This window comes from Streptomyces sp. NPDC007095 (assembly GCF_040634475.1).
GTDB lineage: Bacteria > Actinomycetota > Actinomycetes > Streptomycetales > Streptomycetaceae > Streptomyces.
Genome location: NZ_JBEYFS010000071.1, coordinates 1 through 51,327, shown reverse-complemented (window position 1 = coordinate 51,327; position 51,327 = coordinate 1). Strand labels below are relative to the sequence as shown.

Genomic DNA, 51,327 nt, shown 5'->3' with positions numbered 1-51,327 from the left:
CGGCCCTCGGCACGCCGGGCTGAACGGCCGGGGTCACAGGTTCAGTTCCAGCACGAGCGGGCGGTGGTCCGAGATCCCCGTCGCGGACCGCGTGTGGGTCGGTCAGCAGGTGGCGGAGGCCGGGAGGCCGCCGTACTGGTCGCCCTTGAGGTAGACGGCGCTCACATAGCCCTCGGCCAGTCGCACCCAGACGTCGTTGACGTAGCCGTTGTCGCGGATGGTCTCGCCGTGGGTCCAGCAGGAGGCGCCGCGCGGCTGCCCGGCGGCGACGTGCCCGGTGATGTCGGTGGTGGTCGAGGGTCCGGAGCGGACGTTGACGTTCACATACGGCGTGACGGCGTACGGCAGCCCCGCCGCCGCGGCCTGCGCCCCGGCCGCGCCGGTCAGCAGCAGTCCGGTGGCCAGCGCGCCGACGCCCGCCGTGGCGAACGCCTTGGTCCTCATCCTCATGGTCATGCGGTCCTTCCCCGTGGTGGAGTCCGGGCGTGTTCCCGGGCCGGGCCGTGCGGCCCGCCCGGTCACGCCCGGGCCCACCCTGCCGGGTCGGCACCCGGGGGCGGAACATCTTTCGACGACGCTCGAAACGTCCGGCCACGACAGGCCGGTAAGCGTGGGTGGCCCGCGGTTCGAAGCCGGGGCACCGTCCGCGCGGCCCCGCGGCGCGTCGGCCCTGTCGCACAATGGGGCGATGATCGACGGTACTTCGCCGACAACAACCCAACCGCCCCCCGGGCTGGTCAAGGACGACGAGCTGACCGGCCATGCCGTGGTGGCCAACAGCACCATGAACCGCGAACGCGTCCTGGCGGGCGTCAACAGCTACGCCCGCGAACTCGGCTTCTCCCCCGCCGAGTTCCTGGACGACCACGGACCCGCCCCGTCCTGGCTGGACCTGTGCAGCGGAGAGGGACTCGCCCTCCGCGAGGCGGCGCGGCGACTCCCCCAGGCCGCCATCACGGGCGTGGACCTGGTCGGCCCGCTGCTGCGGACGGCGCTGCCCGACGGCCTCGAACTCGTCACCGCGGATCTCGGCCGGTGGTCGCCGGGCCGCCGCTACGACCTCATCACCTGCGTCCACGGACTGCACTACATCGGCGACCGGCTCGCCCTGCTGGAGCGGGCCGCCTCCTGGCTCACCGGCACGGGTCTGCTGGTCGCCCATCTCGATCCCTCGACGCTGCGGCGCCCGGACGGCAGCGACGCGTCCCGCCCGGTCCTGGCGGCACTGCGGGCCGCCGGCTTCCAGTACTCGGCCCGGCACCACCGCCTCAGCCTGCGGGGCGGCCGCCCCGTCACCCTGCCCTTCGCCTACCTCGGCGCCGACCCGCTCGCCGGCCCCAACTACACCGGTCAGCCGGCCGTCGCCTCGTACTACCGCTGAGCCCCCGGCCGGCCCCGGAAACGAGGAAGAGGCCGTACCGAAATGTCCGATACAGCCTCTTGCCCGCGACTTCAAAAGTCGGGACGACAGGATTTGAACCTGCGACCCCTTGACCCCCAGTCAAGTGCGCTACCAAGCTGCGCCACGTCCCGGTGCGTTCACCCGCGGTGTTCCGCGTGATCGTGCGAACAGAACTTTACCCCACGCCGGGGGCTGCTCCGAAGGGGGCGCGGGGCGCGCGACAATCGGGGCATGAACGCAACATCCGGAGGTCGGCGGGACGACGGGCGGGATCGGGACACGACGGGGCGGGCGCGCAACGCCCGGCCGCGGGACGGGCTGGGACGGCCGCTGCCGTACGGCGCCGACGGCGTGGAGCGGCAGCCGGAGGGAGTCGTCCGCGGCCCCGAGGAAACGGTCACCGAGGCGCAGGCGCTGTTGGACGCGGGGAAGCCGTTTCACGCGCACGAGGTCTTCGAGGACGCCTGGAAGTCGGGCCCCGAGGGTGAGCGCACGCTCTGGCGGGGGCTGGCGCAGCTCTCGGTCGGGCTCACGCACGCGGCCCGCGGGAACACCACGGGCGGTGCCCGGCTGCTGCGGCGCGGGGCCGGGGCGGTCGAGGAGTGGGCGGCGGGGGCGGACGGCCGGGACCGTCCGCATGAGCTGGACCTCGCCGAACTCGTCTCCTGGGCAAGGAAGCTGGCGACGGTCGTGGAGCGTGAGGGCGCCGCGATCAGCGCGGTGGCGTGGGCACCCCGGCTGCGGGGCCGCCGGAACCGGTGAGCGCGGGAGCACCGGAACTGACGGATGCGGCGGCGCCGGAACCGGTGAGCGCGGGAGCACCGGAACCGACGGATGCGGGAGCACCGGAACTGGTGAGTGCGGGAGCACCGGAACCGACGGATGCGGGGCCGCCGGAACCGGTGAGCGCGGGAGCACCGGAACTGACGGGTGCGGGAGCACCGGAACCGGTGAGCGCGGGAGCACCGGGGCTGACGGATGCGGCGGCGCCGGTGGGCGCGCGGTGCGTGCGGCGTCACCCGGGTGCGGTGCGTCCACTGTCAGTGGCGTGCGGCAGACTCGGGGTGTGCGAAAGATTCATGTCATCGGCATCGGCGCGGGCGACCCCGACCAGCTCACCTTGCAGGCGGTCAAGGCGCTGAGGAGCACGGACGTGTTCTTCATCCTGGACAAGGGCGAGGTGAAGTCGGACCTCGTCCAGTTGCGCCGTGACATCCTCGACGCGCACATACCGGAGGGGTCCTACCGCCTGGTCGAGGCGCGCGACCCGGACCGCGACCGGGCCGCCGGGGGCTCCGCCTACTCCCCCGCCGTCGGGGACTGGCGCAGTGCCCGCGCCGACATCTACCAGCGGCTGATCACGGAGGAGCTGGGCGAGGACGAGAGCGGCGCGTTCCTGGTGTGGGGGGATCCCGCGCTGTACGACAGCACGCTCGGGATCCTGGAGGAGATCCTGGAACGGGGCGCGGTGGCGTTCACGTACGAGGTCGTGCCCGGCATCAGCAGCGTCTCCGCGCTGGTCGCCCGTCATCGCACCGGGCTGAACCGGGTGGCCCGTCCCGTCCAGATCACCACGGGGCGGCGGCTCGCGGAGGGCTTCCCCGAGGATGTCGACGACGTGGTCGTGATGCTCGACGCCCATCAGACCTTCCGGCAGTACGCCGACGAGGACATCGACATCTACTGGGGCGCCTACATCGGTACGCCCGACGAGATCCTGGCCTCCGGTCCGATAGCCGAGACGGCCCCGCGCATCGAGCGGCTGCGGGCCGAGGCACGCGAGCGCAAGGGCTGGATCATGGACACGTATCTGCTGCGCAGACATCCGCGCGGGTAGCGGGATCGGCCGGGCGGTTCGCCCCACCCGAACCCGGGAAGAGCCCGGGGCGAGCTGACCGGTGCCTCCGTCATCGAGGGCCGAGATCCAGCCGGGCCAGGACCGACGGCACATCCGGCACGGCGGTCACGTCCGCGGGGAGCGGGGGGCGGCGTACGACGACCACGGGGAGGGCGAGATCGCGTGCGGCGGTCAGTTTAGCGGCTGTCGCCTCTCCTCCGCTGTCCTTGGTCACCAGCACGTCGACGCGGTGTGCGCGCAGCAGGGTCTTCTCGTCGTCGGGTGTGAAGGGTCCCCGGGCGAGCAGCACTTCCATGTCCTGGGGCATCGGCGGCTCGGGGGGCTCCACCGTACGGACGAGGAAGTGGAGCTCGGAGAGGTGGGCGAAGGCCGCCAGGCCCAGGCGGCCCGTGGTGAGGAAGACACGGCGGCCCAGGGACGGGAGGAGTGCGGCGGCCTCGGGGAGGGAGCCGGCCCAGTGCCAGCGGTCGTCGGGGCCGGGGGTCCAGCCGGGGCGGCGCAGCACCACGGCCGGGATTCCCGTGGCCGCGGCGGCACGCGCCGCGTTCGCCGTGATGCCGGCGGCGAAGGGGTGGGTGGCGTCGACCACCGCGTCCACACGGTGCTCGCGCAGCCACCGTGCCAGCCCGTCCTCCCCGCCGTAGCCCCCGACGCGGACGTCCCCGTCGAGCGTCCCCGGCCGGGAGACGCGCCCCGCCAGGGACGTCGTCACGCGGACACCTGGGCGCGCCGCCAGTTCGGCGGCGAGTCGGCGTGCCTCGGTGGTGCCGCCGAGGACCAGGACGTGGGGGGACATGACGTCGAGCCTACGAGGTGGTCAGCGCAGCAGGAGCTGCACCCCGCCCACCACGGTCGCCGCGATGACCAGCCGCTCGAACAGGATCTGGTTGATGCGGTGCACGGCCCATTTACCGAGGAGCGCCCCCGGCACGACGAAGATCGCGAGTGCCGCGTCCAGGAGCAGCGAATGCCAGTCGATGAGCCCGAGGCCCACGCTGAAGGGCACCTTGGAGACGTTCACGATCAGGAAGAAGAAGGCCGAGGTGCCCAGGAAGCCGAGTTTACGGAAGCCGGCCGACAGGAGGTACATCGACATCACCGGGCCGCCCGCGTTGGCGACCATCGTGGTGAAGCCGCCGAGGACGCCGTACGAGCGGGCCTTGACCCGGCCGGCCCGGGTCGAGACCGAGTCGGGTTCCTCGCCCTGGGCGGCGGCCCGGCGGCGCCACATCGTCACCGCCGCCATCAGCAGCAGGATCGCGCCGATCGAGGTCCGTACCATCCCGTCGTCGGCCCACACCAGGAACAGCGTGCCGAACACGACGCCCGCGGCGACCGCCGGGAACAGCCGCCACAGCGTGGGCCAGTGGGCGTGCCGCCGGTAGGTGAGCACGGCGAGCACGTCCCCGACGATGAGGAGCGGCAGTAGTACGCCGGTCGAGGCGCGGGCGGGCAGCACGGCGGCGAAGATCGCCAGGCTGACCGTGTTGGCGCCGCTCACGGCGGTCTTCGAGAAGCCCACGAGCAGGGCCGCGGCGGCGAGCGCGGCGAACTCCCAGATGGATATGTGCCAGAGCGTCATCGTGTTCATGCGAGAACCGATGCTAGGCGCACGCATGTCCTGACGTAAGGACCGTCTCGCCAGGTGACCCCTGCGACGGCGGACGGACCCGTGGGTCGGGGCCCCGCAGAATCCCCCCGCCCGGCCCAACTCCCGTGGCAGACTGCTCGAACATCAACACGAGCGTGAGCAGAGGAGTGCCGCATGACCGCGACCGGGCCTTCCGCCCAGCGGATCGACACCAGCAGGCCGCACCCGGCACGGATGTACGACTGGTTCCTCGGCGGCAAGGACAACTACCCGGTCGACGAGGAACTGGGGCGGCGGATCATTTCCACGGACCCGAGCGCTCCCCGCTCGGCCCGCAGCAACCGCTGGTTCATGCAGCGCGCCACCCGCTGGCTGGTCCGGGAGACCGGCATCCGCCAGTTCCTCGACATCGGCACCGGCATCCCCACGGAGCCGAATCTCCACCAGATCGCCCAGGCCGCCGTCCCGGACGCGCGGGTCGTCTACGTCGACAACGACCCGATCGTCCGCGCCCACGCCGAGGCCCTGCTGCGCGGCACCCCCGAGGGCGTGACGGAGTACATCCAGGCCGACGCGCGGGAACCGGGGATGATACTCGAACAGGCCGCCCAGGTCCTCGACTTCGACCGGCCCATCGCGCTGTCGCTGATCGCTCTGATGCACTTCATCGCCGAGGAGGACGGCGCGTACGACCTGGTGGACACCCTGGTCGACACGCTGGCGCCGGGCAGCTGTCTTGTCCTGTCCGCGTTGACCGGCGACTACGACCCCGTGACGGTCGCGACCGGTATCGCGGCGTACGCGGCGGGCGGCGTGACCCTCGTGGCCCGCTCGCACTCCGAGGTCGGCCGCTTCTTCCGGGGACTCGACCTCGCCGACCCCGGGGTGGTGTCGGTGTCGAAGTGGCACCCCGAGCTCGCGCTGGACGAGGACGAGATCGACGACACGCCCGTCCCGCTGTATGGCGCGGTCGGTTTCAAGTCCCCCCGTTCCTGAGGAACCCGCACACCCGCCCCGCTCCTGGCCCAGAGCCATCCCACCGTCGCGCCCGATGTCGGCGACTGCCCCCTGAACAAAGGCGGGCCATCGCGCAAGCCTCCCTGGTGAACGGACAGTTCGACGAGGACCACGGATCCCGGTAGACCGGCGATGACCTTGAGCTTGTACCGTGCGGGCGGTGGCGACCGGGGAAGCGGGAGGCGGGCTGTGGGAGCGGATCACCGTGTGGGGGATGTCCTGTTGGTCTCGTGCCCGTACACCGACGCACGGGTCACCCGTCTCACCCGACGGGAAGTGGTCGTCGAGTGGCCGTGGTGGGAGGTGGACCCGGAGTGCGACTGGATCGAGTGGAACGGTCAGGTGGCCCTGGCAGGCGATCCGGCCTCGTACGACTGGGACTTGGAGCTGTTCCGCACCGAGCCGCCGCCCCGGCACCTCGAGGTCGGCGCGGTGTGCAAGGTCGGCATCCCTCCCACGGTGGTGCATGTGATGAGCGTCGAACGGATGGATCCACCGCTGGAGACAGGACGTCTCCCCCGTCTGGGGACGCAGGTGATGGTGCTGCGCGCGGGACAGTCGCACGATCCCGGCCTGGAGTGGCAGGGCTACGGGATCGCCCCCGACGACGGGATCCCGATCGCCCTCGACCTGCTGCTGCGCCCGTACGCCTGCCTCGTGGCGGGTGATGAGGTCGCGGACGCCGCGGGGCGCGCGTGGCGGTTCGACGCGCCGTGGGACTGGCACCCGTTCGACGGTCAGGAGCCCTCCGAACCCGCCTGGCCGCTCAGTCTCCTGACCCGCGACGGCCACCCCGACGACGCGGCGGCGACCGTCGTGGCGCGGGCGACGCGCAGCGGTTCGCACGAGCAGGAACTCGCCCGCTGGGTGGAACTGACGCAGGCCAGACCCACCCGCCTCGTCGTCGTACGGGACCCGGCCCGGCAGCCGAACCACTGACCCTGTAACTCCCCAACATCCTTTTTGCCCCGAGGGGTTCCGCCGGTTCGCGCGTAAACAGAAACGACGCTGCCGGCGACACCTGAGGATCAAGGAGCAGGGGACGACATGAGATTCCTGGATCGTGAGCGCGCGGCCCTCGCCAAACTGCTGCCCGGCCTCGACGAGAGTCTGAGGGCCGTACCGCTGATGACCCTGGAGGGGCCGAAGAGCCCCGGCATCGGGTTGTTCAGGGAGGCGGGCGGGCCAGGTCTGCTGGCCCCGACCGCCTTCCAGGGCCGGGGTGCCACCGCGTTGGAGACCCTGCGGGTGCAGCGCGCGCTGGGCAGCCGTTCGCCCTCGCTCGCGGTGGCGACGACGATGCACCACTTCTCGATGGCCACGCTGGTCGGGCTGAGCGACTCCGGCGAGGGGCTGGAGTGGATGCTCGTGCAGGGCGTCGCGTCCGAGAACCGGCTGATGGCGTCCGGCTTCGCCGAGGGACGCAGCGGCACCGGCATCCTGTCGCCCTCCATGTCCGCCACGGTGACGCCCGAAGGGGTGCGGATCACCGGCGTCAAGCGGCCGTGCAGCCTGGCCCGTTCCATGGATCTGCTCACCGCCAGCGTGATGGTGCCGTGCGAGGAGGGCGAAGGGGAGGAACTGGCCGTGGCGCTGGTGCCCGCCGAGAGCGAGGGGCTGAGCGTCAGCGGCTTCTGGTCGAGCACCTTCCTGGCGGGCGCCGAGAGCGACCAGGTGACGTTGGACAACGTACTGGTCCCGAAGGAACTCCTGGTGCGCACGGCCTCGCCGGCCGGGGCCCGTCTCGACGAGGTGCAGACCGCCGGCCTGGTCTGGTTCGAGCTGCTGATGACCGGCAGCTACCTCGGCGCCGCGAGCGCCCTCGTCGAACGGGTGCTGCTCAACGACCGGGTGCCCGACGCCGAACGGGTCCGGCTGCTGGTGGAGATCGAGGGCGCGACGGCGGCGGTCGAGGGCCTCGCCCGCCGGGTGGACGAGGGCGCGCCCGACGAGTCCGCGCTCGCCGACTCCCTCTACGCGCGCTACACCGTGCAGGACGCCCTCGCCCGGATCGTGCCCCGGTCCGTCGAACTGCTCGGCGGGCTCAACTTCATGACCTCGGACGAGGTCGGATACCTCGCTGCCTGCGCCAACGGCCTCGCCCTGCACCCTCCGTCGCGCTCGCGGATGACCGGCCCGCTGTCCGCGTACCTCGCCGACGAGCCGCTGACCATCGCCTGATCCGACTCTGCTCGGGCCGGCACCGCATCGGCGTGCGCCGGCCCGAGCGCCCCTCAGGGGCGCGAGGAACGGCGCGACCAGCCACGAACAACCCGCAGTCGCCACCGAACAACAAGAACCGAGCTCATAGGCGCCCGGCGCGCGCAAAACCCCAGCACCCGAACGCCCACCCGCCCGGACACCCGCCCGTCCGTCCGTCCGGCAGGACCTACGCTCACTCGACCGAGGGGATCACCGCCATGCCTCTGTCCCGACCCCGGCCCAGCGCTCCGACCAGCCCGCAACCGCCCGCGAAACGCCTGACGATTCTGCTCACCGGCGGCGCCGGGGTACTCGGCAGAGCCCTGATCGAGGAGCTGTCGCCGGATTTCGGAATCGTCTGCCTGCGCCATCGCACGCCGGTGAACGACCACCGGGTCCGTGAGGTCCGCGCCGATCTGCTGGAACCCGGACTCGGCCTGACCCAGGCGGACTTCACCCAGCTCATCGCCGAAGTGGACCTGGTGGTGCACTCCGCCGCCGCGACCAACTGGAAGGCGGAGCCGGACCAGATCCGGCGGGCCAACCTCGACGGCACGATCGCGATGCTCGACCTCGCCGCCCGTGCCGAGGCCCCGTTCTTCCACATGAGCACGGCCTTCGTCGCCAACCCGCTGGCGCCGGAGGAGCAGGAGCGCTTCCCCGGCGCCGCCGCGTACCTCGCCTCCAAGACGGCGGCCGAACAGGTCGTGCGCGACGCCCCGGTGCCGGGCGTGATCATGCGCCCGTCGGTGGTGATGGGTGACTCCGTCACCGGCCGGATCGCCGGGATGCAGGGGCTGACGCGGGCACTGGGCGCCATCGTGAAGGGGCAGGTGCCGGTGCTGCCGGGAGCACCGGACGCGCGGATCGACATGGTGCCCCAGGACATCGTCGCGCGCGCGGTGGGTGACCTGGTGAGGGCCGGTGTCACGGGCGGCGAGTACTGGCTGACGGCCGGCACCGAGGCGCTGCTCCAGCGTGAAGTGGTGGACACCTGCCTGGAGTTCGCCGACCAGTGGGGACCGCGTCCGCATCCGCCCCGGCTCATCCCGCTGGAGTCGGTGCACCGGCTGCTGCTGCCGCTGATCGAGGGCCCCACGTTCCCGGAGTCGCTGCGCCGCCGCTTCCAGACGTACGCGGAACTGCTGCTGGTCTTCCAGCGGGCCCTCCCCTTCGAATCGTCCCTCGGGTCGCCGCACTGCGGCACGGCCCTCTCGAAGGACGACCTCCGGCGGGCGCTGGTCCGCAACCTGGCCGCCTGGTCCACCGGGCGCGGCGGCATGCGCACCCGCCTGCGTCCGGGGCCCGCCCAGGACACGGCGGCGAGGTCCCAGCCCTCGCAGGCCACCCACACGCAGGAACTGGCGTCATGACGGCGGCCCCCGCCCCCGCCGTGGCGCCCGCCGCCGGATCCGTGGCACCGGCCGCCGACCCCGCCACGGACCGTGCGCACATCGCCCGCCTCTACCGCGAGCACCTCTCCTCCGGCCGCTCCGTCCTCGGCACGGTGCTCGGCGGCATGCTGGAGACGGCGTCCGACGGCGCGTGGGTGTTCACCGAGGACGGCCGCCGCTACCTCGACTTCGGCGGGTACGGGGTCTTCATCCTCGGGCACCGGCACCCCCACGTGACCGCGGCCGTGCACCGCCAGGTGGACACCCATCCACTGGCCGGGCGGGTCTTCCTGGAGCCCGTCGCGGCCCTCGCCGCCGAGGCACTGGCCGCACGGACCCCACCCGGCCTCGACCGCGTCCACTTCGTGAACTCCGGCGCGGAGGCCACCGAGGCCGGTCTGAAACTCGCCCGCGCGCACGGGCACACCGCCCTCGTCTCCACCATCGGCGGCTATCACGGCAAGACCCTGGGCGCGCTGACCGCCACCGCCAACCCGAAGTACCAGCAGCCGTTCCAGCCGCTGCTGCCGGACAGCACGGCGATCCCGTACGGGGACACGGCCGCGCTGGAAGCCACGCTCGCCGAACTCGGCCGCCGGGCCTGCGTGATCGTCGAGCCGGTGCAGGGCGAGGGCGGCGTACGCATTCCGCCGCCGGGCCATCTGGCGGAGGTGAGCCGGCTGTGCCGGACGTACGGGGCCTTCCTGATCATCGACGAGATCCAGACGGGCCTGGGCCGGCTGGGCTCGTGGTGGGGCATGGACGCCGAGGGTGGCATGCCCCCACAGCCCGACGTACTGCTCGTCGGCAAGGGACTCAGCGGCGGTGTCGTGCCCGTCGCGGCGATGGTCGCGACCGGGGCGGCCTACGGGCCGTTCTCCCGCGACCCCTATCTGCACACCTCCACCTTCGCGGCCTCCCCGATCGCCTGCGCCGCCGCGCTCGCCGCGGTCGAGGCCCTGGACCGGGAGGACGTCGCCGCGCGTGCCAAGGCCCTGGGCGAGCGACTGCTCGCGGCCGTCCGGGCCGCCTGTGCCCCGTACACCGGCGGGCTGGTGCGCGAGGTCCGCGGGCGGGGGCTGCTGATCGGCCTGGAGTTCACCGAGGAACAGGCCGTGGGTGAACTGATCCTCGAACTGGTCGGGCGCGGCGTCCTCGTGAACCACTCCCTCAACGCCACCCGGGTGCTGCGGCTGACACCGCCCGCGATCGTCGGCGAGGAGGAGGTACGGCTGTTCCTCACGGCCCTGACCGAGGCGCTGCGCGTCGTCGCGACCCACATCGGCTGACCCGTCCGCTACCGCCGACCCGTCCCTACCGTGGAAAGGCAACACCTCCCATGCGTCACGTGACCGTACGGCTGACCGCCCACGACGTCGACCCCGAGACCGCCTACCAGCGGATCCGTGATTTCCGCCGGTATCCCGAAGTCACCGAGACCGTCCGCGAGGTCGTGGTCCATCCACCCCATGACGACGGCACGGTGGTGTCGGACTGGACCGTGCGCTTCAGGAACGGTCTGATGCGCTGGTCGGAACGGGACGCGTTCTTCCCGAAGACGCGGACCATCGGTTTCACCCAGCTCTCTGGCGACTTCGAGCTGTTCAAGGGCACCTGGCGGTGCGCGTCCGGCGAGGACGGTACGGCGGTGACCTTCGACGCCGTCTTCGACCTGGGTATCCCCACGCTGGCGGAACTCCTCGACCCGGTCGCCGACTCGACGCTGCGCAGCAATATCGAGCGCATCCTGCGCGGGCTGCTCGGCAGGGTCACGCCCACCCCGGCCCAACTCGCCGACAGCGTCGCCCCCGCGCATGGCTGACCTCACCGTCGTGCCCCGCCGGCCCCGTCCCGACGGCCCGTCCGCCGCGGGCTGGGAAACCCTGCGGGACGAGCCCGGCCCCGACACGGTCCGCTGTCTCGGTCTCTACGCCAAGCTGACGGCCGGCGTCACGGTCGTCACGGCGCTGGACGGGGCGGGCCCGACCGGGATGACGGTCTCCGCGCTGACCTCCCTGTCGGCGCGGCCGCCACTGGTCCTCGCGTGTCTGCGCGGCAGTTCCCGCACGCTGACCGCCCTGTGGGAGCAAGGTGCCTTCGCCGTAAATGTGTTGACGGATCATCAGAGGTCGGTCGCCGAACTCTTCGCCGACTCCTCCGTGCCACCCGCCAGGCGGTTCGACGGCAGCCCGGTGCGCCGGGTGCTCGGCCTGCCGGTGCTCGTCGACGCGCTCGCGTGGTCGGTGTGCCTGGTCGAGGACGTACGACCGTACGGGGATCACCACGCCGTCGTCGGACGGGTGATGGCGGTGGAGGTGAACGGCGGACGGCCGCTGCTCTGGCACGACCGAGCGTTCCACGCGCTGCCCGCGGCGACCACCGACTGAGCCCACCAGAAGTCAGGACGGAGGCCCGACCGGGGCTTTTCCCCGGCCGGGCCTCCCCGTGTTCACAACCATTCCGCACACACGACCGAGGCCAAGGAGGCCCCATGTCCCTGCCCCGCATTCCCGGCGTGAACTCCGAGAGCGCCGCGAGCGAACTGCTCAGGACGCCCGAGCGGCTGGCCGGCAACACCCAGTCCGCGACACACCGGCTGATCGCCGGACTCGACGGCGACCCCGAGACGGACGACTGGGGCCTGCCCCCGACACCGGAGCGTCCGCACCCGGTCGTCCTCGTGCACGGCACGCTCGGCGACCGGGAGTCCGTCTGGCGGAAGCTGGCGCCCGCGCTCCGAACGGCCGGGCACCGCATCTTCCGCCTCAACTACGGCGAACTGCCCACGCTCCCCCGTCTGTACGGTCTCGGTGACATGCGCAAGTCCTCCCAGGAGCTCGCGGACTTCGTGGACCGGGTGCTGGTGGACACCAAGGCGTCCAAGGTGGACCTCGTGGGCCACTCGCAGGGCGGGATGCTCCCGCACTACTACCTCAAGTACCTCGGCGGGACCGGGAAGGTGCGCCGTGTCGTCGGGATCGCGCCCAGCAACCACGGGGTCGAGGTGGCGGGCCTGACGAAGCTGGTCCGCCAGGTCCCGGGTGTTCAGGCGGTCGTGGAGGACCAGGTGCTCTTCCGTATCAGCCCGGCCTTCACCCAGCTGCTGCACGACTCGGAGTTCGTGGGTCAGCTGGTGGCTCCGGGCGACACGGTGGACGGCGTCGACTACACCGTCATCTGGTCGACCCGGGACGAGCTGGTCCAGCCTCCCGAGGCCCAGCAGCTGAAGCCCTCCAGGCCGGAACACCCGGTCACCAACACCTGCCTCCAACTCCTCGCCCCGCAGAACCGGACCACCCACCTGGCCATGCCGTACGACCCGATCGTGGTGCGGGAGACGCTCAAGGCACTGGCCGACTGAGTCCCGTACGACGACGGAGCACCCGTACGACGACGGAATCGACGAAAGGGAGGGGGTGGTGCGGGCCCGGTCGGCCCGCACCACCCCCTCCTTCGCCCGGTCGGCTCAGAACGCCGTGCAGCGGCCCTTCTCGCCGGGCCAGAAGCAGACCTGGCCGATGACGTCGAAGCCCGCGACGCCGTCCGGGGTGATCTTGTCGAACCGGGGTGTGGGGATCTGCAGCCCGTTGATCCCGTCGCCGGCGAGCGGGCCGCTCGTCACGGTGCGCTCGGGCACAGGGCTGCCCTGCTTGAGGTCACCCTTGAAGTAGAGGCTGCCGACCTCACCCGTGTTCCAGGTGCCCACGCCGTTGCCCTCCACGGAGAAGGTCGGCGGGAACACACCGAATCTTCCGGTGCCGTTGACGCCGAAGACGATGTCGGTCAGCTGTGGTGCCGCCCCGCTGGGCGAGCGGCAGTCCAGGTACCCGATGTGCCCGGTCACCTCGGCCTCCTTGACCCGCACACTGAGCGGCGGACTGAAGTTCACCTCGGCGTCGAGGCGGCACACGAGGTCGGGGACCGGTGCGGCCCGTACCGCGGCCGGTTCGGCCTGGGCCGCGGGGGCGGCCAGGGCCGTGCCCGCGAGGAGGGCGGCGGCCAGCACCGACCTCCTGCCGAGGCGGGACAGCGGGGACATCTTCGATTTCGCCTTGACCGAGAACGTCATTGCGTCCGGTTTCCTTTCCTTCAGGCCGTGGCCGTGGTGCCACGGAGAACTTCGCTCGCGGAGCCGAGGTGCTCGGCGAGGTCGCGGTACGACTCCAGGACGCCCGTCTCGACGTACGGGATCTCCCGCTCGACGCAGAACTGCTTGACGAGCGGATAGGCGCGGCGCAGCGCCGCCCTGGGCATGCCGGGGAAGAGGTGGTGCTCGATCTGGTAGTTGAGGCCGCCGTAGAAGAAGTCGCCGATGTAGCCGGTGGGCAGGGTGCGCGAGGTGAGGACCTGGCGCTCCAGCCAGCTCCACTCCTTGCCCACGCGGGTCGGCAGGCCCTTGTGGTTGACGGCGAAGGCGAGGCCGAGCAGATAGCCGAGGAGTACCTGGTGGACGGCCAGGAAGAGCAGGACGGACGGCCAGGGCAGGAGCACGAAGAGCGCGCCGAAGAACAGCACCGCGTGCAGCACCATCAGGCCGCCCTCCAGGAGGGGCTTGCGCAGCGCCCGGCGGCGCAGGGCGATGACGCCGGCGATACGCAGCACCAGGGCTTCGAGGCCCAGCAGCGGGAAGAACAGATAGCGCTGGTTGGCGGCGAGGAAGCGGGCGAATCCCTTGCGGTCCTGGGCCTGTTCGGGCGCGAAGATGGCCACGCGCCGCAGGATGTCGGGGTCGAGCTCCAGGTGGTTGGGGTGGTTGTGGTGCCGGTTGTGGTGCTGCACCCACCAGCCGAAGCAGACCCCGAGCATCAGGTTGCCGTGGACCAGGCCGAGGGCCTGGATGAACTTGCGGGACCGGGTGATCTGACGGTGTCCCGCGTCGTGCACGAGGAAGGCGAGCTGCTCGTGCCAGACGGCGAGCCACACCGCGGCCAGGACCACCTTCCACCAGGTGCCGCCGGAGAAGACCAGCGCGGCCCAGCCGAGGGCGTTCATCGACCAGACCACCGCGATCCCGGTCACGTACTGGCCCGTGCGGGGCCGCATGAGCCCGGCGGCCTGGACGCGCCGGGTCAGTTCGCGGAAGTCCTCGTCCTGCGCGGCCGGTTCATACGGTGAGGAGTTGGCTGCCGGGCTGTCGGTCATCGGTGTGCCACCGACCCTTTCGTTGTTGGACGCCCGCGGTGCGGGCGGGTGTGCGCGCACTGTTCACGTGGTCAGACCCATGTCCGTGAGGCGCGCTTCCTGGGTGACGCGCGACCATTCCGCGGCGGCGAGCATCCGTTCCTCGGCGGTGGTGTCGACCAGGCGGCGGCCCGGCCACAGCTCGTAGTCGCCTGCGAGGTCGCGGTGCTGGTCCAGCCCCTGCTGGTAGAGCTGTTCGCGGCGGAAGGTCATCTGCTGCACGGGGAGTTCGGACCACAACCGCATACCGCGCACGACGAGTTCGCCGATCCGCTCCAGCTCCTCGGGGTGTTGCCGGACATGGCGGCGGACGATCGTGGTGCCCACGGAAAGATGCCGGATCTCGTCGATGCCCGCGGCGCGTTCGATCTCGGCGGCGGGCGCGTCGAAGGGCCGCCATTTGCGCTCGCTCAGCTCGGCGGTGGGCGCGAGGACCCCCTCCACCAGGACGGTGAGGGTGATCACGCCGCCGATGTAGTCGCGTTCCTTCTCCATCACGGCGAGCCCGAACTCCTCCAGGGGATTCAGGACGGCGTCCCGGTCGACCCCGGCGAGCGACTCCATGGTGGCTTCCAACTCGTTCCGCGATACGCCCAGTTCGAGCAGGTGACCGCGGAAGGCATAGGCGTGCCGGGCCTCGTCCATCAGCTGGGAGGTGTAGAAGTCCATCCCGGCGAGGTCGGGGGCGTACGCGACGAGGAAGGAGATGGCGCGGGCCGCCTTCTCCTCCGCCATCGAGCGGAAGGCGAGCTCCTGCATGACGGCCTGGCGCAGCGGCCCGTCCACCATCATGTGGTCCGGCACCGGCACGTCCGGGGAGCGGCCCAGGGGATCGCCGCCGAGAGTGCCTTCCGGTACGGCCCGGAACCAGTAGCCGAGATCGCAGCCCTCCGGTGTCAGCTCGGTGCGCAGCGCGCCTTCCAGGAGGCCCGGGGCGCGGTGCCGGTCGGCCTCCACCGGGAACTTCTCGATCGATGTGGTCATTTCAGCCTTTCTGAGTCATGGGGACGGCCGGAGCCCTGGAGCGGGTCAGACCGACTTGGTGAGGCGCATCAGCTGCCAGACGGCGCCGGGGCTCACCCGGCCCTGGAAGGCCAGGTACTCCGGTTCGATGAGCTGTGGGCGCCATTTGAGCTTGAAGGACTCCTGGGCGGCCGCCGGATAGACGGCGCGCCCCTTGGCCGCCAGCACCTCCACACAGCGGTGCAGGAAGGCGCTGGTCGGACCGGGTGCTGCCGTGTCCGGGCCGAGCTGGACGAACGGGGTGAAACCTAGATGCAGCCAGCCGCAGCCCTCGTCCTGGAACCGGCGCAGGGCGGTGGCGAACAGCAGCTCCACCGTGCCGGGCGGGGCGTCCGGGAGCCGCCGTGTGAGGTCGTACAGCCAGCCGGCGTGTTCGCCGAAGACCGGTGAGTACGACACGTAACCGACCGTCCGTCCCTCGTGGACGGCGGTGAACAGGCGCCGGTGCGGTGCGCCGGGGCCGCCGCGCTCGCCGATCAGGAACTCGAGTTCCTTGACGTGCCGGCCCTTGGCGCGCAGCCACGCGGCGTCCACCGCGTCGAGGGCCGCGGTGACGTCCTCGCCGTCCCGCTCCCCGGCGGGCACCTCGACGACCGAAACCCCTTCTCTGCGGCCCCGGTTGACCATGTTGCGCACCTTGACCATGCGCTGTCCGCCGAGGCTGTACCCGTCGAGCGCGATGCTGAAGGAGGCACCGAACTGGTTGACGACGAAGCCGTGTCCGGCGTGCAGTTCGGCCTGCGGGCGGGAGAGCTGGACGGCGGCGACCCGGCGTCGCTCACTGCCGGCCCGTGCCAGCAGCGCGGTCAGCAGGCTCGGCCGGTCCTCCACCGCGCATACGGGCCCGCCCAGTTGGAACAGGTGTCGTCGGCCGGCCTCCCGGTACGGGACGAAGCCGTCGACACCGTCCGTGCGGAAGCGGCGGTTCCCGCTGTTCATCGCGAGGAAGGCGCTGCTGTGGCTGCCGTACCGGCGCAGCATCTCGTACGCCTCCGTGTCTGCCGGTGCCTGTGCGGCGCTCACCGCACCGCCGCCTTGTGCCAGGGGACGGTGGCGAAGTCCCGCAGCGGGCCCTGGACGGCGGGGTGCGGAACCGGCTCGAAGGACACGGTGAACGACTTGGCGAAGTTGCCGAACAGCGCCCGGTCCCCGAAGAGATGGATGGGCAGCACCAGCAGCGCCCACTCCCAGCCGTACGCCAGGACCCAGGAGCCCAGGACCGCGCCCTGCACGCTCAGGCTGTGCATGGTGTTGTAGAGCACGTAGTAGACGCGGGAGACCTGCTGGTCGGGACTGCGGTGGTAGGCGAGCGCGCCCGGCAGATAGCCGATGACGTCGACGTAGGCGAACAGGACGACGGCGACCCACCAGCGCACCTCGGCCAGGTGCGCGAGGAAGAATCCCGCGGCCACCAGGAGCCCGAGCAGGTATTCGAGGCGCAGCAGCCGGTAGGTGGTGGGGGTCTGGCAGAGATTGTGGCCGTCCACGGTCACCGCCCGCCGACCGGGCTCGTCCCGTCGTCCGGGGTCGCCCCGCCCTCCGGAGTCGCCCCGCCGTCCGGAGTCGTCGCGGTGACCAGGATCATGCTGTCCGTCTCGACCCCCGAGAACGCGGCCAGATGCGGGGCGAACCGCTCGACGGCGTACGGCAGTGCCAGCAGGTCCGCGACGCGCGCCTGCCAGCCGTGGCCGCCCCACCAGCGATCCGCGTCCGCGAGGTGCCACACCCACGGTGTCCCCGTGCCGGACAGGGCCTCCAGCCAGGGCTTCACGAAGGGCGAGTCGGCGGTGTCGGCGTTGAGGCACTCGGCGCCGAGGCTGCTGCCCGGCGCGGAGAGCGCGCTCACCGTGCCGATCAGCCGCTCCACCGCCTCCGGTGCCAGGTAGAAGAGCAGCCCCTCGCACAGCCAGGCGGTGGGCCGGCCGGGGTCGAACCCGGCGGCGAGCAGCGCGCCGCGCCAGTCGCCCAGCAGGTCGGCGGCGACCGTGGTGCGCCGGGCGGTGTCCGGCGTACGTCCCTCGACGACCCGTGCCTTGAAGCTCTGTACGGCCGGCAGGTCGACCTCGAAGACATGGGTTCCGGCGGGCCAGTCGAGCCGGAAGGCACGGGTGTCGAGCCCCGCTCCCAGCAGGACAACCTGCGCGCGTCCCTCCCGGGTCGTGGCGAGCAGGTGGTCGTCGAAGAAACGGGTGCGGACGGCCAGCCAGTCGGGCAGCACCTTCTGCAGGACGCCGGCTCCCGGCGGGGCGCCGGCCGCCCCGGCGGCGTCCAGGAACTCGCCCGCGAGCCGGTCGTCGAAGAGGGCGTCCGTCCGCGCGGACTCCTGGGCCCGCATGCGGACGGTCCACAGGGCCGTCTCCGAGACCCCGTCCAGGGCGCCGGGAGCCGCTTCGCGCTGAGCGTCGTGTTGCTGCATGGGCATGGGTGATTCCTTTGTGCGTGCGGTTGACATGGGCTGTGGATGGGGGTGCTGACGGTGGGTCGGATGGTGGGACGGGTCAGCGGGGTGTGCGGCGGCGGTCGAGGAACAGGGCCGCCGCGCCCAGTGCCATCAGGCCGCGCGAGGGTGACCAGGGCCGCTGTCCGCCCATGGAGGAGGGCGTGTGCGGCTCGTGGAGCTGGAGCGCGAACTGGCGGTTGGCCGCGTCGGAGAGCAGCCCGCGCCACTGTTCGGGGGCGGACGCGGCGGCCGAGAGCAGGTCCATCGTGTTGCGGGCGACCTGGTCCACGGAGAAGTACTCGCGGATCAGCGCCAGGATGATCCCGCGCGCCTCCGCCTTGAAGACCTCCGCGAGGGCGATGTCCGGCGCGAGACAGCGCACCGAACCCTCCAGGTTCGCGAAGGACTTGCCGAGCAGGGAGATGGCGGGCGCCGAGCCGATGCCCCGCCGGGTCGCCTTCTCCAGGACGGTGGTCAGGGACACCCCGAAGTTGATGTCCTCCAGGGAGGCGGTGGCGACCTTGGGGACCAGCGCGGCCATGTCGGCGGCGAACGCGGGCAGGTTCGACCAGGCGGTGACCCGGCCCATGTCGGCCCACGCGCGGGCGAGACCGTGGCCGTCGTTCTGCGCGATGGCCATGAGCAGGGGCAGCAGCTGGAGGCTGGTGCGCCGGTCGAGGCGGCCGACCATGCCCCAGTCGATGAGGGTGGCCGGACCGCCGGGCAGCGCGAAGACGTTGCCCGCGTGCGGGTCGGCGTGGAACATCCGGTCGACGAAGTACCCGCGGTACATGAAGCGCAGCAGGTCCTTGCCGATGTCCGTGCGCTCCCGGTCGCTGAACGAGCGGCGGTCGAGATGACGCACGGAGGTGCCGGGCGCCAGCGACTGGATCAGCACCTTGGGGGTGGCATGGACGACCCGGGGGACGGACAGCGACGGATAGCGGCGGATGTTCTCGCGGGCCTCGTCCATGTTGCGGGCCTCGCCGGTGAAGTCCAGCTCGGGTTCCATCGCGTCGAAGATGGAGCCGAGCATCGCCTCGACGTCGATGACCTCGTTGAATCGGGGTGCGGTACGGGCGACGATCCGGGACGCCTTGCGCATCAGTGCCATGTCCGCGCGGACGGTGTCCCGGATCCCGGGCCGCTGGATCTTCACCACGGCGGGCCGGCCGCCGGGCAGGGTCACCCGGTAGACCTGGGCCAGCGAGGCCGCCCCGAGCGGGCGGACCGTCTCGATGTCGTCGAAGCGGCGCTTCCAGTCCATTCCCAGCTCCTCCTGGAGCACGGGCTCGAAGAGGGCGAAGGGCTGGATGTCGACCTGGTCGTGGAGGTTCTGCAGTTCTCCGATCATGGAGGCGGGCACCATGTCGGGCCGGGTGGAGAGGATCTGGCCGAGCTTCACGTAGAACGGGCCGAGGCTCTCCAGGGCGTGCCGCACAGCCTTCGCACGGCGTGCCCCGTCCACGGAGGTGGTCCCGTCCCCGGCGGAGGCCTCGCCTTCCGCCGGGGAGTTCGGGTCCTGCCGGGACCGCCGGCGCTCCCGCGTCACCTGGCCGACCTCGTCGGCGACGAGGCTTCCCAGTACCTTCACAACCAGCCGGAGCCGACTGCCGAGCATGGCACCCATGTGTCACAACCTCCTGTGCCTGACGAGTTCCGTCGGTCATCCGTGCGATCGCCCCCGCACGTGGGTCATGCGGCGCGATCACTCACCCGAGGTGAGGCGGTACGCGCCCGGTGAGCCCCGGTTCAGCGGCGGCTCAGCCGCTCTTCCTCGCCGCCGGTGCCCGCCCGGCGCCCGCCATGGCGCCGGCCACCCCCTGGACGCCCTCCAGCACGTTCACCAGGGAGGCGACGAGTTCGGAGAGCTGGGCGATCTGCCGGGGCAGCGCGGCCAGGCCCTCCGCCATGTCGGTCGCGCCCGAGACGGCCGAGGCCGCCCCGCCGGCGACCTGTCCGAGCGCGCCCAGCGGATTGGCACCGCCGAGGGCGCCGAGCGGGTTCGCGCCGCCGCCCGCGAGGGCCGCGAGCGGATTGGGCGCCCCACCGCCCAGTGCGGCCAGCTGGTTGGGCGCCGCGCCGGCCAGAGCGGCCAGCGGGTTGGCGGCGCCGAGGCCGGCCGCGGCGTTGGCCGCGTTGGCGAGTGCGGCCACGGGGTTGGCCACGCCGCCGAGTGCGGACAGCGCGCTGACCGTCCGCAGCACATCGCCGGGAAGCCCGTTCAGCGCCTGATACGGATTCCCCGGGGTGAGCCAATCCGCGAAATGCGAATCGTCACCTTTCCGGTCGAGAATTTCATCGAATGCCTTCTTGGTGCTGTCGGCGATATCGCCGATGAAATCCTTGATGGCGTCCTGGGTGTTATTCTTGCTCACGGTCACTACCCTTTCCATGTCATCCGCACTCCCGGAATTCGGGAGCCGTTTTCGTCCCCACTCCCGGCCTGCGCCGGACGCGGGAGGAATGCGGAAATCCGTTATGCCGCGGCGCCGTCGAGGGCCCTGGCGCAGAGCAGCCGCAGCCGAGCCCGCCCCCGGGTGAACGCGCCTTCGGCCGCCTTGACCGAGATCTGGTGCATGCGGGCGAATTCCAGCGTGGAGATCCCATGGGCGCGGGCGAGGACCACCTGTCGCTCCCGGCCCCGCAGCAGGTGCACCTGGCCGAGCAGCCAGCGTCCGAAGTCCTGGTCGCACACGCCTTCGTCAGGCAGCTCGGGTCCGCCCACGTCCGCCGCGCGGCGCAACAGTCGCCGCCTCCGCTCCAGTTCGCGGTAGTGGTCCACACAGAGACGCAGGGCGACCGAGGTCAGAAAGGGACCGATCCGGTCCTGGTCGAGATTGCCGTGGGCAGCCGCTCTGAGCATCGCTTCCTGAACGCAGTCCTCCGCGTCCTGAGCATTCGGCAGCCGGCGGCGGACCAGCCTCATCAGTCGCTCCCGGTGGCTGGCGATCACATCCCAGGAGAACTCCCGCCGCACCTCTTCCTGGGATTCGTGGCTTGCTCGATCAATCGCTCGATCGATGATTTCGCACTCATCCAAGTGGTCTAACAATTCCCTGTGATCCATGACCCCGAGCTTGATTCCCTGGTGCGAATCAGAATATTCGCACGGCCTATCCCCACCCGTCGCGAAGGTTCTTTTCCGAGTCAACACACCGACAAACCAGAGGGAATACGGACCACTCATCCGCATGGAAAACGGAGGACTTCGTTCCGGCGCACCCCATACCGTGCTACACATTTCACGCATGCATCTGCGGCACCTCACGTCTGCGGAAACGTCACGCCATGAGCGGCGCCGCACCAAAAGGGAGCCGAAATCACATCCGCCTCAGCGGCGCGGGGGCCGATCGCGCCAAAATCCTCGACCGCGGACGGGCACCCCGGGGCCGGCCTCGGACCACGGTGAGGGTCCGGGAACGGGCCGGGCCGCCCCGAGGGGCCGCCGCCACCCCGAAAGTCGTCGCGGCCGTCTGGCTCGTTCTCGCCGCCGGACCCGGCGCCCTCTCTCCCTCGGCGGCCTCCCCCTGAGGGTCGCCCGGGCGAACCGGCCGCTTGACGAAGCCACGATAAAGAAGGTCATCGGACCGGGCAGGCCGGCAGCCGGCCTCCCGGACAGCCGCCCCCATTGATACCCCGGGGGGTAAACTCAACGGCACCATCCCGAGGAGGACCCACCCCATGGCCATGTCCGTCGACGAGGAAGCCAGTACCGCGATCCTCAACCGCCTGCGCCGCGCTCAGGGGCAGCTCGCCGGCGTCATCGCCATGATCGAGGCCGGCCGCGACTGCAAGGACGTGGTCACCCAACTCGCCGCCGTCTCGCGCGCGCTCGACCGAGCCGGATTCAAGATCGTCGCCGGCGGGATGCGCCAGTGCATGGCCGCGGCCGACGACGAGACGCCCCCGATGTCCGAGGCCGAACTCGAGAAGCTCTTCCTCGCCCTCGCCTGAGCCGGCCCGGGAACGACGACGTCACGGGAGCGACGACGTCACGAGGACGACGACACACCGACGCGACGTGGGCCACCCTGGCGGGTGACCCACGACGCGGCTGTTGCCGGAGAGGCGTCAGACGGTGTCGATCGGGTCGATCAGCTGGTCGTGACGGCGGTGTCGTCGACGACGAAGCTGGTCTGGAGCGAGGAGTCCTCGACCCCGCTGAACTTCAGAGCGACGGTGGTTCCGGCGAACGAGGACAGGTCGAAGGTCTTCTGCGTGTAGCCCGTGGCCTTGTTCAGGTTGGAGTACGTCGCCAGCGTCGTGGTGCCGGCGGTGACCGTCAGCTTGTCGTACGCGGTGCTGGTGGTCGTCTCCGCGCTGTCGATGTGCAGATAGAACGTGAAGCTGGCCTTGCAGCCGGACGGGATCGTCACCGACTGGGAGAGCGTGTCGGTGTGCGTCGAGCCGTAGCCGTCCAGCCACGCCTTGTACGAACCGGCGTGCGCCGCCTGGCTGCTGGAGTTGGTGATGACGCCGCTGGTCGCGGTCCAGGTGGTGTTGCCCGACTCGAAGCCGGGGTTGCCGAGCAGCTGCGTCGAGGTGCAGGTGCCGCCGCCTCCGGAGGAGCTGACGGTCCAGGTGAAGGACGCCGTTCCGGTGGCTCCGGTGCTGTCGGTGACGGTGACCGTGGTGCTGTACGTCCCGGCGGTGGTCGGCGTCCCGGTGATCGCTCCGGTGGAGCTGTTGATCGACAGGCCGGTGGGCAGCCCGGTCGCGGCGTAGCTCAGCGAGCCGGTGTTGGTGCTGCTGGCCGAGATCTGCAGGCTCACCGCGGTGCCGACGGTGGAGGACTGGCTGCCCGGGCTGGTGACGGTCACCCCGCTCGACGGCGGCGTGACATGGCTGCCGACGTTGATGCCCGCGAAGGCGTTCGCCACCCCCGCGTACTGGGTGGAGCCGGCGCCGTACAGGGCGGTGGCCGCGTTCAGGGCGGCGGTGCGAGCGCCCGCGTAGTCGGTGCTGGACGTCATGTACGAGGTCAGCGCCTTGTACCAGATCTGCAGGGCCGCGGCCCGGCCGATGCCCGCGACGGCGACCCCGTCGGAGGTCGTGCTGTTGTACGTGACACCGTTGATGACCTTGGTGCCGCTGCCCTCGGAGAGCAGGTAGAACATGTGGTTCGCCGGGCCCGAGGAGTAGTGGACGTCCAGGTTGCCGACGCCTGAGTACCAACTGTCCGCGGAGCCGCCGTCCTTGCTCGGCTTGTCCATGTAACGCAGCGGCGTGCCGTCGCCGTTGATGTCGATCTTCTCGCCGATGAGGTAGTCGCCGACATCGCTGGAGTTGTTGGCGTAGAACTCGACGCCGGTGCCGAAGATGTCGGACGTGGCCTCGTTGAGGCCGCCGGACTCACCGCTGTAGTCCAGGCCCGCCGTGTTGGAGGTGACACCGTGGCTCATCTCGTGCCCGGCCACGTCGAGCGAGGTGAGCGCGTGGGTGCCGCCCGAGCCGTCGCCGTACGTCATGCAGAAGCAGCTGTCGTCCCAGAAGGCGTTGACGTACGCCGAGCTGTAGTGGACGCGCGAGTAGGCCGCGACCCCGTCGTTCTTGATACCGCTGCGGCCGAACGTGTTCTTGTAGAAGTCCCAGGTCTCCTGGGCGCCGTAGGCCGCGTCCGCGCCGGCGGTCTGGGTGTTCGAACCGGCTCCGGTGCCCCACGTGTCGTCGGAGTCGGTCATCAACGTGCCCGTGCCCGACGTGCCGTTGTTGAGGCTGTACGTCTTGTGGCCGCCGCGCGTGGTGTCGTTCAGCTGGTACGTCGAACCGGACAGCGTGGTGTTCAGCGTGACCGTGCCGCTGTACTGGGTGTTGCCCGTACCGGTCTTGATGCCCTGGTAGCGGTAGAGCTCCTGGCCGGTGGTGGCGTCGGTGATGACGTGCAGCTGGCTCGGGGTGCCGTCGTCCTGGAGGCCGCCGATCACGGTCTCCCAGGCAAGCTTCGGGGTGCCGCTGCCGGCCCAGATCACCTTGCGGGCGCTGTCGGTGGTGGGCTTCTCGGCGGCCAGGGACTTGGCGGCCTTCAGCGCCTTGCTCGCGGCGGCGGACTTGGTGAAGGTCGCGGTGGTGGAGGCGACCTTGATGGTCCGCTTGTTGTTGAAGGTGCTGCTCACCGTGCCGGCGGCGAGGGAGGCCGACGGGGTGTGCACGATCACGTCGCCGCCCAGCACCGGCAGGCCGGCGTAGGTGCGCTCGTAGCGGGTGTGGAGCGTGCCGTCCTGGTCCTTGACGACGTCCTTGACGACCAGCTTCTCCTTGGCCCCGAGGCCCAGGGTGCCGGCGGTCGCCGTGGTCTTCCGTGCCGCGCTCTTCAGCAGTGCCGAGTGCTGGGCGGGGGTGAGCTTGGCCTCCAGGCCTCCGGTGCGCAGCGGACTGGGGTGGGGGGCGGCAGGCTTGGCGGCCGCGGGGACCGTCTGTATGCCGACGGCCAGGAACGCGGCGGTGGCCGCCAGCGCTCCGGCTGCGGCCGCCTGACGGGGAATTCGTCTCACTCGTACTCCTACTGCTGCGGCCGCGCGTCGACGGCCGGTGACAGACCCGGGCAGACGGGATGTGCTGGCCGGGACGAGCTGAGCAGTGCGGGGCCCCTGCGCAGACCGTGTGAGGCCTGTCCGGCAGGTGAGGAAGAAGAATGACAGCTTGACCCAGACATGTCATGCAGGTCGGGGGCAATCGAGGGTTAACCCTCGACGACGTTCGCGTGGGGCGCACGGACGAGGTTCACCCGGGGCGCACAGGGGGGCGCCTTCACCCGGATGGCGGCGCCCGGCTGACCTCGCGACCACCTCCGGGTCGTTCACCACCCCGGCCGCGACTTCGCCGGTGGCACGGCGACGGAGTACGCGAAGGCGGAATGGGGATAAGCCCGGAGAGCACGGCATCGCGCCGGACCGTGCCCCAGGGTCGGCATCCCTCCTTGGTAGTACGACCGGGTCGCGCATCTGCTCCTCAGGGAGAGGTGCGGGTGACCCGTGAGCACGACGCGTGTGAGCGCGGCGGCGTGGAAGCTGGTCGTACGAGTCCGAGGAGGCCGCCATGAACCGCCAGATCCGCATTCGCCCCAGCCGTCGCCCCGCCACCGGGCGCGAGGTGACGATCGACCGCAGGACACCGTCGGGCCGTCTGCTGCCCTACTGACGCGACGGCTGCCCTGCTGATCCGACGCCCGCCCTCCCCATCCGACGACTTTCCTCACCGATCCGGCCAGTCGGCGTATCCGTTCCGCCGCGCGCACGTTGTGGGTGATGACAATGGCCACCAGACACCACGGCGAGCACTGCGCGCGGATCCGGAAGGGTTGAAAGTATGATCACCCAATGTCTGACATGACCGAGACCACGCCGGGCTGGCTGACGCCCGACGAACTCGACAGCGCGCGCGCACGCATGCCGATCCTGTACGTCGAGGCCGTGCCGGTCCGCGTCGACGACAACGGCGAAGTCACCAGCATCGGACTGCTGCTGCGCATAGGGCCGGACGGGACGGTCAGCCGCACCGTCGTCTCGGGCCGGGTGCTGCACCACGAGCGGGTCAGGGACGCCCTCCTGCGCCACCTGGAGAAGGACCTCGGCCCGGTGGCGCTCCCCCGCATCCCGACCTCGCTCCAGCCCTTCACCGTCGCCGAGTACTTCCCCACGGTGGGCGTCACGCAGTTCCACGACCCCCGCCAGCACGCGGTCTCCCTCGCCTACATCGTCCCGGTGACCGGCGACTGCCGCCCCCGGCAGGACGCCCTCGACCTGGTCTGGTTCAGCCCCGAGGAGGCCTCGTCACCCGCGGTTCTGGACGAGATGCCGGGCGGTCACGGAGCCCTCCTCAAGCAGGCCCTGGCCCATGTGGGCCGGCTGTCCTGACTTCGGGCCTCCGCTAGCGTCGGCGCGGCCCCCGGTCAGGCATTCTGCCGCGGGGGGTGGTCCTGCGCTGGGGGATGACGGGCACGATGCGGTTCGAGCGAATGCGACTGGCCGGGTACGAGATCCAGGAGGTCCTGGGCCAGGGCGGGTTCGCCACGGTGTACCGGGCGCGGCAGCCGGCCGTGGGCCGCGAGGTGGCGCTCAAGGTGGACAGCAGGGTGCTCGACTCGCCCCGCGACCGGCAGCGGTTCATGCGGGAGGTCACCGCCGCCGGGCAGTTGTCCGGGCATCCGCACGTGGTCCCGGTGTACGACGCCGGGGTATTCGGCGACAACCGCCCGTACATGGTGCTCGAACTGTGCCCCGGCGGCTCCCTGGGTGATCGTCTGCACCTCCAGGGCCCCCTGTCCGTGAAGGAGGCCCGCGACATCGGCGTCGGCATAGCCGACGCGGTGGCCGCGGCGCACACCGCCGGGGTACTGCACCGGGACATCAAACCCGGCAACATCCTGATCAACCGGTACGGCGGTGTCGCGCTCGCCGGCTTCGGCCTCGCGGCCATGCCCCGGCCGGACCGGGAACTGTGCTCGCACGAGGTCATGCTGGAGTCCAGGACGGCCACCGGACGGGCCGTCACCGGTCAGTGGAGCACCGACATCCTGCCGCCGACCGCCCAGCAGTGGGCCGACGGACTCCGCGCCTTCCGCTGCGTCGCCCACGCGGCCACGGAGGACGGGGAGATCACCGACAGCCACTTCGGGTAGGAGCGGCCGAGCGCCGACGAGCCGGTGCCCGGTCACGTCGTGTACGACGTGACCGGGCACCGGCCTCAGGACGGTGTCGCCCCGCCCGCTAGGCGGTCACCGGCTGGAGCTTGGCGCGGAAGTGCCGCAGGATCGGGGACTGTTCCACGATCCGGTAGCCGTGCACGGAGTCCGCGTTCTTGGCGATGCTCTCCAGGGTTCTGCCGACGTGGTCGTAGTGACTGCGCGTGTAGACGCGCCGCGGCAGCGCCAGCCTCACCAGCTCGTACGGCGGGCTCTTCACCGGGTTCCCGTCCTCGTCCTCCTCGCCGAGGTACAGCGAACCCAGTTCGGCCGACCGGATGCCGCCCTCCAGGTAGAGCCGGCAGGCGAGCGCGTGCCCGGGGTACTGGTGGGGCGGTATGTGGGGCAGCAACCGGCCCGCGTTGAGGTAGATGGCGTGCAGACCGGGCGGCTCCAGGATGTCCACGCCGGCGGCACGGACCCGCTGGGCCAGGTGGTCGGCGCTCTCCGCCCGCTCAGCGAGGTAGGAGGGTTCGGTCACCTCCTGGAGGCCCTGGGCGATCATGTCGAGGTCGCGTCCGGCCAGTCCCCCGTAGGTGGGGAACCCCTCGGTGGCGATGAGGAGGAGTTCGCACTTCTGGGCGAGTTCCGGATCGTTCAGTCCGATGAAGCCGCCGATGTGGACGATGCCGTCCTTCTTGGCGCTCATCACACAGCCGTCGGCCAGGCGGAACGCTTCTTCGGCGACCTGGCGCGGGGTGCGGTCCTTGTAGGCCGCCTCGTGCCGGGTGACCAGCCAGGCGTTCTCGGCGAACCGGGCGGCGTCCAGGATCAGGGGGACACCGTGCCGGCGGCAGAGTTCGGAGGTGCGCCGCAGGTTCTCCATGGAGACGGGCTGACCGCCACCGCCGTTGTTGGTGATGGTCATGACCACCGCGGCGACACGCGAGCCGGTCGTCTCGGTCAGCCCACGCTCCAGGGCCTCTAGGTCGATGTTCCCCTTGAAGGGCTCCGCGCTGTCCAGGTTCCGCGCCTCGGCGCAGGGGAGGTCGCGGGCCACACAGCCCGCCAGCTCCACATTGGCGCGGGTGGTGTCGAAGTGCGTGTTGGACAGAACGGTGTCGCCGGGCTTGAGGAGGTTGGAGAACAGGAGCCGTTCCGCCGCGCGCCCTTGGTGGGCCGGCAGGATGTGGCTGTAGCCGGTCAGTTCCGCCACCGTGTCCCGGAATCGGTAGAAGGATCGCGAGCCCGCGTAGGACTCGTCACCGGCCATACCCACAGCGAGCTGCGCCGAGGACAGCGCACCGGTCCCCGAGTCGCTCAGCAGATCGATGGTCACCTCCTCCGCGCGCAGATCGAACAGGTTGTAGTGCACTCGTTCGAGTGCCGCCTTGCGCTGCTGGGGGGTCGTGAGCGGGATAGGTTCGACGACCTTGATCCGGTACGGCTCCATCCTGATTTCTGCTCCTGCCTTTCCGTTTCCTACTGAGTGGAGGGTCTCGCGCGGCTCGGTACCCGCCGTGCGATGGGGGGAGAACGTCTGATGGGGCGGCTGGGCCGGCAACGGCGGGCGTACCGCGTACGCCTCCGAGGAGATGTACGCGGTCACACGGGGCGGTCGGCCACGCTCGTACACCAGCGCCAGATAGGCGATGAGCCCCACGCCGTCGTGCAGCAGCCGCGAGGTGACGGTGGCCAGCGACCGGTCGAGCGCCGCGGTGTCCATGCCGTGTCGGCGCAGCACGGCCACCGCTCGCGCATAGGCCTCCCCGTCGTGCCGGACGTAGTCCCTGACCGGCACGTGGAGGGTGAAGCCGCTGGGCAGGCCGGTCCCGGACTCCGTGAAGGAGTGGCAGGAGAGCACGGGGCGCCCCTCCAGCCGTACGCCTTTCCCGGCGCCGGAGTGCTGCGACGAACTGTCGAGACCCGCCGCGACCCGCAAGAACTCCCGTACGGTCTCGGGCCGTGGGCCGGGGTCCGTACGGGACAGCTCACCCGCGTCGGCGGCGGCCAGGTTCCGATGGGTGACGTAGACCTTCACCCGGGGTGTCTCCCAGTCCCCGAGGTCGAGGGCGAGGAACGGATAGCCGTCGGCCTGGGGCAGCGCGGCGAACGCCTGCCGGTGGCCGAGCCTGTCCAGTGCCTCACGCACCGTCTCGGCGGCCCGATCCGCCCCGGACGCCGCCGGGTTCAGATAGACCTTTACCTTGGGGACTCCGCCGGGCCGCAACTCCAGGGCCAGCCACAGCGCCAGCGGGCCCTCGGGGGCCGGTGGGAAGAACAGGTCCTCCAGCCGGTCGAGTTGGTCGGTGGCGAAGCCCCAGCGCTCCGCCATGGTCCGGACCACACGCAGGCCGACGCGCCCGTTCTCCGCCAGGCCTGCGGCGCCGTATCCCGGTTCCAGCAGTACACGCAGGGTCGGGGGCGCGTCCGGCACGAAGGCGAGGGAGTACTCCACCGGCGTGTGGTCGTCGGACAGAAAACTCGGGTAGGACGGCGGTTCGTCCAACGGACGTTCCGCGACGGGACCGAGACAGTCGGTCAGGACACGCGCGTAGATCTCACCGTCGGACGGTTCGAGACCCATGGCTTGGCACAGTCGGAGTAACTGGCCGGCCACGTAACCGCCGAGCGGTTGCGTTCCCGTGACCGGTCCACCCCCTGTGGGGGAGGTGATCATCGGCCCTCCCGGCGGGTGGGCCCGGGAAGGAGGGCAAAAAGATACCCGCCTGTGCGGGCGGGTATCTCGCCATACGGCCTGTGTGGTGCGACGGGTATGGCGCGGAGGTCGAAACTCCCTTGGGAGGTCTGTCGTCGGGGACGGAGCGTGGCTGCGGGGTGCTGTGCTGAAGTGGCGTCTGTGGTCGAGGGCTCCACGACACCTCCTTTAACTTGTGATCAACACGATTGCCGCGCTCTTCCCTACCCCTCCGGTTGAATATTGATGCAGTGTGAGGATGTTGGCAGCTGTTGCGTAGCTCACGCTTTCCACCAGGACAGGAACGAACTCCACAGCCCGCCACGCTCCTGCCGGCCCTGCGCACCTCCTTGGCCGCTGTGCGCCGTGGTCTCCGGACGGTGCTGAGGGTCGGGCTGCCGGGTGGCCCGTACGGGGGTGAAACGGGCCGGAAGCGCGGCCAGCGCCCGGTTGAAGGGACCCGGACGCCAGGTCAGACTGTCCTCGGGCACGGCCAGTTCGACATCGGGCAGCCGGTTGAAGAGGTTCTCGATGGCCGTCACGGTGATGAGCCGGGCGGGGTCCTTGGCCGGGCAGGCGTGCGGTCCCGCGCTCCACGCCAGGTGGGAGCGGTTGCTGGAGGCGTGACGGGACGCCGCGAGCGCCGGGTCGGTGTTGGCGGCCGCGAAGCTGACCAGCACGAGGTCGCCCGCCGCCAGCTTCTGCCCCGCGAACTCCATGTCGGCCGCTGGGTAGTGCGGCGCGTAGTTCGCCATGGGCGGGTTCTTCCACAGCGTGGTGTCGATGGCCTCTTCGATCAACCCGCCTGCCGCGTAACGGTCGTTGGTCAGCAGCAGGTGCAGGGTGTTGGAGATGAGGTTGCGCAGCGGCTCCGCGCCGGCGCCCAGGAGCAGGACGAGCTGGTGGGCCATCTCCTCGTTGGTCAGGCGTGCCTGATGCTGCATCAGCCAGGAGGTGACGTCGTCGCCGGGCCGGGACCGCTTGAGGGCCACCAGCTCGCCCACGGCCTGGCCCAGTACCTCGTTCGCCTTCTCGGCATTCACACCGTCGAAAATGCCGGATATACCGAAGAGAACCCGGTCGCCGATCTCCGCGGGGCAGCCGAAGAGTTCGTTGAACACGAAAAGCGGCAGCAGCTTGGCGTAGTCGTTGAGCAGATCGGCCGAGCCACGGGTGTGGAACTGGGCGATGAGGTAATTGGAGACCCGCTCGGCGCTCTGGCTCAGCCAATGCGAATCGACACGCGCGAAGCTGTCCGTTATCGCCTGCCGCAGCCGCATGTGGTCGGCCCCGTCACTGAACATGGCGTTGGGCCGGTACACCAGAAGCGGAAGCACCGGACTGTCCGGACTGATCGCACCTTCGTTGAAATCCCGCCAGCGGCGCGAGTCCTTCCGGAAGGCACCCGCGTTCTGGAGCAGTTGGAGCGCCGCCGAGTAATCCGTGACCAGGGTCGCCTCGACACCGGGGGCGAGTTCGACCGGAGCGGTCGGCCCGTAGTGACGCATGTACTCGTAATAGGCTTGCGGATCGGCCGCGAACTCCGACCCGTGCAACGGCACCGGCTCACCCGTGGCATGAGCCGGGCAGCCGGGTGGTGGCACGGGGGCGGTGGTGGATTCAGTGTTCATGCTTGCTCCTAGCGGGCACGGTCCTGCAAATAGTGAACGAGGGTGATCAGGGCGCTTGCTGATGAATTCTCGTCGCGAGCGTCGCAGGTGACGACCGGGGTGTCGGGGAGCAGGTCCAGCGCCTCACGCAGCGCCTCTTCACCACGAATCGGCGTACCGTCGAAGTGGTTCACTGCAATGGCGTAGGCGAGTCCGTACTGCTCGATCAGGTCGATGACGGCGAAGGAGTCCGCCAGCCGCTCGGGGTCGACCAGCACGAGCGCCCCGAGAGCGCCGCGCGCCATGTCCTCCCACATCTGCACGAACCGCTGCTGGCCCGGCGTACCGAACAGGTACAGCACGACGTGATCACTGATCGTGAGGCGTCCGAAGTCCATGGCCACCGTGGTGGTGGTCTTGCCGCGGACGCCCTTCAGGTCGTCGATCTCCTCGGCGGCCTGCGTCATCGTCTCCTCCGTGGACAGCGGAGGAATCTCCGACATCGTCCCGACGAAGGTGGTCTTGCCCACCGCGAAGTGCCCGACGATCAGGATCTTCACGGCGGTCTGCGCCGCGCCACCTCGGACGTACGCCTTCTCATCCAAAACGGGCCCGGAGACCATCCAGCACCTCCTGAAGAATCTGCTCGTCGACCAGGCGGGCGCGCGCCACCGGCGCTCGCGTGATGAGGTAACCGCCTTCGGCGAGGGCATTGAGAAGGATCTTCACCACGCCCATGGGCAGGCGCAGGTGTCCCGCGATCTCGGCGACCGAGAGGTAGCCGCCGGAGCACATCTCCAGCAGGCTCTGTTCCTCCGGGGAGAGCCGGGCCGGCCGCTGCTGATGGTCGGCGGCCGCCGTGACCAGCGTGATCAGGGAGAACTGGTCGCCGTCGGGAAGGTCCCGGCCATTGGTGATGACGTACGGCCGCACTAACTCCGCGGCCTCGGGCTCCTGCCGCTCGGAATCGGTCACTGGCGTGCGCCGATGTTCTCGCGCGGCGGAGTCGTCAGCGCCTTGCCCAGCTGGCCGACGAGCTGCTGCATGCGGAAGGTGATCTCCCCCATCTCGACGTTGGGAGAGGCCGAGACCGCGAGGTACGCGCCGTCACCGGCGGAGATCAGGAAGACCCAGCCACCGTCGAACTCGACGAGCGTCTGCCGCCACTTCAGATCGGACCCGTCGCAGAAGAACCCGATGGAGCGGCTCAGTGACTGCACACCGCTCATCGCGGCGGCGACGGTGTCCGCGTGGTCCCTGCCGACCCCCTTCGAGGACGCCATCAAGAGCCCGTCGGCGGAGACCAGGACCGCGTGCAGAGCCCCGGGAATCTCCAGGACGCCGTCAAGCATCCATGACAGATCGTTGTTCACGAAACCTCATGCCCTTCGCTGCTTGCGTCATGTGCGTTGCCCGTGCGGCCCGCAGGCTCCGGGAGCGCGGCTCGACCGGACTGCGTGCCGCGCTGGAAGGCACCCATGATCGAGGCGGTCTCCTCTTCGGAGCGGATCGGGGTGCCCGTGGTCATGGGGGCACCCGTGGTTTCGGAACTCGGCGGCACGATGGCCATGGCCCGCCTGCGGCGGCGCTTGGGAAGACCGTCGGCGGTCGTGGACACGGCCGCGGCGGGTTCCGGGCCGCTCGGGTTCAGCGAGGGAACAGTGCTCACAGTCTGTGCTCGCTCCTTTGGTTGCGGCATGCTGGTGAGCAGCTCGTCCGGCAGCAGGACCACCGCTCGCACACCCCCGTAGGGAGAGGTCGAGTCGACGGACACCGTGAAGCCGTAGCGCTCACAGAGCACACCGATCACCGCGAAGCCGAACTGCGGAGGATTGCCGAGCCCGGAAACACCCGAGGCCCGCTCACTCGAAAGGAGTTTCGCCGCTCGGGCCTTCTCCTCCTCGTTCATGCCGACACCGGCGTCGTCGACGACGATGCAGATGCCCTTGGGCACGGCACGGACATTGATCTCGACACTGGTTTCCGGTGCCGAGTAGCTGGTGGCGTTGTCGAGCAGTTCGGCAAGGGCCAGCGCCACCGGTTCGACGGCCCGGTTGGTGACCGCGAAATCGACCTGCGAAAGAATTTCGACCCGCTGGAAATGCCGGATCCTGCCCTGTGCGCTGCGGACCACGTCGTAAACCGACGCGACGTCACGCTGCCGTCCCAGCCAGCCTTCGCAGAGCACCGCGATGGACTGGGCGCGCCGCCCGAACTGCGAGTTCATGTGGTCGATTTCCAGGAGGTCCTGGAGAATCACCGACTCGCCATACTTGCTCTGCAGCTTGGAAATTGCCAACTGCTGTTCGGCGGCGAGACCCTGAAGCGTCCGCATCGCCGATTTGAGCGCGGTTCTCGTTGCTTCCTCGGCTTGCTCCTGAGCCTTCTTCACCGAGGCCGAATATTGATTCTCAAGCTCAGCGTAGTGATCTCTGAGTTCTTGATTTCCCTGCCTTAAACTCCGCGCAGTACGCTTTCCGCGAATAATGGCGGTAGCTGCAAGCGGAGTACCAGCGATAAGAGCCCAGAGAGCCGGGTCCTGAATGTATTGCGTCATAAGACTCTCTTCAAGCGACTGACAGCCAGCTACTGAATTCCGTCAGCGCGGCGGGCCGACAGCCCACTGCGCAGGGTTTACCGTCCGGGCCACACAGTTGGCCAGAAGAGTCGTTTGGCCAGAAGAGTCGTTTTGTGCCCATAGCCCGCTCGGCAAGTGCGGCGATCGTATCATCGCCCCAACTCATGACGGACCGTCAATATGGGGAGTACTTGCGAACATTGACGGGTGGTCAGACCCGTGGAAGACACCCGAAAAGGGGGCTCTGCGGCTTTCGTCAATCAGTGCCCGGAGTGGACATCGGGGAGCGGATCGCGCCGAGCGGGCGCGGGGGGACCCCACGCCCGCCGGGCTCGCGTTCAGTGCAGGTCGGCCGGCTCCTGGCTGTCGTCGAGGAAACCGCCCGACTGATGCTGCCACAGCTTCGCGTAGGCGCCTTCCGACGCGAGCAGTTCCTGATGCGTGCCCTGCTCGATGATTCGTCCACGGTCGAGGACGACGAGCCGGTCCATGGTGGCGACCGTGCTCAGCCGGTGGGCCACGACGAGCGCCGTCCGGCCCTCCATGAGCCGCCACAGCGCTTCTTGTACGAGGATCTCGCTCTCGGAGTCCAGCGCGCTGGTCGCCTCGTCGAGCAGCAGGATGGGTGCGTCGCGCAGGATCGCCCTGGCGAGCGCGACCCGCTGTCGTTGACCGCCGGACAACTTGACCCCGCGCTCGCCCACCATCGTGTCGAAGCCGTCCGGCAACGCGTCGGCGAACTCCGTCACATGCGCCGCCTCGGCCGCGCGACGGATCTCGGCCTCGGTGGCGTCCGGCCGGGCGAAGGCGATGTTGTCCCGCAGTGTGCGGTGGAACATCGCCGGGTCCTGCGGCACGTAGGCCATCAGCCCGCGCAGGTCGGCCTGGCGCAGTCTGCTGATGTCCTGCCCTCCGATCAGGATGCGGCCGGAGTCGATGTCCGTCATCCGCAGCAGCAGCCGGGCCAGCGTGGTCTTGCCCCCGCCGGACCGGCCGACGAGACCGATCTTCGCCCCGCTGGGCACCGCCAGGTCGAGTCCCTCGAAGAGCGGCTCCGCGCCCGCATAGGCGAAGGTCACCTGCTCGAAGCGGACGTCGGCGGCCCGGGAACGCAGCGATTCCGGCGCCTTTGGGTCGAGCACGGTCGGCGGCTTCAGCAGCAGTTCGGTGAACTGCGCGGCCTCCGTCATCGAGCTCTCCAGGCGGCGGTAGATCTGGTTGAACTCGAACATGATCCGCGTCGCGTTGCTGTAGTACGTGAAGGCGACCACGACCGCCTCGACGCCGTGGCTGCCTCCGCCGAGCGCGACCGCGAGCAGCAGGCCCAGCGCGTTGGTCAGCACGGACATCGGCGCGACCAGTGTGTCGATGCGCAGGTTGCCGTAGTCCCACGACCTCAGCATGAGCCGCCGCGAGGCCGCGACCCGGGACCGGTGCTCGGCGGCCTCGCGCTCCTCGGCGGCGAACGCCCGGACCGTGTCCATGTTCATCAGGCTGTCGGCGACATGGCCCGACACCCGGGCGATCGCCTCCTCGCGCTGGTCGACGAGCGCCTGACGGCGGCGGATGAGGGGCAACACGCACAGCGCCGTCAGCGCGATCATCGCCAGGAGTCCGACGACGAGCAGCGGTTCGTAGCGCCACAGCACCACCGCTCCGAACACCAGCGGCACGAAGCTGCCCACGACCTGGAACGTCATCGTGTCGACGAACTCCTCGAAGCGGGAGGCGAAGCTCAGCACCCGCTTGGTCAGTGACCCGGCGAAGTTGTCGTGGAAGAACGCGGCGTCCTTGGCGAACAGCTCGTCCATGCCGATGACGTACAGCTGCTCGATGCCGAGGGCGTCGAGGCGGTTCAGGCAGTGCAGGCCGATGCGCCACAGCATCTCCGCGAGCAGCAGGACGCCGGCGAAGCCGAGGACGTACGGCAGCGCTGAGCCGATGGAGAAACCGGCGTCGCCGGCGATCCGGCCGACGAGCTTCGCGACGATCAGAGGCGCGACGTAGTTGATGCCGATGTTGCCGAGCGCCGGCAGCAGCATCGCGGGGGCTGTCAGCCGTCGGAGCCGGGCCAACTCCCGTCCGTAATAACGAAGGGCGAGGAGCACCGAGCCTTTGCCCGGTGAACCCTCGCGCGATTCAGGCGATCCCATCCCAACCCTGTGTTGTCGTGCGGCAGCCTGCCGCGTGCTTCTCCGGGGAGATTCCGTTGCCTCAGTGGCCGTGTGGAGCTTCGGTTTCGAGTGAGCGCGTTCGCTCGGGTCGTCCTCCGACAGGCGAGGTACGACGACGGGCCCCGCGCGGGCTCGTGGCGACACCCACGTGCGAGTACGGCGGGCCAGGAATCGCAGTGTCCCGCGAGGGCTCCCGCGCAGTCCAAGCGTTTTTATCGGCCAACGGCGCACGTCGCACGCCTGCTCGACTCCTGCCGAACAGGCGTACCCCTGATGCGCCCGACTCTCTTTTTCTGCGCACCTCATTGATTGTACCGACCGTTAGGTCTATTTTACCGGTCAGCCGCACCGCCGCACACGAGAGGCACGTATCCACGTGGCGCTCGCAAGCGTCGGCCGCTCTCGCACCGGACGTCCCCCACACCGCCTGGACCAGAGCCACTCCCTGGATCTCCGCTCACCCATGGAAGGCCGCCGATGTCCCAGACACGAACCTCTCCCCCGCAGGCCCACGAGAGATCCCGCTCCACCACGCGCAACGTGCTCGTCGTCGTCACGCTCGTGTGGACCGTCCAACTGGTCGCGCTCGTCGCCGCGTTGTCCGGTATCGCGCAGGCCGAGGTCGCCATCCGCTTCCGGACCACGGACATCGCCTGGTTCACCCTGATGACCCTGCTGACCGGGACCTTCTTCCTGCCCTTCGCGGTCAAGGCCGCGGCCCTCTTCGGCAAGAAGCGCGTCCTGCTCGTCGCCACAGGTCTCGGTTTCGTCGGCGACCTGGTCGCCGCCTTCGCCACCGACTACCGCACCCTGCTGATCGGACGCGGCATCGCCGGCGTCTACGCGGCCACCGCCCCGATCGCCTACGCGATCACCCGCGACGTGTTCCCCCGCCGCTGGGTGGGACTCGCCAGCGGGGTCCTCGCCGGCGGGGTCGGCCTCGTCGCCTTCGGCGGGCCGTTCCTGGCCGGCTGGCTCCTGGACAGTCACGGCTTCCGCGGCGTGCTGTGGTTCATGGCCATCAGCACCGCCGCGAGCTTCGTGCTGGTGGCCGCCTTCGTGCCCGAGAGCCCGGTCCGCGAGGCGGGCGGCCGGATGGACTGGATCGGCGGACTCCTTCTCGGCGGAGGGATCACGACGATCGTCTACGCCGTCGGCGAGGGATCGCACTGGGGCTGGGGCAGCGGCAAGTTCGCCGCCTGTACGGCCGGGGCGCTGATCACGCTCGTCGCCTTCGTGCTCGTCGAGCGCCGGGTCGCCGACCCCCTGTTCCCACCGTCCATGACACGGCGTCGTCCGGTGTGGACCGTCCTGCTGGCCACCTCCGTGGCAGCCGGCTCACTCAGCGCCGTGGGCGTGGTGATGCAGATGCTGGTACTGATGCCCGAGATCCCCACCGTCTCCGAGGGCCTGGGCTGGTCCGGGACCCGGAACGCCGTGGTCACCAGTCCGATCAGTGCCATGATCATCGTGGCGGCCGTCGGCACCGGTCTGCTCGTCCGCCGCGTGGACGCACGGATCCTCCTGAGTACCGGCTCCGCGCTCACGGTGCTCGGTTACGGCATCGGCACCCACCTGCACCACAACGCCGCGCAGATCGTGGAGATGGGCCTGATCGCGGGGCTGGGCACGGGCATGGTCGTCGCCGTCGTACCCATCATGATCATCGAGGTGGTCACCCCCGAGGAACAGGCACTGGCCAACGGCGTCCAGACCCTCGGACAGGGCGTCGCGCAGATCGTCGTGTCCCAGCTGGCCTTCGTCGTGATGGCGCAGCACGGGAAGATCCTCAAGGGCACCCAGTTCTACCTCGACACCGGCTTCACGAACGGGCTCTGGCTGGTCGTCGGATGCTGCGCCCTGGGCGCGCTGCTCGTTCTCCTGATCCCCAGGACCAAGCGCCTCGACGAGGCCGAGGTCGGCCAGGCGGCCTGACCCCGCGGTACGGGGTATTTCACCATACGGATCGAAGCGCATCCCCATTCGGAACAAACTCGGAACTCATTCGGAACTCATTCGGATCGCGATGTCGAGCAGACCGGCCGGTTGATAAATCAGAGCTGATTCATTTTCGCCAACCAGACTGGTCGAGTTCACCCCGCCCACGCACCTCATCCGTGCGACCAACCGCTTGGACATAGTACGGAAAAAACCACCCAAGCGGACTCACGCGAGTGGGATATCAGCAGCGAACCACCCGTCAGGGAACTTCGCGACGAACAAGATCGTCGCCAGGACCATTGATTGTACCGATCGGGCCATAGGAATATCGCGGCACTTCACCGCCCGACGAAGAAGACGAAAGGAATGAGGCACCGTGACCGAGAACGTGGCCGGCACCGAGACGGCCGAGGCAACCCCGGAGTACCCCTCGCCCCGATCCGCTCAGTGCCCTTTCGCGCCGCCCCCGGGACTGCTCGACCTGCATGGCTCGGGCAAGTCCGTCGTTCGCGCCAGGACATGGGACGGCAGCACCCCATGGGTCGTCACACGCCACGCCGCCCTGCGCGAGATCCTCGCCGACCCGCGGGTGAGCGCCGACATCGGTGGGCCGGGATACCCGCACACCACGGAGGCCATGAAGGCGCATGCCGCCGAGATGGAGCCGTCGATCAACAACACCGACGGCGCCGAACACTCCTGGTGGCGCCGGATGCTGACGAGCTCGTTCACCCGCCACCGCATGGAGAAACTCCGCCCGGCGATCCAGCAGATCACCGACGACCTCATCGACAAGATGCTGGCGGGACCCAGCCCCACCGACCTCAACGCGGCCCTGTCCCTGCCCTTGCCGTCGCTGATGATCTGTGAACTGCTCGGAGTGCCCTACGAGGACCACGAGTTCTTCCAGGAGCACGCCGGCGTCACCAACGCGCGGTTCAAGACACCGGAAGAGGCCGCCGAGACGACGAGGGAGCTGCGCCGCTACATCTCCGGGCTCATCGAGGCCAAGATGGACGACCCCGCCGAGGACGTCCTGTCCGATCTCGGCGCGCGCGTCAAGGAGGGCGATCTCAGCCTGGCGCAGGCCGCTCCCCTGGGACACATCCTGCTCGTCGCCGGCCACGACACCAGCGCCAACATGATCACTCTGGGCACCGCGCTGCTGCTCCAGAACCCCGACCAGCTCGCGGCCCTGCGCGAGAACTGCGACGACCCGAAGTTCGTGGCGAACGCCGTCGAGGAACTGTTGCGCTACCTCACCATCCCGCACCTGCTCGCACGACGAGCCGTTGTCGAGGACATCGAGATCGACGGCGAGACCATCCGCGCCGGCGAGGGTGTCATCGCGGCCCTGCCGGCCGCCAACTGGGATCCGCGGGCGTTCCCCGAGCCCGAGAAGCTCGATCTCACCCGCCGGGCGGCGCATCATGTCGCGTTCAGCTGGGGCCCGCACCAGTGCATCGGGCAACAGCTGGCCCGTATCGAACTCCACATCGTGTTCAGCACCCTGTTCCGTCGGGTGCCGACCCTGCGGCTCGCGGTCGACGTCTCGAAGCTGAAGTTCAAGGAGGACTCGCAGGCGTACGGCATCTACGAGCTGCCCGTCACCTGGTAGCTCCTGGAGGTCCGTGAAGGAGCGGACACGACAAAGGCCGTCTCCTCATCGCCGAGAAGACGGCCTCCGACCTGCTGTGAAGCTGGTCGGGACGACAGGATTTGAACCTGCGACCCCTTGACCCCCAGTCAAGTGCGCTACCAAGCTGCGCCACGTCCCGTTGCCCGCCTGACCTGGGGTTTCCCCTGGCCGAACGCGCACGGAAACAATACCGCACTCGGGGCGATGGTCGCGCATCCGTTTATTCGGGGCCGACCGGGGCGCAGGGCCACGGGGCCGACCGGGGCGCGGGGTCACAGGGCCGCGCGGGGCGCGGGGTCACGGGGCCGACCGGGGCGCAGGGCCACGGGGCCGACCGGGGCGCAGGGCCACGGGGCCGACCGGGGGAAGACTCCGAGACGGCACTTGACCTGAAGTTTGATTGAGGTTGCACGATCGTCGGCATGACGATCACCGAGGCACAACGCCGGCACCAGTACCAGGACCTGCCCCGTCTGATGGGGCTGATGACCGGCGACGAGAAGCACGGACCCGCGGCGACGTCCACGCTGGACGCGCTGTGGGTGCTCTACGACCGGGTGCTGCGGGTCGGGCCCGAGCGGATGGACGATCCGGAGCGGGACCGGTTCCTGCTCTCCAAGGGGCACGGGCCGATGGCGTACTACGGGGTGCTCGCGGCCAAGGGCTTCGTGCCCGTGGAGTGGCTGCCGGACTTCGGCGCGTACGACTCACCGCTCGGACACCACCCGGACCGGGTACTGGTACCCGGCGCCGAGATCGGCAGCGGGTCGCTGGGGCACGGGCTGCCGATCGCGGTCGGCACCGCGCTGGGCCTGCGGGCGCAGGGGCTGGGCGAGCCCCGTGTGTGGGTGCTGATCGGCGACGCGGAGCTGGACGAGGGCAGCAACCACGAGGCGATCGCGTACGCCGGGCCGGCCGGTCTCGACCGGCTGCACACCGTAGTGATCGACAACTCCTCCGCCAGCCATGCCCGGCCCGGCGGTATCGCCGCCCGGTTCGAGGCCGCGGGCTGGTCCGCCCTGACCGTCGACGGCCGTGACCACGAAGCGCTGTACTCCGCCTTCACCGCGCCCCACCCGGGTCGCCCGCACGTGGTCGTCGCCCAGGTCGAGCCCAAGTCCGCCTGAGACACCTGAGGCACGTCAGGCACGTCAGGCACGTCAGGCACGTCAGGCACGTCAGGCACGTCAGGCACCTGAGGCACCCGCGGAGCCGGACGCTCCCCTCTCCTCATCCCGTACGCCCCTGAAAGGAACCCCTTCCATGGACACCATGCGTGATCGTTTCGCCCCCGTCATGACACGACTGCTCGACGAGGATCCTCGGGTCGCGGTCGTCCTCGCCGAGATCGGCAAGGACGGCTTCACGGAAGCCCGGCGCAGGCATCCCGATCGGGTGATCAACGTCGGGATCCGCGAGCAGCTCCTGGTCGGGGCGGGCGCGGGCCTGGCCCTGGCCGGCCTGCGGCCCGTCGTGCACACCTTCGCCAGCTTCCTCGTCGAGCGGCCGTTCGAGCAGATCAAGCTGGACCTCGGACACCAGGACGTGGGCGCGGTGCTGGTGAGTGCGGCCGCGTCCTTCGACTGGCCCGCCGGAGGCTTCACCCACATGGCGCCCGGCGACGTGGCCCTGCTCGACACCCTGGACGGCTGGACCGTGCACGTTCCCGGCCATCCGGACGAGGCCGAGGAGCTGCTGCGGCAGGCGGTCGGCGCCGGGGACGACAAGGTGTACGTGCGGTTGTCCGTGCAGTCCAACGCGCAGGGCCTGCCGGTCGACGGGGCACGCTTCCGGACCGTCCGGGAGGGGCGCGCAGGGGTCGTCGTCGCCGTCGGGCCGATGCTCGACGCCGTACTCGCCGCCACGGAGGGACTCGACGTCACCGTCCTGTACGGGGTCACCGTGAGGCCCTTCGACGGGGCGGCCCTGCGCCGCGCCACGGAGGCGGCGGGCACCGGCGTCGTCCTCGTCGAGCCGTATCTGGCCGGTACGTCCGCGGCCGCCGCGGGCGACGCGCTGGCCGACGTACCCCACCGTGTCCTCGGCCTCGGCGTCCGCCGGCGTGAGCTGCGCCGGTACGGAACCATGGACGAGCACCTGACCGCGCACGGCCTCGACGCGGGGTCCCTGCGGGAGCGGATCGGCGGCTTCCTGGGCGTCTCGGGCCGACCGCGCCCCTGAGTACGCCCCCGCGCGGACCCGTGTGGACATGCGTGTCAGCCGGCCCTCGGAAGTCCCAGCTCCGGGTAGGCGTCGAGCAGCCGGGGCGGAGCCGCCTGGCGCCAGGAGTCGGCCAGGATGTCACGGAGTTCGTCGCCGTCCTCCAGGGCGGCGAGCCGGACCCTGACCCAGGCGAAGCCCGCCTCGTGGTCGGCGATCCAGAACTTGCCGGGCTCCGCAAGGACGAGTTCGTCGCGCTCCTCCTTGGGGCAGCGCACCGCGATGGAGGTCTCCTCCTCGGGCAGCGTGGCGAACATCTTCCCCGCGACCCGGAAGGTGGGCATGCTCCAGGCGATCTTCTCCGTGGTGTCCGGCAGGGAGAGGGCGGTACGGCGTACGTCTTCGGCATCCGGCATGGGACGCACCGTAGCCAATGGCACTGACATTGATATCGGCCGGCAGCTTCGGTCACTCCCGGCTCCCCGCCCGAGATCGTCGATGATTGAACCAGCTGCGATCGGATCGATACTGACCGTAATATTTTTCGAGCACCGGCTGCACGTTCGGGTCTCCCCGGACGCTTCATGGGTGGAGGCGGATGGTGCCTCTGGTGCCGGGGTGGGGACACGGCGCCTTCGATCAGCACAGGTACAGGGGAGGACCCGTGCAGCAGAGCGCTGCCGCGTGGTTGTTCGAGATCGCGCTTGGCTTGAGGGTGTTCGGCCCGGACGTCGTCCGAGGCTGCCGTCGGCTCCTGACGGCCGGCGTGCGGATCGGCATCACCGGACTGACCGGCACCCGCGCCCCGTCCCGCTCCGCCGAGTCGACCCGGGACGTCCCGTGAGCGGCGACGGCGGGCCGGAGGAGACCGGCGGGGCCGTCGGCGCACCGCGGGTGGTGCCCATCGACCAGTGGGACCCCACCGCGCAGATGGCGTACTGGGGTTTCCACCTTCAGCGCCGCCAGGACTACATGCGCTACGCCTATCTCCAGCTCGGCTCCGACGCCGACGCGGAGGAGGCCGTGGACCTGACCTTCGACCAGGTCATGGACCGCTGGCCGCGGATGCTGCGGATGGAGAACCTGGAGGGCTACGCCTGGACGATCCTCAAGCGCCGCATCATCGACATGCACCGCAAGCGCCGGCGCCGCCCGGAGCTGATGGAGATCGCCGCCTTCGAGGCGGCGCTCGCCGATCCGGCCGAGGATCCGTACGACACGCTCACCGACGCCATCGCCCTGTACGTCGCGGTCGGCTCCCTGAGCGAACGGCAGCGGGACGCGATCCTCCTCTACTACGGCATAGGTTTCACGGCTGCCGAAGCCGCCGTACTCATGGGCAACGAGGAGGCCACCGTCCGCTCCCAGCTCCGTACCGGACGCCGGCGCCTCGCCACCCTGCTCAAACTCCGCTGCCCGGAGCACCCCGACGGGAAGAACCCCTGATGAGCACCCTGCCGTCCGACCGCCGCACCATCGACGAACTGTTGGCCAAAGCGCGTACGCGGGATCGCTATGCCGACTACGACCTCGCGGGCGCCGAAGCCCGTCTGCGCAGCCGGCAGGCGGCCCGGCACCGCCCGCGCACCCCCGATGCCGCGCTCGTCCGGGCCGTGTGGACCACCCCCGAGGACGACCGCACCCCGGACGCGGACCGCGCCTGGTGGGACCTGAACGCCGTGAGCCTGCTGGTGCTGTTCGGGCCGGACGCCGACCGTCATCTGAGCGAGTTCATCGACAGCCAGTACGCGGACAAGACCGGCGCCCTGGTCTTCGCGTGTCTGCTGCACGTGGCGGGCGACAGCAGCGGGGCACGCTTCTGGTGGCGTTTCGCTGCCGGGGTCGGCCACCAGGTCGCCGAGTACTGCCTGTTCCTCGAACACGCCCACAGCGGTGAGTACCACGACGCCGACCACTGGCGCACCCAACTGGTGCGCGAGCACTTCGAACCCACCTACATGTGCGGCGACCGCGTCACCGCGCCCCTGGTCAACCCGGCGTTCATCGACCACGTCCACCCGCACATCGCCCGCCCTCACCACCCGGAGATCGGCACCGTCCCGCTCCCCCGGCCGCCTCTCGTGAAGGAGCTGCGCCACCTCACCTCCCTGCTGTAGCCGCGTCCGGGAGCGACGGCTCTTCACGCTCCGGGGACCGTCGCTCCCACCCGCTTGTAGAAGATCGTCGTCGGGCGCAGCTCACCCGACGGCGTCGCCGCGTAGTCGGGTATCGCCCCGAGCCGGGTCCAGCCCGCGGAGCGGTAGAGGGACTCGGCGGGGCTGTCGGTCTCGGTGTCCAGGTGCAGGAGGGTGATTCCGGCGGTGGCGGCCGCGCGCTCGGCGGTGGTCAAAAGGCCCCGGCCGACGCCCTGCCCGCGGCCGTCGCGGTGCACCATCAGCTTCACCAGCTCGGCGCGGTGGCGGCTGTTGGGTTTGTCGGGGAAGGCGAGGCTGACGGTGCCCAGGATCCGGTCCGCGGTGTGCGCCACCCACACGGCGAGGCGCCCGGCCGACACCGCGTCCACGCGCTCCTCCCACCAGGCGACGGCCGCCGCCCGCTCCAACGGGGCGAGAAAGCCGATCGAGGCCCCGCCCTCCACGGTGTCGATCAGCAGCTCGGCCAGCTCGCCCGCCGAGGCACGAAGGCGCTCGGCGTCCAGCCGGGAGACGGTGGTCACGGCAGCACCACCACCAGCGCGTACCGTACGTCCTCGGGGCCGGGACACCGGAAGCGCGTAGGCCCCCACACCCGCAGCCGCAGACAGTCCCCGGCGTCGAGCCGGTGTTCGACGTCCTGCGCGGCCACCTCCAGCGTTCCGTCGAGGACCCAGATGTGCTGCTCCAGGCCGGTCACGGGAGGCCGGTCGTAGGCGATGTCGGCGCCGGCCGTGAGCCGCCCCTCGACCAGTTCACCGCGCAGCCCCGCGTGCGGCGGGGACACCGATCGTCGTACGAATCCGGAGGCTTCGTCGGCCCAGACCGTCTGGTCGGCCGCGCGCACCACCGGGACGGGCTCCGCCTCGACCTCACTGAGCAGCTGCGACATGGTGCGTCCGTAGACGGCGCACAGCCGGTTCAGGAGCGAGGCCGTGGGGCTGATCTCGGCCCGCTCGGCGCGGGACAGCGTGGAACGGCTGACCCCACTGCGCTCCGCCAACTCCCCCAGGGACCAGGCGCGTTCGGACCGCAGCTCGGCCAGCCGGGCGCCGAGCCGGACATCGACGACATCGAGTCCCTCATCGTTTCCCATATTCGGGATGTTATCCCAGATGCGGGACGAGCCGCAGTGGCCCCGACCACTCCCCTCAGTCCACCGTCGCGGCCTCCGCCAGCGCCTCCAGCACCGGCCGGATCAGCGGATGCCCCTCCGCGCCGCGGCGTACGGCCGCGAAGACCCGACGCGTGGGCGCGACGCCGTCGACCGGTCGGACCAGCACGCCCGTGAGGTCCATGCCACGCAGGGCCGAGCGGGGCACCAGGGCGACACCCGCGTCGGCCGAGGCGAGGGCGACGACGGCCCGGAAGTCGTCGGAGGAGTGTTCGAGACGGGGTTGGAATCCGGCGTTCTCGCAGGCCAGGACGACCACGTCATGACAGGGGTTGCCGGGGTACGGGCCGATCCACGGGTCCTTGGCCAGCTCGGCGAGCGGGACCTCGGCGGCGTCGGCGAGCCGGTGGCCGAGCGGGACGACCGCGTCGAAGGGCTCGGCGTACAGGGGTACGGGGGTCAGGCGCGGGTCGTCCGCGTCCGGGGCGCCCCGGTACTCGACGGCGACCGCGATGTCGACCTGCCGGTCGAGCACCATCGGCAGACTGGCGTCGCCCTCGGCATCCTGGACGCGGACCTGGATGCCGGGTGCCGTGCGGGCAAGGCGGGCCAGCGCGGGGGCCACCACCAGGCCGATGCCGGTCGCGAAGGCGGCGACGGTGACCGTGCCCGCCGAGCCCGAGCTGTACGCGGCCAACTCCGCCTCGGCGCGCTCCAGTTGGGCCAGCACCTCGTTGGTGTGGCTGAGCAGGATCTCGCCGGCCGGAGTCAGCCGTACGCCCTTGGCGCCGCGCTCGACGAGCCGGTGGCCGGTCTCCTGCTCCAGCGCGGTCAGCTGCTGGGAGACGGCCGAGGGGGTGAGATAGAGCGCGGCGGCCGCCGCCGTGACCGTGCGGTGGTCGGCCACCGCACGGAGGATGTGGAGCCGCCGCGCTTCGATCATGCGACCGATTCTCTCAGGTCACAGGCGTCTTTCAGCCCTCGAGTTCCGCGCGGGCGGACACGAACGCGTCGACCGCCCGGTTCACGTCCCGCGTCGAGTGCGCGGCCGAGAGCTGGACCCGGATCCGGGCCTGGCCCTGCGGGACCACCGGGTAGGAAAAGCCGATCACGTACACGCCGCGCTCCAGGAGGAGCTCCGCCATGCGTCCGGCGACCGTCGCGTCACCGATCATGACGGGGGCGATCGCATGGTCACCGGGGAGGATGTCGAAGCCCTCAGCGGTCATCCGGGAACGGAACAGCGCGGTGTTCTCGGCAAGGCGGATGCGCAGGTCGTCGGCCGACTCCAGCAGGTCGAGCACCTTCAGGGAGGCCGCCGCGATCACCGGGGCGAGCGTGTTCGAGAAGAGGTACGGGCGGGAGCGCTGGCGCAGCAGGGCGACGATCTCGGCGCGGGCGGCGACATAGCCGCCGGAGGCGCCGCCGAGCGCCTTGCCGAGCGTGCCGGTGATGATGTCGACGCGGTCCATGACGCCGTGCAGCTCAGGGGTGCCGCGGCCGCCGGGGCCGACGAAGCCGACGGCGTGCGAGTCGTCGACCATGACCATGGCGTCGTAGCGGTCGGCGAGGTCGCAGATCTCCTTCAGAGGCGCGACATAGCCGTCCATCGAGAAGACGCCGTCGGTGACGATCAGACGGCGGCGCGCGTCGGAGGCCTCCTTGAGCTGGGCCTCCAGGTCGGCCATGTCACGGTTGGCGTACCGGAAGCGGCGCGCCTTGGAGAGGCGGATGCCGTCGATGATCGAGGCGTGGTTGAGGGCGTCGGAGATGACCGCGTCCTCGGCGCCGAGGAGGGTCTCGAAGACACCGCCGTTGGCGTCGAAGCAGGAGGAATAGAGGATCGTGTCCTCCTGGCCGAGGAACACGGACAGGCGCGCCTCCAGCTCCTTGTGCACCTCCTGCGTACCGCAGATGAAGCGCACGGACGCCATGCCGTAGCCCCAGCGGTCGAGGGCCTCGTGGGCGGCGGCGACGACCTCGGGGTGGTCGGCGAGACCGAGGTAGTTGTTCGCGCAGAAGTTGAGGACCTCGCCGGGGCGGCCGCCCGCGGTGACGCTCACGGTCGCGGACTGCGGGGTGCCGATGACGCGCTCGGGCTTGTGCAGACCGGCGGCGCGGATCTCGTCGAGGGTGGTGCGGAGGTCGTCGCGCACGGAGTCGAACATGGGAAGGGCTCCTAGGGGGTTACGCGGTTCGGAGTGGCTCGTGCGGACGCTCACGCGCTCCAGTCGAGGATGACCTTGCCGCCGCGGCCGCTCGCGGCGTCCGCGAAGGCGGCCTCGTAGTCGCGGTAGTCGTAGCGGCCGGTGATGACCGGTGCGAGGTCGAGACCGCCTTCGAGGAGGACGGACATCGCGTACCAGGTCTCGAACATCTCACGGCCGTAGATGCCCTTGATCGTGATCATGGAGGTGACGATCCGGGACCAGTCGACCGGGAACTCCTCGGCGGGCAGGCCGAGCATCGCGATCCGGCCGCCGTGCGTCATGTTGGCGATCATGTGGCGCATCGCCTCGGGGCGGCCGGACATCTCCAGGCCGATGTCGAAGCCCTCGCGCAGACCGAGGGCGCGCTGCCCGTCGGCGATGGTCGACTCCGCGACGTTCAGCGCGAGGCTGACGCCGATCTTGCGGGCGAGATCGAGACGCTCCTCGCTGACGTCGGTGATGACGACGTTGCGGGCACCCGCGTGCCGGGCCACGGCCGCGGCCATCAGACCGATCGGGCCCGCGCCCGTGATGAGGACGTCCTCGCCGACCAGGGGGAAGGAGAGTGCCGTGTGCACGGCGTTGCCGAACGGGTCGAAGATCGCGGCGACGTCAAGGTCGACCGGGACCCGGTGCACCCACACGTTGGCGGCGGGCAGGGCCACGTACTCGGCGAACGCGCCGTCGCGGCCGACGCCCAGGCCGACCGTGGCGCGGCACAGGTGGCGGCGCCCGGCCAGGCAGTTGCGGCACTTGCCGCACACGAGGTGGCCCTCGCCGCTGACCCGGTCGCCTGCCTTGATGTCGGCGACGTCGCGGCCGGTCTCGACGACCTCTCCGACGAACTCGTGGCCGAGGACGAGCGGCGTGCGGATGGCCTGCTGCGCCCAGCCGTCCCAGTTGCGTATGTGCAGGTCGGTGCCGCAGATCCCGGTCCTGAGGACCTTGATCAGTACGTCGCCGGGGCCGATCTCCGGTTCCGGGACGTCCGTCAGCCAGAGCCCGGGCTCCGCCTTCTCCTTGACCAGCGCCTTCAAGCTGCGGCTCCCGTGGTGAGATCCCGGAGCAGGGCACACCGAAGGGGGGCCGTACCGGGGAGAGGGGTGATTTCCCGGAGAAATCTGCCGCACGGGGGCGCCGTCGGTCCATCGAGGATTTCTTAAGCGCTGCCGCAGCTTTCCTTCACGCCTCCGGCCAGGGCTTTCCTTCACGCCTCCGGCCGCGGGCGTCAGATCCCCCCGGTGTTCTCCCTGCGCTCGATCCGCTCGACCAGTTCCGCCGCCATCGACTTGATGGTCTCCAGGCCCGCCTTCCCCCACGGGCGGGGTTCGAGGTCGACGACGCAGATCGTCCCGAGGGCGATGCCCGTGTGGTCGATGAGCGGGGCGCCCAGGTAGGAACGGACGCCGATCTCGTCGACGACCGGGTTGCCGGCGAAACGCGGGTAGTCGCAGACGTCTTCCAGGACCAGCGCCCTGCGGCGGACCACCACATGGGGGCAGAACCCGTAGTCGCGGGTCATGTAGCGCCCGACGACCTTCACGGTGCCGTCCGGGGCGGCCGGGGGCGGCCGGGTGACCGAGACGTTTCCGTCCGGGGTGTGCAGGCCCGCGAAGAACTGCCGGTTCTCGTCGATGAAGTTGACCATCGAGTACGGCACCGCGGCGACCTCGGCGAGCCGGTCCGCGAAGGCGTCGAAGGCGGGTTCCGTGTGCTCCCCCAGGCCCAGTCGGCGCAGCCGCCTGACACGGGCGGGGGCGTCCTTGTCCTCCGGGGTCAGCAGCAGACGACCGGCCGGGCGCGGCGGGTCGTAACTCATCTACGGGCTCCCTGGTGTGGGGCGGGCGTCATGGTGTGTGGGCTCCGTGGCGGGGGACATGGGTCGGGTGCGGGCTCAGCCGGCCGAAGGGGTGCGCCTGGCGCGGGCTCAGCGGCTGGGGGCGTGCGTCGGTGCGTGGACGAGGAGGTGGCGGACCAGGGTGAGCAGCGTCTGCACGCCCGAACTGGAGATCCGGGCGTCACAGCGCACGATGGGGATCTCGGGGTCGAGGTCGATGGCCGCGCGCACCTCCTCGGGGTCGTAGCGGTAGGCACCGTCGAACTCGTTGACGGCGACGATGAAGCCGAGACCGCGCTGCTCGAAGAAGTCGACGGCCGCGAAACAGTCCTCCAGGCGACGGGTGTCGGCGAGGATCACCGCACCGAGCGCGCCCTCGGACAGCTCGTCCCACATGAACCAGAACCGCTGCTGCCCGGGGGTGCCGAACAGGTACAGGACGTGTTCCGGATCGAGGGTGATGCGGCCGAAGTCCATCGCCACGGTGGTCTCGACCTTGTTCTCGATGCCGTCGAGATTGTCGGTCGCGGCGCTGACCGTGGTGAGCAGCTCCTCCGTGCTGAGCGGCGCGATCTCGCTCACCGCGCCCACGAAGGTCGTCTTGCCGACTCCGAACCCTCCGGCCACCAGGATCTTCAGCGCGGTGGGGAAGGGATCAGAGCTGTCGTCGTAGTCCATCGAGCACTGCCTCCAGAAGAGACCGGTCAGTGGGGTTGTGGTGGAACTCGGGCGGCTTGGTGGTCAGTGCCCCGCAGTCGACGAGGTCGGAGAGCAGCACCTTGGTGACCGCCGCAGGCAGCTTCAGGTGTGCGGCGATCTCCGCGACCGAGACGGGCGCCCGGCACAGTTCGAGTGCCTGGGTGTGCTCGGGACCGAGGTAGCCCAGAGGTGTTGCCCCGGTGGCCATCACCTGCGACAGCAGGTCGAGGGCGGTGGTCGGCCGGGTCCGGCCGTTGCTGACCGTGTAGGGGCGCACCAGCCGTCCGGCCGCGTCGTCGAGCCAGGGCCCGTCGCCGGCCGCGGCCACGCTCAAGGCCTCATCGCAGGCGGTTCCACGGCGGCCTGCCGGGGCGCGGTCATCAGATACGGACGGACGCTCTTGACCAGCATCGCCATCTCGTAACCGAGCACCGCCGCGTCGGCCTCGCGGCCGGCGAGCACGGCGAGACAGGTGCCGGAGCCCGCGGTGGAGACGAACAGCAGGGTCGAGTCGAGTTCGACGACGACCTGGCGTACGTCTCCGCCGTCGCCGAAGCGCACGCCCGCGCTGCGGCCGAGCGAGTAGAGGCCGGAGGCGAGCGCCGCCATGTGGTCGGCGCTGTCCGGGTCGAGTCCGTGGACCGACTTCACGAGTCCGTCGCAGGAGAGGAGTACCGCGCTGGTCGTGTGCGGTACGCGCTGTACGAGGCCGCTCATCAGCCAGTCGAGATCGGATACATGGGCGTGGGCGGTCGGCGCGTCGCTCGCCATGGTGGATCGACTCCTTGAAGTACGAAGGTCTGCCGGAGCGCAGGGTGTGGGGGTGCGGGAAGGCGTGCGGGTGGGGGTCGTCAGGGGGGTGGTCATCCGGCCGTTGTGCTCCCGTCGTGCCGGGCCGTGTGGTCGTGTCCGGGCGCGGGTGCGCTGTCGCGGGTCCCGTGCGCCTCGCGCGGGGCGGGCGCATGCGCCGTGTGGGTGTCGGCTATGCGGGGCGCGCCCGTGGACGTCTGGTCGACGCGGATCACATCGAGCGGCGGCGACGGGTCCAGGTGCCGCAGGTCCGGGTGCGGCGGGTCCGGGTGCCGCAGGTCCGGGTGCGGCGGGTCCGGGTGCCGCAGGTCCGCGTGCGGCGGGTCCCGGTGCAGCAGGTCCGGGTGCGACAGGTCCGGGTGCCGCAGGTCCCGGTGCAGCAGGTCCGGGTGCGACAGGTCCGGGTGCAGCAGGTCCCGGTGCAGCAGGTCCGGGTGCGACAGGTCCGGGTGCGGCAGGTCCCGGTGCAGCAGGTCCGGGTGCAGCAGGTCGGAGTTCGGCAGATCGGGGTGCGGCAGATCGGGGTGCGGCAGATCGGGGTGCGGCCGCTCCAGGTGCGGTGCTCCCCTGTGCGGTGCCTCCGTGCGCCCTTCCTCGGCGTGCTGGGCCTCCGCGAGCCCGATCCCCCGCTGGAACGCCGCCATCAGGCCGGGGTCGTGGCCGACGACCTGCTCCGGATCCTGGCGGGGCAGGGGCCCGTCGCGCAGTTGGGGCGCGATGTGCTCCTGGGCGCGCCGCTTGGGCAGCTGCGGCTTGCCCATGGTGCCGCGCACCACGCCGTTGCGGGGGGTGGGCGGCATGGCCGCGTTCTCCGCGACCACGGGCCGGTCGTCGGGGCGGATGCCGGGCAGGGCCTCGGCCGGGTTGGGTCCGGCCGACGGTCATGGCGGCGTCGAGGCCCGGGTCGTTCATGCCCCAGCCGTTATCGACGAAGTGCAGGCTGAGTAGCCGGTCAACGTCGCGGAGGAAGTGC

Annotated in this window: 51 protein-coding genes, 2 tRNA genes and 1 pseudogene; 21 read left to right on the top strand and 33 right to left on the bottom strand. The window is 70.4% G+C overall.

Going from position 1 to position 51,327, the window contains the following annotated elements:
- Positions 1-102: 102 nt before the first annotated feature.
- Positions 103-450 (bottom strand): SH3 domain-containing protein, encoded by a 348-nt coding sequence (locus ABZ656_RS24465; RefSeq protein ID WP_225900601.1) that lies wholly within the window; start codon positions 448-450, stop codon positions 103-105.
- Between the two features lie 238 nt (positions 451-688).
- Here ABZ656_RS24465 and ABZ656_RS24460 point away from each other — a divergent pair, with 238 nt between their 5' ends.
- Positions 689-1,381 carry a class I SAM-dependent methyltransferase gene (locus tag ABZ656_RS24460; protein ID WP_101402219.1) on the top strand — a complete coding sequence of 231 codons (693 nt, stop codon included), beginning with the start codon at positions 689-691 and terminating at the stop codon, positions 1,379-1,381.
- 78 nt (positions 1,382-1,459) lie between these two features.
- On the opposite strand, the gene ABZ656_RS24455 is transcribed toward ABZ656_RS24460, so the two are convergent.
- Positions 1,460-1,533: transfer RNA gene (locus tag ABZ656_RS24455), tRNA-Pro, on the bottom strand.
- A gap of 100 nt (positions 1,534-1,633) precedes the next feature.
- Between ABZ656_RS24455 and ABZ656_RS24450 the strand changes: the two genes are divergently transcribed.
- Positions 1,634-2,164 carry a DUF309 domain-containing protein gene (locus ABZ656_RS24450; RefSeq protein ID WP_360270453.1) on the top strand — a complete coding sequence of 177 codons (531 nt, stop codon included), beginning with the start codon at positions 1,634-1,636 and terminating at the stop codon, positions 2,162-2,164.
- Positions 2,165-2,468: 304 nt separating this feature from the next.
- Positions 2,469-3,239, top strand: coding sequence for a precorrin-6A synthase (deacetylating) (cobF, locus tag ABZ656_RS24445; RefSeq protein ID WP_101402217.1), 771 nt, complete (start codon positions 2,469-2,471; stop codon positions 3,237-3,239).
- A 70-nt stretch (positions 3,240-3,309) separates the two neighbouring features.
- Here cobF and ABZ656_RS24440 read toward each other — a convergent pair whose 3' ends face one another.
- Both ABZ656_RS24440 and ABZ656_RS24435 read right to left on the bottom strand, forming a co-directional pair.
- Positions 3,310-4,056 carry a cobalt-precorrin-6A reductase gene (locus ABZ656_RS24440; protein WP_360270451.1) on the bottom strand — a complete coding sequence of 249 codons (747 nt, stop codon included), beginning with the start codon at positions 4,054-4,056 and terminating at the stop codon, positions 3,310-3,312.
- 21 nt (positions 4,057-4,077) lie between these two features.
- Positions 4,078-4,851 carry a sulfite exporter TauE/SafE family protein gene (locus ABZ656_RS24435; RefSeq protein WP_101402215.1) on the bottom strand — a complete coding sequence of 258 codons (774 nt, stop codon included), beginning with the start codon at positions 4,849-4,851 and terminating at the stop codon, positions 4,078-4,080.
- A gap of 174 nt (positions 4,852-5,025) precedes the next feature.
- Between ABZ656_RS24435 and ABZ656_RS24430 the strand changes: the two genes are divergently transcribed.
- From ABZ656_RS24430 to ABZ656_RS24395, 8 genes are all read left to right on the top strand, one after another.
- Positions 5,026-5,847, top strand: coding sequence for an SAM-dependent methyltransferase (locus ABZ656_RS24430; RefSeq protein WP_360270449.1), 822 nt, complete (start codon positions 5,026-5,028; stop codon positions 5,845-5,847).
- Between the two features lie 228 nt (positions 5,848-6,075).
- On the top strand, positions 6,076-6,807 hold the full coding sequence (locus ABZ656_RS24425; protein ID WP_360270447.1) for a hypothetical protein: 732 nt from the start codon (positions 6,076-6,078) through the stop codon (positions 6,805-6,807).
- 108 nt (positions 6,808-6,915) lie between these two features.
- On the top strand, positions 6,916-8,049 hold the full coding sequence (locus ABZ656_RS24420; protein ID WP_101402212.1) for an acyl-CoA dehydrogenase family protein: 1,134 nt from the start codon (positions 6,916-6,918) through the stop codon (positions 8,047-8,049).
- A gap of 239 nt (positions 8,050-8,288) precedes the next feature.
- A complete protein-coding gene (locus tag ABZ656_RS24415; RefSeq protein ID WP_101402211.1) occupies positions 8,289-9,443 on the top strand; it encodes an SDR family oxidoreductase in 1,155 nt (384 codons plus the stop codon).
- Entirely contained in the window at positions 9,440-10,753 is a 1,314-nt protein-coding gene (locus ABZ656_RS24410; protein ID WP_360270444.1) for an aminotransferase class III-fold pyridoxal phosphate-dependent enzyme, read from the top strand. The genes ABZ656_RS24415 and ABZ656_RS24410 overlap by 4 nt, the downstream gene beginning before the upstream one ends.
- A 50-nt stretch (positions 10,754-10,803) precedes the next feature.
- Entirely contained in the window at positions 10,804-11,286 is a 483-nt protein-coding gene (locus ABZ656_RS24405) for an SRPBCC family protein (protein ID WP_360270442.1), read from the top strand.
- Positions 11,279-11,851 carry a flavin reductase family protein gene (locus tag ABZ656_RS24400; RefSeq protein WP_101402208.1) on the top strand — a complete coding sequence of 191 codons (573 nt, stop codon included), beginning with the start codon at positions 11,279-11,281 and terminating at the stop codon, positions 11,849-11,851. The genes ABZ656_RS24405 and ABZ656_RS24400 overlap by 8 nt, the downstream gene beginning before the upstream one ends.
- A gap of 104 nt (positions 11,852-11,955) precedes the next feature.
- On the top strand, positions 11,956-12,825 hold the full coding sequence (locus ABZ656_RS24395) for an alpha/beta fold hydrolase (RefSeq protein ID WP_360270440.1): 870 nt from the start codon (positions 11,956-11,958) through the stop codon (positions 12,823-12,825).
- Positions 12,826-12,930: 105 nt separating this feature from the next.
- Here the strand turns inward: ABZ656_RS24395 and ABZ656_RS24390 are convergent, their stop codons facing one another.
- The 9 genes from ABZ656_RS24390 to ABZ656_RS24350 all read right to left on the bottom strand — a co-directional run bounded on the left by ABZ656_RS24390 (position 12,931) and on the right by ABZ656_RS24350 (position 21,064).
- Positions 12,931-13,533: a hypothetical protein gene (locus ABZ656_RS24390; RefSeq protein ID WP_101402206.1), complete on the bottom strand. Its 603-nt coding sequence runs from the start codon at positions 13,531-13,533 to the stop codon at positions 12,931-12,933.
- Positions 13,534-13,553: 20 nt separating this feature from the next.
- A complete protein-coding gene (locus ABZ656_RS24385; protein WP_360270438.1) occupies positions 13,554-14,606 on the bottom strand; it encodes an acyl-CoA desaturase in 1,053 nt (350 codons plus the stop codon).
- A gap of 63 nt (positions 14,607-14,669) precedes the next feature.
- On the bottom strand, positions 14,670-15,629 hold the full coding sequence (locus ABZ656_RS24380; protein ID WP_101402204.1) for a VlmB-like protein: 960 nt from the start codon (positions 15,627-15,629) through the stop codon (positions 14,670-14,672).
- A 45-nt stretch (positions 15,630-15,674) separates the two neighbouring features.
- Positions 15,675-16,691: a DUF2156 domain-containing protein gene (locus ABZ656_RS24375; RefSeq protein WP_360270436.1), complete on the bottom strand. Its 1,017-nt coding sequence runs from the start codon at positions 16,689-16,691 to the stop codon at positions 15,675-15,677.
- Positions 16,688-17,155, bottom strand: coding sequence for a hypothetical protein (locus ABZ656_RS24370; protein WP_360270434.1), 468 nt, complete (start codon positions 17,153-17,155; stop codon positions 16,688-16,690). Before ABZ656_RS24370 ends, ABZ656_RS24375 begins: the two co-directional genes overlap by 4 nt.
- A 2-nt stretch (positions 17,156-17,157) precedes the next feature.
- Positions 17,158-18,090 (bottom strand): SAM-dependent methyltransferase, encoded by a 933-nt coding sequence (locus ABZ656_RS24365; protein WP_360270432.1) that lies wholly within the window; start codon positions 18,088-18,090, stop codon positions 17,158-17,160.
- A gap of 76 nt (positions 18,091-18,166) precedes the next feature.
- Positions 18,167-19,738, bottom strand: coding sequence for an AarF/UbiB family protein (locus ABZ656_RS24360; RefSeq protein WP_101402202.1), 1,572 nt, complete (start codon positions 19,736-19,738; stop codon positions 18,167-18,169).
- 133 nt (positions 19,739-19,871) lie between these two features.
- Positions 19,872-20,492, bottom strand: coding sequence for a hypothetical protein (locus ABZ656_RS24355; protein ID WP_360270430.1), 621 nt, complete (start codon positions 20,490-20,492; stop codon positions 19,872-19,874).
- A 95-nt stretch (positions 20,493-20,587) separates the two neighbouring features.
- Complete coding sequence (locus ABZ656_RS24350) at positions 20,588-21,064, bottom strand: sigma-70 family RNA polymerase sigma factor (RefSeq protein ID WP_225900915.1); 477 nt, start codon at positions 21,062-21,064, stop codon at positions 20,588-20,590.
- 734 nt (positions 21,065-21,798) lie between these two features.
- Here ABZ656_RS24350 and ABZ656_RS24345 point away from each other — a divergent pair.
- A complete protein-coding gene (locus tag ABZ656_RS24345; protein ID WP_101403943.1) occupies positions 21,799-22,065 on the top strand; it encodes a metal-sensitive transcriptional regulator in 267 nt (88 codons plus the stop codon).
- A gap of 140 nt (positions 22,066-22,205) precedes the next feature.
- On the opposite strand, the gene ABZ656_RS24340 is transcribed toward ABZ656_RS24345, so the two are convergent.
- A complete protein-coding gene (locus ABZ656_RS24340; RefSeq protein WP_360270428.1) occupies positions 22,206-24,602 on the bottom strand; it encodes a M4 family metallopeptidase in 2,397 nt (798 codons plus the stop codon).
- 834 nt (positions 24,603-25,436) lie between these two features.
- Here ABZ656_RS24340 and ABZ656_RS24335 point away from each other — a divergent pair.
- Together ABZ656_RS24335 and ABZ656_RS24330 are read left to right on the top strand one after the other, a co-directional pair.
- Positions 25,437-25,964: an NUDIX hydrolase family protein gene (locus ABZ656_RS24335; RefSeq protein WP_180362388.1), complete on the top strand. Its 528-nt coding sequence runs from the start codon at positions 25,437-25,439 to the stop codon at positions 25,962-25,964.
- An 86-nt stretch (positions 25,965-26,050) separates the two neighbouring features.
- Positions 26,051-26,728 (top strand): serine/threonine-protein kinase, encoded by a 678-nt coding sequence (locus ABZ656_RS24330; RefSeq protein ID WP_360270426.1) that lies wholly within the window; start codon positions 26,051-26,053, stop codon positions 26,726-26,728.
- An 88-nt stretch (positions 26,729-26,816) separates the two neighbouring features.
- Here the strand turns inward: ABZ656_RS24330 and ABZ656_RS24325 are convergent, their stop codons facing one another.
- The 7 genes from ABZ656_RS24325 to ABZ656_RS24295 form a co-directional block, all read right to left on the bottom strand.
- Positions 26,817-29,318 (bottom strand): tryptophanase, encoded by a 2,502-nt coding sequence (locus ABZ656_RS24325; RefSeq protein WP_360270424.1) that lies wholly within the window; start codon positions 29,316-29,318, stop codon positions 26,817-26,819.
- A 392-nt stretch (positions 29,319-29,710) separates the two neighbouring features.
- Entirely contained in the window at positions 29,711-31,060 is a 1,350-nt protein-coding gene (locus tag ABZ656_RS24320; RefSeq protein WP_101402197.1) for a cytochrome P450, read from the bottom strand.
- An 8-nt stretch (positions 31,061-31,068) separates the two neighbouring features.
- The gene (locus ABZ656_RS24315) at positions 31,069-31,662 is read right to left on the bottom strand and encodes an ATP/GTP-binding protein (protein ID WP_101402196.1); all 594 of its coding nucleotides are present in this window, start codon (positions 31,660-31,662) and stop codon (positions 31,069-31,071) included.
- Positions 31,637-32,014, bottom strand: coding sequence for a DUF742 domain-containing protein (locus ABZ656_RS24310; RefSeq protein ID WP_054232691.1), 378 nt, complete (start codon positions 32,012-32,014; stop codon positions 31,637-31,639). The genes ABZ656_RS24315 and ABZ656_RS24310 overlap by 26 nt, the downstream gene beginning before the upstream one ends.
- Positions 32,011-32,412 carry a roadblock/LC7 domain-containing protein gene (locus tag ABZ656_RS24305; protein WP_101402195.1) on the bottom strand — a complete coding sequence of 134 codons (402 nt, stop codon included), beginning with the start codon at positions 32,410-32,412 and terminating at the stop codon, positions 32,011-32,013. The genes ABZ656_RS24310 and ABZ656_RS24305 overlap by 4 nt, the downstream gene beginning before the upstream one ends.
- Positions 32,409-33,596: an ATP-binding protein gene (locus ABZ656_RS24300; RefSeq protein ID WP_360270420.1), complete on the bottom strand. Its 1,188-nt coding sequence runs from the start codon at positions 33,594-33,596 to the stop codon at positions 32,409-32,411. The genes ABZ656_RS24305 and ABZ656_RS24300 overlap by 4 nt, the downstream gene beginning before the upstream one ends.
- Positions 33,597-33,955: 359 nt before the next feature.
- Complete coding sequence (locus ABZ656_RS24295) at positions 33,956-35,770, bottom strand: ABC transporter ATP-binding protein (protein ID WP_101402193.1); 1,815 nt, start codon at positions 35,768-35,770, stop codon at positions 33,956-33,958.
- Between the two features lie 498 nt (positions 35,771-36,268).
- Between ABZ656_RS24295 and ABZ656_RS24290 the strand changes: the two genes are divergently transcribed.
- A complete protein-coding gene (locus ABZ656_RS24290; RefSeq protein ID WP_360270418.1) occupies positions 36,269-37,726 on the top strand; it encodes an MFS transporter in 1,458 nt (485 codons plus the stop codon).
- A gap of 382 nt (positions 37,727-38,108) precedes the next feature.
- Entirely contained in the window at positions 38,109-39,350 is a 1,242-nt protein-coding gene (locus ABZ656_RS24285; RefSeq protein WP_360270416.1) for a cytochrome P450, read from the top strand.
- A gap of 83 nt (positions 39,351-39,433) precedes the next feature.
- On the opposite strand, the gene ABZ656_RS24280 is transcribed toward ABZ656_RS24285, so the two are convergent.
- Positions 39,434-39,510: transfer RNA gene (locus ABZ656_RS24280), tRNA-Pro, on the bottom strand.
- A gap of 283 nt (positions 39,511-39,793) precedes the next feature.
- Here ABZ656_RS24280 and ABZ656_RS24275 point away from each other — a divergent pair.
- Positions 39,794-40,498, top strand: a complete 705-nt coding sequence (locus tag ABZ656_RS24275) for a transketolase (RefSeq protein ID WP_360270414.1) — start codon at positions 39,794-39,796, stop codon at positions 40,496-40,498.
- 136 nt (positions 40,499-40,634) lie between these two features.
- Entirely contained in the window at positions 40,635-41,552 is a 918-nt protein-coding gene (locus ABZ656_RS24270) for a transketolase (RefSeq protein ID WP_101402190.1), read from the top strand.
- A gap of 35 nt (positions 41,553-41,587) precedes the next feature.
- On the opposite strand, the gene ABZ656_RS24265 is transcribed toward ABZ656_RS24270, so the two are convergent.
- Positions 41,588-41,947, bottom strand: a complete 360-nt coding sequence (locus ABZ656_RS24265) for an MmcQ/YjbR family DNA-binding protein (protein WP_360270412.1) — start codon at positions 41,945-41,947, stop codon at positions 41,588-41,590.
- A 248-nt stretch (positions 41,948-42,195) separates the two neighbouring features.
- On the opposite strand from ABZ656_RS24265, the gene ABZ656_RS24260 reads away from it, so the two are divergent.
- From ABZ656_RS24260 to ABZ656_RS24250, 3 genes are read left to right on the top strand one after another with little or no spacing between them, the layout of a single operon-like run.
- The gene (locus ABZ656_RS24260) at positions 42,196-42,375 is read left to right on the top strand and encodes a hypothetical protein (protein ID WP_075030329.1); all 180 of its coding nucleotides are present in this window, start codon (positions 42,196-42,198) and stop codon (positions 42,373-42,375) included.
- A complete protein-coding gene (locus ABZ656_RS24255; RefSeq protein WP_101402188.1) occupies positions 42,372-42,977 on the top strand; it encodes a sigma-70 family RNA polymerase sigma factor in 606 nt (201 codons plus the stop codon). Before ABZ656_RS24260 ends, ABZ656_RS24255 begins: the two co-directional genes overlap by 4 nt.
- On the top strand, positions 42,977-43,648 hold the full coding sequence (locus tag ABZ656_RS24250; RefSeq protein ID WP_168498282.1) for a hypothetical protein: 672 nt from the start codon (positions 42,977-42,979) through the stop codon (positions 43,646-43,648). The genes ABZ656_RS24255 and ABZ656_RS24250 overlap by 1 nt, the downstream gene beginning before the upstream one ends.
- A 23-nt stretch (positions 43,649-43,671) precedes the next feature.
- On the opposite strand, the gene ABZ656_RS24245 is transcribed toward ABZ656_RS24250, so the two are convergent.
- The 10 genes and pseudogenes from ABZ656_RS24245 to ABZ656_RS24200 form a co-directional block, all read right to left on the bottom strand.
- Positions 43,672-44,208: a GNAT family N-acetyltransferase gene (locus tag ABZ656_RS24245; RefSeq protein ID WP_180362192.1), complete on the bottom strand. Its 537-nt coding sequence runs from the start codon at positions 44,206-44,208 to the stop codon at positions 43,672-43,674.
- Positions 44,205-44,780, bottom strand: coding sequence for a helix-turn-helix domain-containing protein (locus ABZ656_RS24240; protein WP_101402186.1), 576 nt, complete (start codon positions 44,778-44,780; stop codon positions 44,205-44,207). The genes ABZ656_RS24245 and ABZ656_RS24240 overlap by 4 nt, the downstream gene beginning before the upstream one ends.
- Before the next feature lie 55 nt (positions 44,781-44,835).
- Complete coding sequence (locus ABZ656_RS24235) at positions 44,836-45,741, bottom strand: LysR family transcriptional regulator (protein ID WP_101402185.1); 906 nt, start codon at positions 45,739-45,741, stop codon at positions 44,836-44,838.
- A gap of 31 nt (positions 45,742-45,772) precedes the next feature.
- Positions 45,773-46,966 (bottom strand): glycine C-acetyltransferase, encoded by a 1,194-nt coding sequence (locus tag ABZ656_RS24230; RefSeq protein ID WP_101402184.1) that lies wholly within the window; start codon positions 46,964-46,966, stop codon positions 45,773-45,775.
- Between the two features lie 50 nt (positions 46,967-47,016).
- Entirely contained in the window at positions 47,017-48,045 is a 1,029-nt protein-coding gene (gene tdh / locus ABZ656_RS24225) for an L-threonine 3-dehydrogenase (protein ID WP_101402183.1), read from the bottom strand.
- Between the two features lie 191 nt (positions 48,046-48,236).
- The gene (locus tag ABZ656_RS24220) at positions 48,237-48,827 is read right to left on the bottom strand and encodes a GAF domain-containing protein (RefSeq protein WP_101402182.1); all 591 of its coding nucleotides are present in this window, start codon (positions 48,825-48,827) and stop codon (positions 48,237-48,239) included.
- 108 nt (positions 48,828-48,935) lie between these two features.
- Positions 48,936-49,523 carry an ATP/GTP-binding protein gene (locus ABZ656_RS24215; RefSeq protein WP_101402181.1) on the bottom strand — a complete coding sequence of 196 codons (588 nt, stop codon included), beginning with the start codon at positions 49,521-49,523 and terminating at the stop codon, positions 48,936-48,938.
- Positions 49,501-49,872, bottom strand: a complete 372-nt coding sequence (locus tag ABZ656_RS24210) for a DUF742 domain-containing protein (protein ID WP_054232708.1) — start codon at positions 49,870-49,872, stop codon at positions 49,501-49,503. Before ABZ656_RS24210 ends, ABZ656_RS24215 begins: the two co-directional genes overlap by 23 nt.
- A 2-nt stretch (positions 49,873-49,874) precedes the next feature.
- Complete coding sequence (locus ABZ656_RS24205; RefSeq protein WP_060894670.1) at positions 49,875-50,315, bottom strand: roadblock/LC7 domain-containing protein; 441 nt, start codon at positions 50,313-50,315, stop codon at positions 49,875-49,877.
- Between the two features lie 641 nt (positions 50,316-50,956).
- Positions 50,957-51,217: pseudogene (locus ABZ656_RS24200) on the bottom strand (ATP-binding protein); the annotation flags it as partial.
- Between the last annotated feature and the right edge of the window lie 110 nt (positions 51,218-51,327).

Coding starts and splice junctions, on each gene's coding strand:
- ABZ656_RS24465 (WP_225900601.1), bottom strand. CDS start 450: ATGAGGATGAGGACCAAGGCGTTCGCCACGGCGGGCGTCGGCGCGCTG.
- ABZ656_RS24460 (WP_101402219.1), top strand. CDS start 689: ATGATCGACGGTACTTCGCCGACAACAACCCAACCGCCCCCCGGGCTG.
- ABZ656_RS24450 (WP_360270453.1), top strand. CDS start 1,634: ATGAACGCAACATCCGGAGGTCGGCGGGACGACGGGCGGGATCGGGAC.
- ABZ656_RS24440 (WP_360270451.1), bottom strand. CDS start 4,056: ATGTCCCCCCACGTCCTGGTCCTCGGCGGCACCACCGAGGCACGCCGA.
- ABZ656_RS24435 (WP_101402215.1), bottom strand. CDS start 4,851: ATGAACACGATGACGCTCTGGCACATATCCATCTGGGAGTTCGCCGCG.
- ABZ656_RS24430 (WP_360270449.1), top strand. CDS start 5,026: ATGACCGCGACCGGGCCTTCCGCCCAGCGGATCGACACCAGCAGGCCG.
- ABZ656_RS24420 (WP_101402212.1), top strand. CDS start 6,916: ATGAGATTCCTGGATCGTGAGCGCGCGGCCCTCGCCAAACTGCTGCCC.
- ABZ656_RS24415 (WP_101402211.1), top strand. CDS start 8,289: ATGCCTCTGTCCCGACCCCGGCCCAGCGCTCCGACCAGCCCGCAACCG.
- ABZ656_RS24410 (WP_360270444.1), top strand. CDS start 9,440: ATGACGGCGGCCCCCGCCCCCGCCGTGGCGCCCGCCGCCGGATCCGTG.
- ABZ656_RS24405 (WP_360270442.1), top strand. CDS start 10,804: ATGCGTCACGTGACCGTACGGCTGACCGCCCACGACGTCGACCCCGAG.
- ABZ656_RS24400 (WP_101402208.1), top strand. CDS start 11,279: ATGGCTGACCTCACCGTCGTGCCCCGCCGGCCCCGTCCCGACGGCCCG.
- ABZ656_RS24395 (WP_360270440.1), top strand. CDS start 11,956: ATGTCCCTGCCCCGCATTCCCGGCGTGAACTCCGAGAGCGCCGCGAGC.
- ABZ656_RS24390 (WP_101402206.1), bottom strand. CDS start 13,533: ATGACGTTCTCGGTCAAGGCGAAATCGAAGATGTCCCCGCTGTCCCGC.
- ABZ656_RS24385 (WP_360270438.1), bottom strand. CDS start 14,606: ATGACCGACAGCCCGGCAGCCAACTCCTCACCGTATGAACCGGCCGCG.
- ABZ656_RS24380 (WP_101402204.1), bottom strand. CDS start 15,629: ATGACCACATCGATCGAGAAGTTCCCGGTGGAGGCCGACCGGCACCGC.
- ABZ656_RS24365 (WP_360270432.1), bottom strand. CDS start 18,090: ATGCCCATGCAGCAACACGACGCTCAGCGCGAAGCGGCTCCCGGCGCC.
- ABZ656_RS24360 (WP_101402202.1), bottom strand. CDS start 19,738: ATGGGTGCCATGCTCGGCAGTCGGCTCCGGCTGGTTGTGAAGGTACTG.
- ABZ656_RS24345 (WP_101403943.1), top strand. CDS start 21,799: ATGTCCGTCGACGAGGAAGCCAGTACCGCGATCCTCAACCGCCTGCGC.
- ABZ656_RS24335 (WP_180362388.1), top strand. CDS start 25,437: ATGACCGAGACCACGCCGGGCTGGCTGACGCCCGACGAACTCGACAGC.
- ABZ656_RS24330 (WP_360270426.1), top strand. CDS start 26,051: ATGCGGTTCGAGCGAATGCGACTGGCCGGGTACGAGATCCAGGAGGTC.
- ABZ656_RS24325 (WP_360270424.1), bottom strand. CDS start 29,318: ATGGGTCTCGAACCGTCCGACGGTGAGATCTACGCGCGTGTCCTGACC.
- ABZ656_RS24320 (WP_101402197.1), bottom strand. CDS start 31,060: ATGAACACTGAATCCACCACCGCCCCCGTGCCACCACCCGGCTGCCCG.
- ABZ656_RS24315 (WP_101402196.1), bottom strand. CDS start 31,662: ATGGTCTCCGGGCCCGTTTTGGATGAGAAGGCGTACGTCCGAGGTGGC.
- ABZ656_RS24300 (WP_360270420.1), bottom strand. CDS start 33,596: ATGACGCAATACATTCAGGACCCGGCTCTCTGGGCTCTTATCGCTGGT.
- ABZ656_RS24295 (WP_101402193.1), bottom strand. CDS start 35,770: ATGGGATCGCCTGAATCGCGCGAGGGTTCACCGGGCAAAGGCTCGGTG.
- ABZ656_RS24290 (WP_360270418.1), top strand. CDS start 36,269: ATGTCCCAGACACGAACCTCTCCCCCGCAGGCCCACGAGAGATCCCGC.
- ABZ656_RS24275 (WP_360270414.1), top strand. CDS start 39,794: ATGACGATCACCGAGGCACAACGCCGGCACCAGTACCAGGACCTGCCC.
- ABZ656_RS24270 (WP_101402190.1), top strand. CDS start 40,635: ATGGACACCATGCGTGATCGTTTCGCCCCCGTCATGACACGACTGCTC.
- ABZ656_RS24265 (WP_360270412.1), bottom strand. CDS start 41,947: ATGCCGGATGCCGAAGACGTACGCCGTACCGCCCTCTCCCTGCCGGAC.
- ABZ656_RS24250 (WP_168498282.1), top strand. CDS start 42,977: ATGAGCACCCTGCCGTCCGACCGCCGCACCATCGACGAACTGTTGGCC.
- ABZ656_RS24240 (WP_101402186.1), bottom strand. CDS start 44,780: ATGGGAAACGATGAGGGACTCGATGTCGTCGATGTCCGGCTCGGCGCC.
- ABZ656_RS24235 (WP_101402185.1), bottom strand. CDS start 45,741: ATGATCGAAGCGCGGCGGCTCCACATCCTCCGTGCGGTGGCCGACCAC.
- ABZ656_RS24230 (WP_101402184.1), bottom strand. CDS start 46,966: ATGTTCGACTCCGTGCGCGACGACCTCCGCACCACCCTCGACGAGATC.
- ABZ656_RS24220 (WP_101402182.1), bottom strand. CDS start 48,827: ATGAGTTACGACCCGCCGCGCCCGGCCGGTCGTCTGCTGCTGACCCCG.
- ABZ656_RS24215 (WP_101402181.1), bottom strand. CDS start 49,523: ATGGACTACGACGACAGCTCTGATCCCTTCCCCACCGCGCTGAAGATC.
- ABZ656_RS24205 (WP_060894670.1), bottom strand. CDS start 50,315: ATGGCGAGCGACGCGCCGACCGCCCACGCCCATGTATCCGATCTCGAC.